The 57,671-nt window shown below is 47.8% G+C and carries 34 protein-coding genes (1 of these 34 only partly in view); 26 read left to right on the top strand and 8 right to left on the bottom strand.

All coding sequences use genetic code 11. The features are described from left to right. Positions 1 to 344: 344 nt before the first annotated feature. The 26 genes from xylE to RIH33_RS21350 all read left to right on the top strand — a co-directional run bounded on the left by xylE (position 345) and on the right by RIH33_RS21350 (position 45,597). Complete coding sequence (xylE, locus tag RIH33_RS21475; RefSeq protein ID WP_406651592.1) at positions 345 to 1,760, top strand: D-xylose transporter XylE; 1,416 nt, start codon at positions 345 to 347, stop codon at positions 1,758 to 1,760. Between the two features lie 334 nt (positions 1,761 to 2,094). After that, the gene (locus RIH33_RS21470; protein ID WP_406651591.1) at positions 2,095 to 4,527 is read left to right on the top strand and encodes a T9SS type A sorting domain-containing protein; all 2,433 of its coding nucleotides are present in this window, start codon (positions 2,095 to 2,097) and stop codon (positions 4,525 to 4,527) included. Between the two features lie 102 nt (positions 4,528 to 4,629). After that, on the top strand, positions 4,630 to 5,214 hold the full coding sequence (locus RIH33_RS21465) for an RNA polymerase sigma factor (protein ID WP_406651590.1): 585 nt from the start codon (positions 4,630 to 4,632) through the stop codon (positions 5,212 to 5,214). 136 nt (positions 5,215 to 5,350) lie between these two features. After that, complete coding sequence (locus RIH33_RS21460) at positions 5,351 to 6,349, top strand: FecR family protein (protein ID WP_406651589.1); 999 nt, start codon at positions 5,351 to 5,353, stop codon at positions 6,347 to 6,349. 146 nt (positions 6,350 to 6,495) lie between these two features. After that, positions 6,496 to 9,885, top strand: a complete 3,390-nt coding sequence (locus tag RIH33_RS21455; RefSeq protein WP_406651588.1) for a SusC/RagA family TonB-linked outer membrane protein — start codon at positions 6,496 to 6,498, stop codon at positions 9,883 to 9,885. Positions 9,886 to 9,897: 12 nt separating this feature from the next. After that, a complete protein-coding gene (locus RIH33_RS21450) occupies positions 9,898 to 11,391 on the top strand; it encodes a RagB/SusD family nutrient uptake outer membrane protein (protein ID WP_406651587.1) in 1,494 nt (497 codons plus the stop codon). Between the two features lie 24 nt (positions 11,392 to 11,415). Then, positions 11,416 to 12,357 carry a hypothetical protein gene (locus RIH33_RS21445; RefSeq protein ID WP_406651586.1) on the top strand — a complete coding sequence of 314 codons (942 nt, stop codon included), beginning with the start codon at positions 11,416 to 11,418 and terminating at the stop codon, positions 12,355 to 12,357. Positions 12,358 to 12,469: 112 nt separating this feature from the next. Continuing rightward, a complete protein-coding gene (locus RIH33_RS21440; RefSeq protein WP_406651585.1) occupies positions 12,470 to 13,657 on the top strand; it encodes a glycoside hydrolase family 26 protein in 1,188 nt (395 codons plus the stop codon). A 57-nt stretch (positions 13,658 to 13,714) separates the two neighbouring features. Further along, complete coding sequence (locus RIH33_RS21435) at positions 13,715 to 15,418, top strand: carbohydrate-binding protein (RefSeq protein WP_406651584.1); 1,704 nt, start codon at positions 13,715 to 13,717, stop codon at positions 15,416 to 15,418. A 95-nt stretch (positions 15,419 to 15,513) separates the two neighbouring features. Beyond that, on the top strand, positions 15,514 to 16,473 hold the full coding sequence (locus RIH33_RS21430; RefSeq protein WP_406651583.1) for a glycosyl hydrolase: 960 nt from the start codon (positions 15,514 to 15,516) through the stop codon (positions 16,471 to 16,473). 171 nt (positions 16,474 to 16,644) lie between these two features. Continuing rightward, a complete protein-coding gene (locus RIH33_RS21425) occupies positions 16,645 to 17,553 on the top strand; it encodes a sialate O-acetylesterase (protein WP_406651582.1) in 909 nt (302 codons plus the stop codon). A 177-nt stretch (positions 17,554 to 17,730) separates the two neighbouring features. Continuing rightward, entirely contained in the window at positions 17,731 to 18,921 is a 1,191-nt protein-coding gene (locus tag RIH33_RS21420) for a glycosidase (RefSeq protein ID WP_406651581.1), read from the top strand. A 6-nt stretch (positions 18,922 to 18,927) separates the two neighbouring features. Next, positions 18,928 to 20,316: an MFS transporter gene (locus RIH33_RS21415; protein WP_406651580.1), complete on the top strand. Its 1,389-nt coding sequence runs from the start codon at positions 18,928 to 18,930 to the stop codon at positions 20,314 to 20,316. Beyond that, a complete protein-coding gene (locus tag RIH33_RS21410; RefSeq protein ID WP_406651579.1) occupies positions 20,303 to 23,344 on the top strand; it encodes a PQQ-dependent sugar dehydrogenase in 3,042 nt (1,013 codons plus the stop codon). Before RIH33_RS21415 ends, RIH33_RS21410 begins: the two co-directional genes overlap by 14 nt. Beyond that, entirely contained in the window at positions 23,341 to 24,378 is a 1,038-nt protein-coding gene (locus RIH33_RS21405; protein WP_406651578.1) for a sugar phosphate isomerase/epimerase family protein, read from the top strand. The genes RIH33_RS21410 and RIH33_RS21405 overlap by 4 nt, the downstream gene beginning before the upstream one ends. 16 nt (positions 24,379 to 24,394) lie before the next feature. Further along, positions 24,395 to 25,564 (top strand): AGE family epimerase/isomerase, encoded by a 1,170-nt coding sequence (locus RIH33_RS21400; protein WP_406651577.1) that lies wholly within the window; start codon positions 24,395 to 24,397, stop codon positions 25,562 to 25,564. 256 nt (positions 25,565 to 25,820) lie between these two features. After that, complete coding sequence (locus tag RIH33_RS21395; RefSeq protein ID WP_406651576.1) at positions 25,821 to 26,984, top strand: glycoside hydrolase family 26 protein; 1,164 nt, start codon at positions 25,821 to 25,823, stop codon at positions 26,982 to 26,984. Positions 26,985 to 26,997: 13 nt separating this feature from the next. Further along, complete coding sequence (locus RIH33_RS21390) at positions 26,998 to 28,893, top strand: sialate O-acetylesterase (protein WP_406651575.1); 1,896 nt, start codon at positions 26,998 to 27,000, stop codon at positions 28,891 to 28,893. 41 nt (positions 28,894 to 28,934) lie between these two features. Then, positions 28,935 to 30,137, top strand: a complete 1,203-nt coding sequence (locus tag RIH33_RS21385; RefSeq protein WP_406651574.1) for a glycoside hydrolase family 27 protein — start codon at positions 28,935 to 28,937, stop codon at positions 30,135 to 30,137. An 84-nt stretch (positions 30,138 to 30,221) separates the two neighbouring features. Next, positions 30,222 to 34,268: a two-component regulator propeller domain-containing protein gene (locus tag RIH33_RS21380; RefSeq protein ID WP_406651573.1), complete on the top strand. Its 4,047-nt coding sequence runs from the start codon at positions 30,222 to 30,224 to the stop codon at positions 34,266 to 34,268. 389 nt (positions 34,269 to 34,657) lie between these two features. Beyond that, a complete protein-coding gene (locus RIH33_RS21375; RefSeq protein WP_406651572.1) occupies positions 34,658 to 37,891 on the top strand; it encodes a SusC/RagA family TonB-linked outer membrane protein in 3,234 nt (1,077 codons plus the stop codon). A gap of 32 nt (positions 37,892 to 37,923) precedes the next feature. Continuing rightward, a complete protein-coding gene (locus tag RIH33_RS21370; RefSeq protein WP_406651571.1) occupies positions 37,924 to 39,597 on the top strand; it encodes a RagB/SusD family nutrient uptake outer membrane protein in 1,674 nt (557 codons plus the stop codon). A 25-nt stretch (positions 39,598 to 39,622) separates the two neighbouring features. Continuing rightward, positions 39,623 to 40,855: a glycan-binding surface protein gene (locus RIH33_RS21365; RefSeq protein WP_406651570.1), complete on the top strand. Its 1,233-nt coding sequence runs from the start codon at positions 39,623 to 39,625 to the stop codon at positions 40,853 to 40,855. Positions 40,856 to 40,879: 24 nt separating this feature from the next. Continuing rightward, positions 40,880 to 42,910: a hypothetical protein gene (locus RIH33_RS21360; protein ID WP_406651569.1), complete on the top strand. Its 2,031-nt coding sequence runs from the start codon at positions 40,880 to 40,882 to the stop codon at positions 42,908 to 42,910. A 297-nt stretch (positions 42,911 to 43,207) separates the two neighbouring features. Then, positions 43,208 to 44,899: a glycoside hydrolase family 9 protein gene (locus tag RIH33_RS21355; protein ID WP_406651568.1), complete on the top strand. Its 1,692-nt coding sequence runs from the start codon at positions 43,208 to 43,210 to the stop codon at positions 44,897 to 44,899. 128 nt (positions 44,900 to 45,027) lie between these two features. Then, a complete protein-coding gene (locus RIH33_RS21350; protein WP_406651567.1) occupies positions 45,028 to 45,597 on the top strand; it encodes a molybdenum cofactor guanylyltransferase in 570 nt (189 codons plus the stop codon). Here RIH33_RS21350 and RIH33_RS21345 read toward each other — a convergent pair. The 8 genes from RIH33_RS21345 to RIH33_RS21310 all read right to left on the bottom strand — a co-directional run. Further along, a complete protein-coding gene (locus RIH33_RS21345; RefSeq protein WP_406651566.1) occupies positions 45,575 to 46,999 on the bottom strand; it encodes a rubredoxin in 1,425 nt (474 codons plus the stop codon). The genes RIH33_RS21350 and RIH33_RS21345 overlap by 23 nt on opposite strands. A gap of 43 nt (positions 47,000 to 47,042) precedes the next feature. After that, on the bottom strand, positions 47,043 to 50,552 hold the full coding sequence (locus RIH33_RS21340; protein ID WP_406651565.1) for a molybdopterin-dependent oxidoreductase: 3,510 nt from the start codon (positions 50,550 to 50,552) through the stop codon (positions 47,043 to 47,045). Between the two features lie 20 nt (positions 50,553 to 50,572). Beyond that, positions 50,573 to 51,925 (bottom strand): NarK family nitrate/nitrite MFS transporter, encoded by a 1,353-nt coding sequence (locus tag RIH33_RS21335; protein ID WP_406651564.1) that lies wholly within the window; start codon positions 51,923 to 51,925, stop codon positions 50,573 to 50,575. Positions 51,926 to 52,111: 186 nt separating this feature from the next. Beyond that, on the bottom strand, positions 52,112 to 52,930 hold the full coding sequence (locus RIH33_RS21330; protein ID WP_406651563.1) for an ABC transporter ATP-binding protein: 819 nt from the start codon (positions 52,928 to 52,930) through the stop codon (positions 52,112 to 52,114). 11 nt (positions 52,931 to 52,941) lie between these two features. Further along, on the bottom strand, positions 52,942 to 53,826 hold the full coding sequence (locus tag RIH33_RS21325) for an ABC transporter ATP-binding protein (protein WP_406651562.1): 885 nt from the start codon (positions 53,824 to 53,826) through the stop codon (positions 52,942 to 52,944). A 2-nt stretch (positions 53,827 to 53,828) separates the two neighbouring features. Further along, a complete protein-coding gene (locus tag RIH33_RS21320; RefSeq protein WP_406651561.1) occupies positions 53,829 to 54,926 on the bottom strand; it encodes an ABC transporter permease in 1,098 nt (365 codons plus the stop codon). Positions 54,927 to 55,048: 122 nt separating this feature from the next. After that, the gene (locus RIH33_RS21315; protein ID WP_406651560.1) at positions 55,049 to 56,437 is read right to left on the bottom strand and encodes a CmpA/NrtA family ABC transporter substrate-binding protein; all 1,389 of its coding nucleotides are present in this window, start codon (positions 56,435 to 56,437) and stop codon (positions 55,049 to 55,051) included. An 8-nt stretch (positions 56,438 to 56,445) separates the two neighbouring features. Continuing rightward, positions 56,446 to 57,671, bottom strand: the 3' portion of a protein-coding gene (locus RIH33_RS21310) for an alginate export family protein (protein WP_406651559.1). The gene runs 40 nt beyond the window's last position; 1,226 of the gene's 1,266 nt are visible here — the last part of the coding sequence; its start codon lies off the right edge, out of view — the gene reads right to left on this strand; its stop codon occupies positions 56,446 to 56,448.

The following is a 57,671-nucleotide window of genomic DNA, read 5'->3' as shown; positions in this document are numbered from 1 at the left end:
ACTGCTCGAAAAGGGTGGATCAAAAACTCCATCCTTTTCTTTTTTTAAGGCGCTTCGCTGTGCGATCAGTGCTTTGAATGACCCATTTTGTGTGGGCAAACCCACTGCGATGAAGAGCGGTCGGGTGCAACGATAGGACCGGGAATGGATTAATATGTCTCGAATATGGGGTTCATTGGTCATTTGACAGATCGCTTCTAACCTTGGTTGCTACTTCTTTCACCTGACGTAAGTATTTTAGAGGGTATTGGACTCCCCTCGGGATGAGGTGGTGGTGGAATAGACGCACACGTTTTTTGCTCCCCAATCAATGATTAAAATAATTAACCTAACAGAATTTAATAATGACAGAAAAACCCAAAACAAATATCAAGTCAATAGCACTTGTAGCAACTCTCGGAGGTCTGCTCTTTGGCTATGACACAGCTGTGATCTCCGGTACCGTGGGTTCATTGCAGGCTTTTTTTGTGGATCCTCGCGGACTCGATGAGCTCTCTTCCAATTCCCTTCTGGGTTTTGCCGTTTCCAGTGCTTTGATAGGATGTATCATTGGCGGAGCGATCGGTGGCCTCATTGCGCATAAATTTGGCAGAAGAGGTGGCCTCATGCTGGCAGCGGGATTGTTTGCGATATCTGCACTGGGATCCGCCGTTCCCGAGCTGGGGTTCAGGGCCATAGGAGAAGGTGATCATACTTTTTTGACCCACTTTGTGGTGTACAGGATCATCGGCGGACTGGGTGTGGGTATTGCTTCTATGCTTTCGCCTATGTACCTGGCTGAAGTATCTCCGGCAGATAAGCGTGGTTTTTTTGTGTCCTGGAATCAGTTTGCGATCATTTTCGGGATGCTGGTGGTTTATTTTGTCAATTATTCCATTTCCCTTCAGGGGGATGATCAGTGGTTAGAAACAGTCGGTTGGAGGTGGATGTTTGCCTCAGAGCTTATTCCAGCTTCATTGTTTATCATTTTCCTTTTCACTATTCCTAAAAGCCCAAGATGGCTGGCCTTGATGGGAAGGTATGAGGATTCTTTGCAGATTCTCAAAAACATCAACGGAGAGAAAATTGCCAATGAAGTTTTCAAGGAAATCAAGGATGCGATTAACCTGAACAAGAGTAGCGCGCTTTGGTCGTTTGGTTTTGCAGTTATTCTTATTGGTTTGTTGTTGTCCATTTTTCAGCAATTTGTAGGGATCAACGTGGTGCTTTACTATGCACCGGAAATTTTCAAGAATGCCGGGTCTGGAACCAATGCCGCTTTACTTCAAACCATAGTAGTGGGTGCCGTCAACCTGTTATTCACCGTCATAGCGATTCTGCTGGTGGATAAGCTGGGCAGAAAACCCCTGCAGATCATTGGAGGTCTGGCCATGGGCGTGAGCATGGTTGGTTTGGGACTTACCTTTTCCATGGACGCCATGGGAGTAGGTTCACTTGTATTCATGATGCTATATGTGGCGGCCTTTGCCATTTCATGGGGTCCGGTCACGTGGGTATTACTTTCTGAGATTTTTCCTAATACCATTCGGGACAAGGCCATGGCCTTTGCGGTGGCGGCCCAGTGGATTTCTAACTTTGTGGTGTCACAGACTTTCCCGATGATGAACAACAATTCGTGGTTAGTGGAAAAATTCAATCATGGTTTTGCTTATTGGATTTATGGAATTGTAGGCTTTATCGCTGCCTGGTTTGTTTGGAAATTTGTTCCCGAAACCAAAGGGAAGAGCCTGGAGGAAATAGAGAATCTATGGCATAAGTAAGTTTTAACATAAAATGATCAAGAAGGCACAGTCAACGGAAGCCACACTTCCGGTAACTGTGCCTTCTTTTGTTTAACTAATATTAATATAAATTAAACAACATATTTAGACCTGTGAATCATATGATGCCGAGGTATGCAAAATCAGCTAACCTCGATTGGATGCTGTTGATTCGATCTGGGATGGGTCTTTTCTGAATTTCAGGTTTTTACAAATCGATGGAATCTTTTGACTGGTGAATCCCTTCATTCAACGTCCTGGGCGCAAGGATGACCGAAAGAACAAATTTTGTGTAATTATTCTCAACAGTTTTGAAACAAAAAAAAAACTAGAAATGTTTCATAAATACGCAAAATTAACCAATCACAACATCACGGTTTGGAGGTGCTTCCCATCAGGTTCCTTAGCGTTTTTAGGTGTACTTTTTTTACTCAATATCTATCAAGCCTCCGGCCAGACGGTCATCAATGGGTATGCGAAAGTGACCAATATCGCAGGTACTACCATTACTCTGAGTGATGTAGATGAGACCAATGATCGGTTCGAGGTAGGAGAAAATCTGATCATCATGCAAATGCAGGATGATGTCATCGGTGCAAATACTGGAGATGATCCATCATTTGGTGACGTGTCGGATATAGGGTCTGCAGGGTTATACGAAATGGCCGAGATTCAAAGTGTGAGCAGAACATCCAACACCCAATGGTCTGAAGACTTTCAGGGTGCCAATATGGGTTGGAGTGTTGCTTGTTCCGGGGGTGCCTGTATCGATCCGGTGCTCTACAACAATGGTGGCGGAGATATTATACTGCTGGCGCAAAATACAGATGCGGATAATGGAAATTACTCCTATTGGTTGACCAATCCTATTGACATTTCATCTTATGCCTACATTGATTTATCGGCAACCTTTTTGCAGTTAGGTCTTGATCCGGAAGATTCTCTTGTGGCCGGCTACTACCTTGATGGATCACCCTCTTATATTCGTTATGATCAGGGAGTATTGAGGGACTCGTTTGCAGACACCACCCTAAGTGCATCGAATATTAGTGGGACATCCATACGACTGGTGGTATTTTTTATCACCAATGCAGCCGATGATTATGCAGGGATTAATAACATTGTAGTCACCGGCTATTCTTCAGCCACTTCATTGGAAGTAACCTTAAGTCTGACAGAATCTTACTCTACAGGTGCAAATGCCTCCGTTCAGGTGATTACCTATCCTGAAAGTGTTAATTTTTCTACTACAGATGACCTGACCGCTATAGATTGGGATGGCAATATAGGTGGAGTATTGGCTATGGAAGTCACCAACACGCTGACACTCAATCACAATATTAACCTCGATGGTAAAGGGTTTAGAGGTGGTGGACTAAATACCCTTGCAGAATCGTCTTCAGATTGTTATCCGGCTGTTTATAGGACCAACGATGGCGAATATGGTAGAAAAGGGGAGGGAATTTATAAAAACACCACTGCGCTCTACGAAGGAGCGAGAGGCAAACTTGCCAACGGAGGAGGTGGAGGAAGTAAGCATAACTCTGGAGGAGGTGGTGGTGGAAATTTCACCGCAGGGGGACTAGGAGGACCCGGATATAATAACGGTGCACCCGCAGACGGTTGCGATGATGATCCCTCAGGCGATGCAGGTACCGGTGCGGGAGGATACGGAGGCGCTGACCTTAGCCACTACATCTCTGCCAGCCGCTTATTCCTTGGTGGCGGTGGCGGTGGCGGTCAGCAGGATGGAACGACGGGTGATTCAGAGGCTGGTGGCGATGGAGGAGGTATTGTCCTCATCAAGGCTACTAATTTGGATGTGCCGTGCGGAACGGGAGTTTCGATCACGAGTAATGGTGAAGGATTTCCGCTGGCATCCGGCGATGCTGGAGCAGAAGGGGCACCTGGAGCAGGGTCAGGAGGAACTATCATTTTTCAGGTAGTGACATACAACCTTACATGTCCGCTAGCTACTGAGGCCATGGGTGGCGAAGGTCAATCTGCGGTAGATCCTGAACCACACGGCGGTGGTGGCGGAGGCGGCAAAGGAGTCACGATTTTTTCCGGATCAGTGCCTTCTACCAACTACACTGCCGACAATAGTCAGGGAGCCGGAGGTTCGAACGGTACCAACGGGTATGCCGGCTCAGCTGACTCTGGAGATACCTCACCAGGCAACGGTTCCTATGATCCGGATGGAATGCTCGAATCTCAGGAAGGACCACTTCCGGTGGAGCTACTTTACTGGGGGGGAGAAGATGCTGGTTCGTATAATATGCTCAAATGGGCAACCTCGAGTGAATTGAATAACCAGTTTTTCACTGTTGAGCGTTCATTTGACGGGCATCAATGGACTGTATTGACCTATGTGGAAGGATCAGGCACCTCCAAAGTAGAAAACTTTTATGATTACGCGGATTTCATTAACCACACAGACCAGGTGTATTATCGGCTTACTCAGACCGACTTTGATGGTCAGCAGGAGGTTTTTAAAATTATTGTAGTAAAGCCTGAAATTGAAGAAACCAATTTACTACTGTATCCAAATCCGAGTGATGGCCGCTTCATGGTCCAGCTCTCATCATCTCTATCAGACATGACCAAATGGAGGATTTATGACTCCAGTGGCATTGAGGTGAATGCCTCATTCACAATAGAGAATAGCAAAGTGCTATTCAATATGGAAAACTTTGCTCCGGGGCAGTACCTTTTGAAAATGAGCGACGGAGAGAACTTCAGGACGCTCAGGATAATGTTGGAATAGCCGGATATTGGCATTCAGTTTTATTCCATTTTGAAATTGAGAAAAAATCAACCAGTTTAGAGGATCAAACACTAACCTTCTTAAAAACCGGTGGCATTTTCTGTGAAATTTGGTAGTGATAGTGAATTGGTGACACGTTTGCGTGCCGGAGATGAGTATGCCTATAGCAAGCTCTATGAGAAGTATGCAGCCAAAATATACAATATCAGCAGAAAGATGGGACTCCTCCATGAAGATGCTGAGGGGGTAGTGCAGGATGTCTTTATGAAAATATGGAGGAATAGAGAGAACCTCGATAGTTCACTTTCCTTCAATGCTTATATCATTTCTATTGTCAGGTCCATTGTGTTTAAGCAGTCCCGTAAGCGGGCCCGGTTTGTAGCTTTTCAGCATTATGCCATTACCTATTGGCCTGGAGAGAGCAATGAGACCGAAGAGTATGTCATCTTTTCGGATTTGGATGAGTTGTCCAGTAAAGCAATTGACGAGTTACCCACCAAGCAGAAGCAAGTCTTCATGATGAAGAACTTCGAGCACCTGACCAACGAAGAGATCGCTGAGCGGCTTAAGCTTTCCACACGGACAGTTGAAAATCAGATTTATAGGGCGACAAAATCACTGAGAGAAAAGCTCATAGACCTTAAAGTCGTTTCACCCGGAGTGATCGGATTGATCTTTATGTTGTGATAATCCTAACAAATACGATCTTTTATTGATAACAGCGCTGGTATTTCATTCTTTTTCATGATTTTATTGTAAATATCAAAATCCCTGTGAGTATAATGAGTGAGTTGAGGCTATATAGTAGCGTAAACCAAAAACAATGGATCGACTCACACACATCCGGAAATACTTTGATGGCGAGCTTTCTCGGAAGGAAGCAGAGAATTTTTTAGAATGGTATCTTTCTGAAAAGAGTGAAGAGGAAATGTATGCCGAGATAGATAAGCTGTGGCATGCCAAAGGTAAAAGTGAATTTGAGTGGAAGGGTGACGAGTTATTTAAGAAAATTACCGAAAGCAAGGACAACGAACGAACGCTGGGGGTAGCACGGGAGATTCCGGCAGTAAAAGAAACCAGACATCTGATGTGGTGGAAAGTAGCTGCCGCTGTACTATTGCTGGCGGTTTCGTCATTTTTGCTTTATCCCCGGGAAGAAACACCCGCAGTGCAGGCCGTTGCTGAGGTGGTCAAATCGAATCCCGCCGGACAAAAATCAAAAGTATATCTTCCTGATGGCACCATCGTCAGCCTCAATTCGGAGAGTACCATTTCATTCATGGAAGAGTTTGCCGAAGGCCGCAAAGTGTACCTGGAAGGCGAGGCCTTTTTTGACGTGACGGAGGATCCCGCCAGACCTTTCACTGTTTACAGTGGTCAGTTGGCCACCACGGCTCTGGGTACTTCTTTCAATATCAAGTCGTATAACAATGAACAAACTGAAGTGTCGCTGATTACCGGCAAGGTGAAAGTAGAAAAAAGCAATTCGGAAGAGATGGTTTACCTCACTCCGGGAGAAAGAGCAGCTCTGGGAGCAGATCAATCCATTATCAAGGGAACCGTGGATTTACAGGCTGTTACCTACTGGAAGGAGGGAGTGTTATATTTTGATAAGACAGATTTGAATGAGGTGGTGGAAACACTGGAACGCTGGTATGGAGTGGATGTATTGGCTTCCGGGGATTTGCCCTTTATTAAATGCTCTGGTACTTTCCAGAAGAACGAATATTTATCCAATGTCCTTGACATACTCAGTCACTCAGTGGGCTTTGAGTATCAGCTGGAGGGCAAAAAAGTAACACTTAAATTCAACGAAAAATGATGCGTATGAAGAAAAAATGACTCTCAAAAAAATCCGGGGACTTGTGGTAAATCCCCGGTTGAAATCATCAAAATCAGCATGACAGAAAGTTGACGCTTTCATGATTGCCAATCTGACCTAATGTTCAATTAACTCATAACAAAAATATGAAATACATATTTCAAACCATCATTATGGTTACTAAATATTCTATGTACACTTTTCTGGCCCTGGTGCTCACCATGTCCTCTATTCTGGCCGATTCGGTGGCTGGACAGGTGAAGAGTGTGAAAGACGTGTTTATTAAGCTAAATGTTCCTGAAGGCTCGCTCGATGAGGTGCTGAAGGACATTGAGAGACAAACCAACTTCAGGTTTTTCTATACGGATAAGAGTCTGGGTGAAAATGTGAGCCTATCGCTTTCGCGAAAGCGTGCAGCCGTGGCTGACCTTTTGCTGGAGGTGTCAGGGCAGACAGGTGTCCACTTCAGGCAGGTCAATCAGACCATCAGCATCAGCAAGGGCAAAGGTCAGATGACCGAGCCCATAGAGGTGATCATCAATAAGCAAACGGACGTGACTGGTAAGGTCACAGACGAAAATGGGGATCCTCTCCCTGGTGCCACCATCCTGGAGAAAGGCACCAGCAACGGCACCATTTCGGATTTGGAAGGTAACTATAAGCTGAACGTTTCCGATGGTGGTATATTGATCGTGTCCTTTGTGGGCTTTCAGACCATAGAGGTGCCAGTAGGAGGCCGATCTGTGATCGACGTACAGATGGCTCCCGATTTCACAAGCCTGGAAGAGGTGGTAGTAGTGGGTTATGGTTCGGTTAAGAAAAGTGACCTCACCGGTTCAGTGGCTCAGGTAAAGTTGGAAGAAGTGAAAGATATCCCTGCCAACTCAGTGGAGACCATATTGCAGGGAAGGGCTGCCGGCTTGCAGATTATCAACTCATCGCAGGATCCCGGAGCAGGAGCTACCGTCAGAATCCGGGGTGGGAGTTCGCTACGTGGATCTAACTCTCCACTGGTAGTGGTAGATGGATTTCCAATGGGAGATGCCGGAGACCTCAAACAGATCAACCCGGCGGACATTGAGTCAGTAGAGGTACTCAAGGATGCTTCAGCTTCCGCAATTTACGGTTCTCGTGGGGCCAATGGAGTCATTATGATCACCACTAGAAAAGCCAAAACAGGTCAAACCAACATCAGCGTAAGGCAGCAAACCACGGTCTCAAGGTTTACTTCAAAACTCAACCTCTGGCGCAACCCGGCACTGATGGCTCAGCTGAACAATGAAGCCCGCAGTAATGGTGGATTTCCACCGGTATACATTGGTGAGGTGAGCCCTTCTGGCGTTTACTATCCGTCTGTTGAAGAACTGGCCACAGGAGAATGGCCATACAACACCAAATGGGATGAAATTGTATTCAGAGACAATCCTATTTCCAATAACACTACTGTCAGTATATCCAGCTCAAACGAGCGCACCAACTTTAATTTAAGTGCTAACTACTTCACCGACAAAGGGGTTTATATTGATGATGATTACTCCAAACTCAATTACAACCTCAACATCGGTCACAAGGTGTTTGACAACTTCAAAGTGACTTTTACCAATATTCTGACCAGGGGTAAACGTAATGCCAATGGAGGACTCGCTTACTGGAGAAACCCGATTTTTCCGGTTTACGATGAAGATGGGGATTACTACTTGTTGAATAATAATGACTTTGGTCATCCTGTGGCTATTTCAGAGAACAGGAAAAACATTTCGAAAACACTGGATGTGCTTTCGTTTTTGGATCTGGAGTGGAAGGTGGCACCTTCAGTCACACTGACTTCCCGCCTTAACTATAAATTTGGTTTTAGTGTGAATGACGTGTATCAGCCAAAGCGCTATACCGAAGCTGGACAGTTCAACAATGGTGCCGCATCTATCAACAATTGGCAACTCAACACACTGGTTAGCGAGACTTTTGCCAATTACACCAAACTATTGGGTAAGCATGAAATCAGCGCTACCATCGGCCAGTCGTATCAGTATGATGAAATCAGGTCTTCAAATCTTACAGCGTATGATTTCGTGAACGAAACCCTCCAAAATGAGAACATGGGGGCCGGAAACCCCGAGCTTAACGACATAGGAAATGGTCTTTCAGAGACCAAATTGGTGTCCGGTATTTTCAGAGCCAGCTATGCTTATGACAACCGATACCTGTTTACTTTCACATCCCGGGCTGACGGATCTTCCAAATTTGGAGAAAATAACAAATGGGCCTATTTTCCTTCAGGAGCAGTAAGTTGGAAAATTCATGAGGAGGGATTTATGAATGGTCAGGGCTTCTTTGACCAGTTGAAATTGCGTGCCAGCTATGGAATCTCTGGCAACCAGGGGATTTCACCTTACCAAACACTTAGCCGATACGGAATTAGCAACTATTACAATGACGGTAGCTGGATCACGGCTATAGGCCCGGGACTGGAAGTAGGCAGAACTGGTCAGGATGGAATAGAAGTACTTTGGGGAGGTATACCCAATCCTGATTTGAAATGGGAGACCACCGCGCAGGCCAACTTTGGCGTGGATATGGCCATCATCAAAAACAGACTGAGAGTTACTTTTGATTACTATCAGAAATACACTGATAATCTACTTCAGGAGCGGATTTTACCACTTTCTTCGGGCTATGACAGGATGTGGATCAACGATGGATCTATTGAAAACAAAGGAATAGAGCTCACACTGGACGGGGACATTGTTTCCAGAGGAGATCTGAAAGTGGGAGCCACTTTGATATACTATCGCAACAGAAATGAAGTGACCAGCCTCGGCAATACTGAGGAATCGGGTCTCATCACAGACGCCAACACCGATATGCAGTTTCAGTATTCGGGCAACAGCCTGGAAATGTTCAGGGGTTATCCTAACCTGTTGGCTATCGGGCAGCCTGTAAATGTGTTTTATGGCTATCAGACCCATGGTATAGTACAGACACTGGAAGAGGGCGTAGAAGCTGGTCTGGAGGGAGACCTGGCACAGCCGGGAGAGTTTAAGTATGTAGATATCAATGATGACGGAGTGATCGACGAAAATGATCGCACCATCATTGGTGATCCCAACCCGGACTTCATGGGAAGTTTAAACCTCAGTGTGAGTTATAAAAACTTTGATTTCAGTGTATTCCTCAATGGGGTTTTCGGAAATGACGTGTTGAACACTCAGGCTTTCAATCAGCCGAGTATGGTACCCTTCCGATGGACGCCTGACAACCCAACCAATGAATACCCGAGTTTGAAGGATGGCAGACAGACCAAGTTTTCAGACTGGTGGTTGGAAGACGGATCCTTTGTGAGAATCCAAAACCTCAACATGGGGTACACGATCAAGTTGCCAGCTGCTATTTCAGCACGTGTGTTTATGAATGCGTCCAACCTTTACACTTTCTCCAAATTCAACGGATATGATCCGGAGGTGGGGACAGACGGAAGGTACTGGGGAGGATATCCTCGCCTCAGAAAATGGACATTGGGTTTGAATTTGACATTTTAACGAGACACAACGATGAAACTAAGATATTATACCTTCATTATACTTGGTCTTTTGATGACCAATGCATGTGATCTGAGTGAAGAGCCCTATGGTTTTTACTCGGAGGATAACTTCTACAACTCAGCCGAAGACGCAGAGGCAGCCATCACTTATGCCTACGATGCGCTTACTTTTCTGGAGTATTCCAGAACCGTGTTTTTGCTGGGAGATATGCCTACTGATGAGTGTGGGCCTAAGGCCGATGAAGGCCCTGATGCGCAGGACCTTAACAATTGGAAAACTGATAATTTTTCTACCAACAGAAGCCTGGTGAACTTCTTTAAGTACGCCTATATTGCCATCAACAGATCCAATGCAATTCTGGATATAATCCCTCAGTCGCCAATCGACGAAGACCTGAAAGGCAAATACCTGGGTGAGGCCCATTTTCTGAGAGCATGGAATTATTTCAATTTGGTTAGAAATTTTGGCCGTGTGCCCATGCATACTACATTGGTAGCCTCCCTCAACGAGACTTCTGCACCTTTGGCCGTAGACTTGGATGAGGTATATAATCTGATCCTTTCAGACTGCCGCAAGGCCGCTGAATTACTCACGGTCAATCAGGCAACGGGAAGGGCTGATAAGGTAGCTGCACAGGCTTTGGCTGCCAAGGCCTATTTGCATATGGCGTCTTCCAAAGGGCACAACGTGCCTTTATACGGAGATCTGAGTAGAGATGTCAATGCCATGTATGACAGTGCGGCTTACTTTGCTGCTGAGGTGATCAATGGTCAGTCGGTATATGGTTTTGATGATACTTTGCTGGATATTTATGATGTGGATCAGCCGAAGGGCCCGGAGCATATTTTCCTGATGTCCATGGATAGGTCAGGAACCATAGAAGGTGATTATTCGAAAATCTCAAAACTTTTCGTTCCCTACATAGCAGGAGGGGATATCTATCTGGACGATAATGATGGCTCTTACACCGTATCTCATGACGGGTGGAGCGTATTTCAGACCAGAGAGAGTTTTTACAACACATTTGACGCGGCAGACCAAAGAGGGCAGTTGCTGCTGGTGGATGCCGTGTACGATGCTGCTGGCAATGAGATCGCTTCCTTTCCGGGTTCCATGCCTTATCGTTTCTCCAGAAAGTACATCGACCCGCACTTCATCACGGATAAAACCAGTACCAAACCGTACCTCATTCGTTTTTCGGATATCGCACTGATCTATGCAGAAGCGGCTGGTCCTGTGACTGAAGCCTATGACTTGGTGAATTATATCAGAGGCCGGGCAGGTTTGGGTGATTTGACTCCTGGCCTTTCTGAGGAAGATTTCAGACAGGCTGTGTGGAATGAGCGTGGTTGGGAGCTGGCCTTTGAGGGCAACAGGCTCTATGATTTGCGAAGGTTCAATGTGGTGAATGACCTGGTGGAAGAAGCATCCGGTCTCACAGACGAGGAGGTAGCTTATTACCCGATTCCACAGGTGGAGATTGATCTCAACCAGGGTTTATAATTATCAACGCAAAAGCATATTATCATGAAATTCATATCAAATATATTGTTAGCAGTGCTGGTAGTGTCACTATTCTCTTGTGTGAAGGATCCCTTTGCAGACTTTGAAGAGGGTGGATGGAACAACGAGCGCAGTGTGATGAACATTAAATTCGAAAATCAGGTAGGTGAAGCCGAGATCGTCCGGATTGATGAGTCTACCGGAGTTATTGAACTCACCATCAATATTGATGCAGTGCCTGACCTGAGTAGTATCAAAGTGAGCAGTCTGCAACTCTCATACGGAGCCACCGGCTCAGTAGGCATAGGCGATGCCCTTAATTTTGAGAATGGGGAGCAAAGTGCCACCATGACAGTTACTTCACCTACTGGAAAGTCCAGGGTATACACCATCACGGTAGATTCTTTTCAGGAGAGTATCCTGGGTACCTATAAGGTTTCTAACCTCATTGTCTATGGTGGCACCGGGCCGGAATATGGAGGTGGAGCAGTATTGGCAATGACTGATAAGCCATGGATTTGGCCAGAAAATGACGGGCCGCAAGCTGAGCTGGACAATTCTTTCACACTCGAGTTGACCGGGATTACCGAAGATGGTAATACCTATGGCACCATCGTCAATGATGCAGGAGCAGATGGACTATATGCAGACTTTTCGTTCGTGCTGGATCCCCCCACGGATATCAATCATTTTTACAGGAAGGTGCCTGCTGGTGAAGGAGAGTGGCTGAGAAACTACGCCACAGGTTTGATCACCTTCACCTTTGCAAATGGGACTACCACCAGCGGGTCGTTCATAGAGGCTAATACCACCGAAGATCTTGGGAATGGCTTGTCTAAAACGACCACAGGACATGCTTTTGCTTTCAATCTGAATGGCACCGATGACTGGGATAAGATCTATAGCGACTATGATAAGTTCGTGAAGAAACCCAGAAGATTCTGGATAGACCTGGAAAAACAGTAAACAGTACTTCTTCATATAGTTGACGACCCGTTTCGATCCCGCACTTCGGTGCGGGGTTGGGCTGGTGTCAGTAGATGAAACAAATCCAATAGCCAGCGCTCAAATGATCAAAATGAAAAACCTTTTATACTTACTCCTTCTTGTGTTTGGCCTGATGGCCTGTGCGGCAAATGACAACCCGGAACCCGAGCCCGAACCCAACGAAGTAGATACAGTCACCCTGACCCTGGTAGATGAACAAGCCACTCTGGAGACCAGAGCCCTATACTCCAACCTCTGGAAAATTCAGGCTGAGGGTTTTATGTTTGGGCATCATGATGATCTTATTTATGGTCGCGACTGGTATACAGATGCTGGAGGATCGGATGTTAAGGAAGTTTGTGGAGATTATCCTGCGGTCTTTAGTGTGGACTTTGCCGAGATCATGGATGACAGGTATTCAACCAGCGACCTGAACGATGACCGACGAAGAACCATACTTGAGGCCCGGAATCGCGGCGAGGTGATCACTGCATGTGCCCATTTGAACAATCCGCTTACAGGTGGAGACTCCTGGGATAACTCGAACACTGCGGTGGTCAAAAGCATTCTGGAATCTGGAAGTGAGACAAATATCAAATACACAATCTGGCTGGATCGCCTGGCTGATTTTGTCAATGGACTTAAGGATGCTGATGATAACCTCATCCCCATTTTGTTCAGGCCCTATCACGAGCATACTCAGACATGGTCCTGGTGGGGGAAAACCTGCACGACCCAGTCTGAATTCATCGCTTTCTGGCAGTTTACGGTGGATTATTTAACTAAAGAGAAGGGAGTCCACAACCTCATTTTTGCTATTTCCCCGCAACTGGACGGGGTAGGATCTGTGGATAATCTGCTCTATCGGTGGCCGGGAGACGACTATGTGGATTTTATAGGGATGGACAGCTATCATGGTACCAATACCAATGCTTTGTCCACCAATGTGAAAAACCTGGCACAGTTGTCAAAGGATAAGAAAAAACCCTGCGGAGTGACGGAAACCGGGATAGAAGGCGTGCGCGATAACAGTGGCGGCGAATATCGGAAGTACTGGACCGAACAGATTCTTACTCCCATAATCGGGAAAGAGATCAGCCTCGTGGTGATGTGGAGGAATAAATATGATCCCAGCCACTCCGGATATCATTACTATGGCCCGTGGGCAGGGCATAAGTCTGCGGCTGATTTCGTGGATTTTTACAATAGCTCATTTACCGTTTTTAGTGGAGACCTGCCGGATATGTATCAGATGGCAGAAGGTGTGACTGTGAAGTAGCCAGGCACTCAGGTGCCGTGACTAATTAAACTGAATTTTAACCAAACCCTAAAAATCATGAAAGTATTATTAATGGCTTGCCTTTGCGTATTCTGTGTAAATATCAGTTATGCGCAAACACCCTATGAATCCCTCAACTACCTGTATAGCATACAGGGCACAAACACGATCGGTGGCATCCACAACCGCCAGCCCATCAGTAATCCCAATCAGTACAGCCAGCAGCTGCACAGCGTCACCGGAGATTGGCCCGGGCTTTATAGCTCAGATTTTATGTTTGAATCCTGGGAGATCGATGACCGGCAAACCATGATCAATCAGGTAATCACCGAATGGAACAATGGTGCCATGATCAACCTCATGTGGCATGCCTGCAACCCCGTGAGCGGTGAGGCTTGCAACTGGGACTCGGGCAGCGGTGATGTGAAAAGTTATCTCAATAATACCCAGTGGAACAACCTTCTGACTAATGGCACCACTATCAATAACAATTGGAAAGCCATGATGGATGAGGTAGCTACCTTTTTACAGCAGCTGGAGGATGCCGGAGTGGAGGTCTTTTTTCGCCCGCTTCATGAGATGAATCAGGGAGCCTTCTGGTGGGGAGGCAGACCAGGATCTGGAGGAAGTGCAGCCTTATACCGGCTCACCCATGATTACTTTACTTATGACAAAGGATTGTCCAACCTTATTTGGGTATATAATCTTCAGGATTTCGGATCCTTCACGAGTGATCTCAATAACTATGATCCCGGATCGGGCTATTGGGATGTGCTGACCATGGATATGTATTGGTCAGACGGCAATGGCTATACCTCTACAAAGTATAACGCCATGGTCAATAAAGCCAATGGCAAACCAATAGGTATTGGCGAGTGTGAGGATCTCCCTGCGGTCAACTTATTGAATCAGCAGCCACTTTGGACGTTCTTTATGGGGTGGTCCGAGTTGGTTTTTTCAGGTAACTCCAACCAGAAAATTCAGAACATCTACTGGTCTGGCCGAGTGCGGGTATTGGATGAAATGCCCGGTTGGAATGGTACCGGAAGTTGGCAAAATGGTGGCGGAGGCACTCAGTACATTCAGGCCGAAGACTATAATAATATGAGTGGTGTGCAGACCGAAACCACCAGTGATCCCAATGGGGGTAATTTAAATGTGGGCTGGATAGATGCCGGAGACTGGATGACCTACAATAACATCAACATCCCTTCCAGTGGCACCTATAGTATTGCTTACCGCGTGGCGAGCCAGAGTGGTGGTGGAACCCTGCAACTGGAGCAAGCAGGTGGAGGTACGATCTATGGGAGTATTGCTATACCCTCTACCGGTGGCTGGCAGACTTGGACCACTATTTATCAAAATGTTACGCTTAGTGCAGGTACGCAGAGTTTCGGCATCAAAGCCCTCAGTGGGGGATGGAATATTAACTGGTGGGCGATCACGCCTGCAGTAGGTTCGAGAACGTCAGAGCCCATCCATGAGGTGACGACTTTGGATGCCACATCAGCCTACCCCAATCCCTTTACAGAGTCAGTGTCCATACCGATTGATTGGGATGGCGAGACGGATTTTCTTGTCAGGATATTTGATGTTTCTGGAAGTGTAATTCGAACACTGAGCATGACTGATCTGACCGGTACTAAATCTGTGATTTGGGATGGCACTGGTGCTACAGGTTCTATTGTGCCGAAAGGTGTGTATTACTATCAGTTTCAGGCTGGTAGACAGGCGGCTTCCGGTAAGATGATCAAGCAGTAAAATAGAAATAGACCAATCAAAACCAGCTGGTCACCGCAGATATTGCTGACACATCGTTTTTGATTGGTCTGTTATAAACTTTTTGAAGGAGTAAGATGAAAAAACAGCTATGGATTTTAGGTCTCTTGATGCTCATGGCATCTATTGGCCACACGCAAAACAAGCAGGACGTACTGGATTACTTATATGGTATCTCAGGTAAGCAGATCATTGCCGGGCAGCACAATAAAGAGCCCAATGCCGAGCCGGCAAAATGGACGGATTATATCAAAGCAACCACCGGCCAGTACCCGGCACTGTGGAGCGGTGATTTTCTCTTTCAGCAAGAGAATATTGACAACCGCTGGAAGATGATCAAAGAGGCTGAGCAGCAGTGGAACAGGGGAGCCGTCATTAACCTGATGTGGCACTGCTGCCCACCGGATATGGGTGAGCCTTGTGGCTGGGATCCTGGCTTGCTCAATGCGCAGCTTGACGATCAGCAATGGGAAGCATTGATCAAACCAGGTACAGACTTGAACAATATCTGGAAAAAACGCATGGATGATATAGCCACTTATCTCCAGTATTTGGAAGACAAAGGGGTAGTAGTGCTGTTCAGACCTTTTCACGAAATGAATCAGGAGCTTTTCTGGTGGGCGGGGCGAAAAGGAGCAAAAGGTACGGCGGAACTCTATCGTCAGACCCATGACTATTTTGAAAAGGAAAAAGGATTGACCAACCTCATTTGGGTATGGGACATGCAGGACATGAGCCGCGACTTTGAGGAATACAATCCGGGTGATGCCTATTGGGATGTTTTCGCTTTTGATATTTACGATCAGGGATATGATCAGTCATGGTATGATTACATTCTTCCGATTGTAGGTGACAAGCCCATGGCTATTGGTGAATGTATGCGGATTCCTTCGTTGGAAGTATTGGAAAATCAACCGCGCTGGATATTTTTTATGCCCTGGGCAGAGCTGGTCAAAGAGCGCAATACCGAAACTGAAATCAAAGCTTTATATAGTCATCCGGGAGTAATTACACTGGACGAAATGCCGGGTTGGTAATGTGGATTTTGGTGTGAGACCTGGGGTTTTCACCAGCTTTCATGTATCAATTCGTCAAAAAATGGGTGTTAAATGATTATGGACTTTTCAGACGATAAATATTGAGTCAAATTGACATAGTATGGGCAGGTTGTCAGTGCATGTGATGGACTTTATGAGATCGTAACAATTATGAGAAAGCGTAAAATGAATAGAGCAATTTTAGTTTTTTTAGGCAGCCTGATATCAGCGCCGTTTTTTGGATGTGATAGGCCCGATGACATGGAAACGGTACCTGAGACGCCCATTCAGGAAAAAAAGGAGGTTCTGGTCGATCCAAACTTCCATATCTACCTGTGCTTTGGTCAATCGAACATGGAAGGTTCGGCCAAAATAGAATCACAGGACAGAGTGGGAAAGGAGCGGTTTCAGATGATGCAGCCCATGACTTGTACGAATCCCGGCCGGACTGAAGGCCGTTGGTATACGGCCATACCACCACTGTCGCAGTGTGGTGTGGGGCTGTCTCCTGCGGATTATTTCGGGCGCACTATGACGGATAACCTCCCGGATAGTATCCGAGTGGGCGTTATCTCCGTGGCCATCGGTGGCTGCGACATCCGGTTGTTTGACAAAGATCAGTATCAGAGTTATCTCAATACCTATTCGGAAAATTGGTTTCAGGATAAGATCACTGGTTATGGCGGCAATCCCTATCAGCGACTGATCGATTTGGCCAAAAAGGCGCAAAAAGATGGCGTAATCAAGGGCATTTTGCTGCACCAGGGAGAAACCAATACGGGCAATGCCCAATGGCCTACTTATGTGAAAACGATTTATGAAAACATGATGACCGATCTCTCACTGGATCAGGAAGCGGTGCCATTGCTCGCCGGAGAAGTGGTGCATGCCGATCAGGGTGGGGTGTGTGCCAGTATGAACGAGATCATAGCCACCTTGCCAGAGGTTATCCCCACGGCCCATGTCATTTCTTCGAGTGGTTGCACAGCCCAGGCAGACAGTGTTCATTTCGACTCGGAAGGAGTGCGGGAACTAGGTGAAAGATATGCACTTAAAATGCTTTCACTACATGGGAATTAACCCGGATAAAACAATTTTTTTAATTGTTACAGGCCAATATTTAACCGCACAGAATGCTCAGCATCATTTCATCAAAAATAGGGCGTGAAATGATTATGGACATTTCATGCTATTAAATAAAGCATCATATTGAATACTTGATTGAAATATTAAAGTCAAAACCAATTTCAGCAACCAATGAGTAAATCTTTAGAAAGGGTTAAAGCCATGCTGTACAAGCATGAGCTGTTTCTAAGCATCAAAAACGAACCAATTGGCAGATCCAACGGGATCTATCAGCGATATAAAAATCCGATACTAACGGCCGCACATGCGCCGGTCCATTGGCGGTACGACCTCAACCCGGAAACCAATCCCTTGCTTATGGAACGCCAGGGAATGAACGCCGCTTTCAATTCAGGGGCCATCGAATTCAATGGCAAATTTTGCCTGGTTGTGCGAGTGGAGGGTTACGACCGAAAGTCCTTTTTTGCGGTAGCAGAAAGCGAATCCGGCATAGATAACTTCAGGTTTTGGGACCACCCGATCTCCCTACCTGAGACTCATGAGCCGGATACCAATGTCTACGACATGCGACTCACCCGGCACGAAGATGGCTGGATCTATGGTCTTTTCTGTACGGAAAGAAGAGACCACAATGCGCCAGAGGCGGATCAGTCCGCAGCCACGGCCAAGTGTGGCATTGCGCGAACCAAAGACCTGGTGACCTGGGAGCGGCTGGCAGATCTCGATTCTGGTGGTAGCCAGCAGCGAAACGTGGTGCTACACCCTGAGTTTGTAGACGGCAAATATGCACTCTACACCCGTCCGCAGGATGGATTTATCGACGCAGGAAAGGGGGGCGGTATCGGCTGGGGTCTGGTTTCCAGTATGGAAAATGCCAGTGTTCGAGACGAAAAAATCATTGATCCAAAAATCTATCATACAATCAAAGAAGTAAAGAACGGACAGGGTCCGGCTCCCATCAAAACCAGTGATGGCTGGCTGCACCTGGCGCATGGGGTCAGAAATACGGCAGCGGGTCTGCGGTATGTGCTCTACATGTTCATGACCGCTCTGGATGATCCATCCAGGGTGATTCACAGACCAGCTGGTCACTTTATGGCCCCACAAGACGAGGAGCGGGTCGGAGACGTATCCAATGTACTCTTTACCAACGGATGGATAGCGAAAGACAATGGCGATGTGTATATCTATTACGCTTCATCTGATACCCGAATGCACGTAGCCACCTCTACCGTGGAGCAATTGGTAGATTATTGTAAAAATACTCCGGAAGATGGCCTTCGCTCTGCGGCCAGTGTGCAAACCCGGAATGAATTGATAGACAGAAACCTGGCTTTTTTGAGGGCCAATGGCCTAAAATAAAGCATAATGAATGATCTGAACCAACCGATCCGGTTAAAGGAAAAAATTGCATATAGTTTTGGAGATTTTGCTTCCTCCATGTTTTGGAAGCTTTTTTCCATGTTTTTACTGTTCTTCTATACCGACGTATTCGGGATATCTGCTGCGGCAGTGGGCACCATGTTTTTGGTCACCAGAGTATGGGATGCACTCAATGATCCCATCATGGGGCTCATTTCTGACCGTACGAGGACCCGCTGGGGAAAGTTCAGACCTTATTTGCTTTTTGTCGCCATCCCTTTTGGGATTATCGGTGTGCTCACCTTTTCTACACCAGACCTTTCACCTGATGGCAAGTTAATCTATGCCTATATCACCTATACCCTCATGATGATGGTGTATACAGCTGTGAATGTGCCGTATGGCTCCCTTATGGCAGTCATGAGCAATGATGGCGCGGAGCGTACTTCATTAGCTTCCTGGAGGTTTATTGGTGCTTTTTCAGGTGGTCTGTTCGTCACTGCCACCGCCAATTCTCTGGTAGAGTACTTTAGCCAAAGCAGCGATCAGGCCACAGGTTTTCAGTGGACCATCTCTATTTATGCGGTGGTTGCCGCGGTGCTGTTTATGCTTACGTTCCTCTGGACACGCGAGCGCCTGGCACCACCAAAAGAGGAAAAGAACAGCCTCAAAGACGATTTGAAAGACCTGGGGAAAAACCTTCCATGGTTCATCATGCTCGGAGCAAACATCTTCGTGCTGATTTTCAACTCGCTCCGTGATGGCTCCATTCTTTATTATTTCAAATATTATGTAAAGGACCAGACACTCGATTTTTTCGGTAGCTCTTATGAGGTTACTTCATCAGTCTTGTCTTCTGCTTACATGTCTATATGGTTGGCAACCAATATCATAGGGGTGTTACTGGCCAAGCCGACGGCAGCCCGATTTGGCAAAAAAGCTACTTTCAGCTATGCCGCTCTGATCTCAGCCGCCCTGAGCTTTGTCTTCTTTTTTATACAACCCGATCAACTATTGCTTATTTTTATTCTGAACGTATTTATTGGGATTTCTGCCGGTATCATCCTTCCTTTAGGATGGTCTATGTATGCGGATATAGCTGACTACTCAGAATGGAAAACAGGACGCAGGGCCACAGGACTTGTGTTTTCTTCTTCGTCCATGTCACAGAAGTTCGGCTGGACCATCGGTGGCGCTATCTCGGGGTATCTTCTGGCCGGTTTTGGTTTCGAGCCCAATGTGGAACAGACCACTGAAGCACTTTTGGGAATCAGACTCATGATCAGCGTCATTGCCGGGTTGGGAGCCCTTGTTTCGTTTGGATTCATGAGCATGTATAAGCTGGATGAAAAATTCATGCAAAAAGTAAAAATGGAGTTGAATGGTAATAGGTAAAATGAGTCAAAAACGGCTATCCCAATATTCTAATCTTCTTTTAAGTGTCATCTTTCTAAGTGTCATCAGCAGTTGCCAGAGCAGGGAGTCATTGTTGGTGATACGGGCTACTGATGCTCCAACCTTGCAGACAGCGCAATTTGATTCTGTGGCGAGTGTGGAGCAGCTGGATGAGAAGATTTTGTCCCAAACCAGCCACTTATACATAGGGGCACCGGTGACCAATCTGGGATTCGACGAGCGCACCTACATAGAGCGCTACCTGGAGGCTGGCGGGCTGGTTACTTTTAGTTGCCGGGATACCATTTACAACTGGGGACAAATCAAAGGCCATTTAGAGCAGGGAACTGCACGTATTCAATGTGATGAGTCTGTGCTGGCTGTGTCTTTCCCAGATTATTCTAAAGCTAAAACTAAGGTTAAACCCGGGATGGATCGGCTGGTACGGGAAGTGCTGGTAGCTCCGTTGCGGGAGCCGATGGCTCTCGTGGTGACTGAAAACTCAGTGGTGTATTGGATTGAGCGAAAAGGAACCATCAATATGTATAATCCTGGTACCGGCCAATCGAAGGAAATAGATAAACTGGAGGTGTACACCGGCGAGGAGGATGGCTTGCTGGGGATTGTTTTGGATCCGAACTATGCTGAAAATCATTGGGCCTATGTTTTTTACTCACCTCCGGGAGACGAGCCTAAGCAGCATATATCCCGGTTTTGTTTCACTTCAGAAGGGCTGGATAGGGCATCGGAAAAGGTGATCATGGAGATACCCACTCAGCGCGATGAGTGTTGTCATTCGGCTGGCGACCTGGAGTTTGACCGTGCGGGGAATCTGTACATCTCCACAGGGGACAACACCTTCTCCAGGGCTTCGGATGGTTTCACTCCTCTGGATGAGCGACCCGGCAGATCAGCATTTGATTCACAAAAGTCCTCATCGAATACTATGGATAAAAGAGGGAAAATCTTAAGGATCCACCCGGAAAAAGACGGCACATACACCATTCCGGATGGAAATTTGTTTCCGAAAGATGCAGCCGAAGGCTTGCCTGAGATTTATATCATGGGAGCCAGAAATCCCTTTACCATAGCCATCAATGGCGATAAGGGTTGGCTCTATTGGGGGGATGTGGGCCCGGATGGCAATGTGACCTCCGACCGTGGACCAACGGCTCATGATGAGATCAATTTTGCAGCACGACCCGGAAACTACGGCTGGCCATATTTCAATGCCAATAACCTGGCCTACGCTGATTACGACTTTGAAACCGGTGCATTAGGGCCCAGATTTGATCCGACTTCACCAAAGAACACCTCCATCAACAACAGTGGAGCGGTGGATTTACCTCCGGCGGTTCCTGCCATGGTGTATTATACTTTTGATGAGACAGAGCAGTTTCCCGGTGTGGGGAAGGGTTCACGATCAGTGGGAGTAGGTGAGGTGTATGATTATTACAATACACGGAGACATGGTTACGAGTTTCCCGAATATTTTCATCATAAGCTCTTCGCTTTTGACTGGGCAAGGGACTGGATCAAAGTGGTTTCACAGGATAAGGAAGGAAATTTTCTATCCATAGAGCCATTGCTGGATCAGACTACTTTGGCTTCTCCCATCGACATGGCCTTTGGGCCCGATGGAGCACTTTACGTGTTGGAGTATGGCATTGGGTATTTTACCGATAATAGGGATTCGAAGCTGATTAAACTACATTTCATCAATGGCAACCGCCCGCCTGTAGCCAGAATTTCATCAACTGCAACCAATGGTGCATTACCGTTGAAACTGACCCTTTCAGCCAAAGAATCATCAGATCCGGATGACCGGGCAGTACTTACGCACAGTTGGCAGATCAGCGGTCCGGAAACTTTCACCCTTGATGGTCAAATACAGGAGATTAATCTCACCAAAGCGGGAACCTACGAAGTACAGCTACTAACGAGGGATGAGCAAGGCGCAACAGCCACTGATCAACTTCAGGTGATTGCAGGGAATACCACCCCACAGGTGTCTGTGCAGTTTGCTGACAATCAATCCTTCTACTGGCCTGGAAGGCCGGTGTCTTACGAGGTGCTTGTGACCGATGCGGAGGATGGAGCGCTGGGTCAGGGAATCTCACCTGATCGGGTGATTGTTGGACTATCCAAGTACAAGGGGAGCGACAACCGTGCACCAGCAAGTTTGGCAGCTTTAGATGCTGAAAGCTCTAAAGGACTGGCACCTGGTCTCCAGCTGATTCAGGCGAGTGACTGCAAAAGTTGCCATAAGCTCAATGAAAAGTCCATTGGGCCGAGTTTCTATCAGATTGCCGAAAAGTATGACCAGGACTATATTGCCATTGAGCTTTTGGCCAAAAAAATCATCAATGGTGGGAGCGGCGTTTGGGGAGATGGGATGATGATCGGTCATCCTGATTTTAGCATGACCGCTGCAAAACAAATCGTGGATTACATCTTTTCAGTCAACGATCCGGTGGAGGATGAATTTGAGTCGATTGGTGTGAAGGGGAGGTTGAGTACTACTGGGATGACTGATGAGCACCTGCGAATTTCCGCTTCTTATACTGATGATGGGAGTCCGGGAGTGGGTAAACTGACCGGAACGATAGAACGGACCTTATCCATACCTGTACGCCAGGCGGAGCAGGCGGATGAATTGATTGACTTCACTATAGTGGGCCCTGTGGAGAATGGAGATGCCCGGTTCGTGGTGAAGAGTGGCAGCAACCCCACACTGGTTTACCGCAGTATGGACCTCACCAACATCCGGAGTATCTCAGTAGGGTATTTCTTCTCTGGTGCCAACTCAACCGAGGTACCTATTGAGATAGAGTTACACCTGGAGACCCCTGATGGGCCAATGGCAGGGAAGACTGTCCTGAATCCTGCTCAACCTGATGGGGAAGCAGGAATGGATGTTGACTCCAATGGGATGCACGACCTGTACTTTATATTGAAATCCTCCGAAGCTGATTACAAGCTCGGAATAAATGAAATCAAATTTTCACTAAACCCACGATACGAATGAAACCTACCCGACGAAACGTAATTAAGACCATCGGTGCAGCCGGTACCGGACTGGCCCTTTTTGGAGGCGCTAACCTGATGTCATCCTGTACACCAGGTAAAAAGGAACAGTCTTCAGAAGCTTCTTCCGAGGAAAAGTCCGCAGCCCTGTTTTTCAGTATTTCCCTGGCTCAATGGTCACTACACAAGTCATTTTTTGGTGAAGGATTGAGCTCCTGGGAAAATTTTGGAAAGCTGTGGGATGAACACCCCGATAAAGTTTTGCAGGGAGTACTTAATCCCGTTGATTTCCCGACAATTGCCAAAAGAGACTTTGGAATCAATGCGGTAGAGTATGTGAATGTCTTCTACTATTCAAAGAAGAATGATATCCAGTTTTGGAAGAATCTGAGAAAGCAATGTGATGATCAGGGGGTCAGAAGTTTGCTCATGATGTGTGATCGTGAAGGCAACCTGGGAGATACTGACGAATCGGCGCGTATTCAGGCTGTGGAAAATCACTACGGCTGGGTAGATGTGGCGAAGATTTTGGGATGTCATTCCATTCGGGTGAATGCTGCGGGCAATGGTACCGCAGAAGAAGTGAAAACGGCCGCCATAGACGGGCTGAGCAGACTGACCGCTTACGGTCAGGAGAATGGGATCAACGTGATTGTAGAGAATCACGGTGGATACTCTTCTGATGGTCAATGGCTCAGCAGTGTGATCGCCGGAGTAGGAAGTGATTACTGTGGTACCCTTCCGGATTTTGGCAACTTCTGCGTGGAAGGTGGTCATGGCAACTGTACCAGGGAGTATGATCGCTATCAGGGTGTGAAGGAACTCATGCCTTATGCCAAAGGTGTAAGTGCCAAGTCACATGACTTTGATGAGGCTGGAAATGAGACCCATACGGATTATACAAGAATGATGAAAATTGTAAAGGATGCCGGATTTACCGGTCATGTGGGGGTAGAATATGAAGGGAGCGTATTGTCAGAGGCTGAGGGTATAAAGGCAACCAAAAAGTTGTTGGAGAAGGTAGGTAAGGTTTAAAGGAGCCGGTGATAGGATGATTGCAAAAAATGAACTCGATAAAATCCTGAGTGAAAATGTTCTTGGTTTTTGGCAGAGGAGGATGGTTGATGACGAGCAAGGTGGATTTTATGGGCGTATAGACGGTCATGGGCAGCTCCACCCGCAAGCCGATAAGGCCATCATTCTCAATACGCGGATTCTCTGGACCTTTTCGGCGGCCTTTCAGCTGACGAGAGACCCTCTGCATAAGCAGATGGCAGACAGGGCATACCGGTATATACTTGACCATTTTATGGATCAGGAGGCAGGTGGTGTTTACTGGACGGTGGACTACACAGGGAAGGTAGTCAGTGATAAAAAGCAGGTATATGCTCAGGCCTTTGCCATTTATGCCTTTAGTGAATACTATAAGATAGCTCCACAAAGCCAGGCTTTGAAACACGCAGTGACCTTGTATAACCTCTTAGAAACCCACAGTCTGGATAAAAAGGACAATGGGTACCTTGAGGCTTTCGATCGCCAATGGGGGGAGCTTTCGGACGTCCGCCTGAGCGACAAAGACATGAATGCCACCAAAACCATGAATACCCATTTGCATGTATTGGAAGCTTATACCAATCTACTGATGGTGTGGGATGACAGTGGATTACGAGAGCGTCTCAAGAACCTTATCGAATTGATGTCCACCAGGTTTATTTCAGCCTCAGATCATTTCAATTTGTTCTTCAACAATCAATGGGAGCTACAGTCACATGAAATATCCTTCGGCCATGACATAGAAGGAAGCTGGCTCCTCTGTGAGGCCGCTGAGGTGCATGGAGAGGCTGCGTTGATTACTTCCACCAAAGCATTGGCGATTAGAATGACTGGTGCCTCCTTGGAGGGGATGGATGAGGACGGTGGCCTGATGAATGAAGCCGGGCCAGAAGGCTTGACCGATACAGATAAGCACTGGTGGCCACAGGCAGAGGCATTGGTTGGCCTGGTCAATGCCTGGCAGATCACAGCAGACGAACGGTATCTCACCCAGGCTGATAAGACCTGGAGTTTCATAAAGGCCCGGTTAATAGATCCCAAAGGGGAATGGCATTGGAGGGTGACAAGGGCCGGACAGGTGATTTTAGATGAAGATAAAGCGGGGCCCTGGAAATGCCCTTATCATAATGGCCGGGCACTTCTCGAACTCAGGAAGCGCCTGTCCTGAAGGTACCTCCCGATGGCGTGGTTTAAGCTTTTACAGCCTCTGCCGAGTATCAAAAGGCTTTAATAGAGGGATCAAATGTTCATAAATTATAAAGCATAATTCTTATTGATAATATTAGCATAGTTGATACGATAGTATCCTCTTCATACTTACTTTTTAAAGAAGAGCCATTGAATGGCTCTTCTTTTTTAAAAGCTTGTATGAAAACGAGACTTTTAATTATGCATTTTGAAATATTTTCAGTGACCAACCAGTGATGAATTACAAAAAGAACATTTTAAACCTCACACTCATATTGCTCGGGGCATCATTATCTGCCCAGACTCCTATTGATAATAATGCCACTAAAAAGACCCAGAACCTGCTTGTTAACTTGCATGAAATTTCCTCGCAAGGCTTCATGTTTGGACATCAGGATGATCAGGCCTATGGGGTGGGCTGGAAGGCCGAAGAGGGTCGTTCAGATGTGAAAGAAACCGCAGGCAGCTTTCCAGCTGTTCATGGTTGGGATGTAGGGAGCCGTCTGGGGCGTGAGAGCAATCTTGATGATGTTCGTTTCAGCAATATGAAAATGTGGGTTAAGCGCGCTTATAAAATGGGGACGATCAATACCCTTTCGTGGCACCTGGATAACCTGACCACCGGCACCAATAGCTGGGATAAGACACCTTCTGTGGCGGATATTTTACCTGGAGGAGCCAAACATTCGGAATTTGTAGAGCAGCTGGACCTCCTGGCGGAGATGCTTGAAAGCATGAGAACTACATTTACAAAAATCCCCATTGTTTTCAGGCCATGGCATGAGCACAATGGAGACTGGTTCTGGTGGGGAAAAGGCAACTGTACCGAGGCGGAATACATTGCACTTTTTCAATTCACAGTGGATTACCTTAAAAATGAAAAAAACATCCATCACCTGCTTTATGCCTTTTCGCCGGACAGGAGTCGCCTCCGTTTGGATACGCTTGCCAGGCAAAATTACCTTTATGGATACCCTGGTGATGAATATGTAGATATCATTGGGATCGATAACTATGGAGATGTTGGCCGCATTGGAGGCCCAAATACACCGGAGGTGCAGCGGGAAAATTTCATTGAGAGCCTAAAACTCATCACCCGGATAGCCCGGGAAAAGGGTAAGGTGGCCGCGTTGACCGAAACCGGATTGGAAGGCGTGACCAGGCCCGATTGGTTTACGGAAGTCATCCTAAACCCCATCAAAGCCAATGATGATGAAATAGACATTGCCTGGGTGCTGGTATGGCGAAACGCTAACACTACGCACCATTATGCCCCCTATGCCGGGCACCCGAGTGTACCAGATTTTCAGAAATTTGATGCGGATCCATTAACCTACTTTGAAAAGGACATGGACAAACCCTATAAGAAAGGAAAGGCTTTGCGAAAAAGCGGTAAATAGTGATCTTAATCCAATGAACAGAAATTTTAAGCCTTCGATTATCGTATTTTTTCTTCTCGTGATGAGCACCTGGGCTGGAGCTCAGCTGAAGCTGCCACAGGTCTTTGGAGATCACATGGTCTTGCAGCGAGATCAACAGGTTAGGTTCTGGGGATGGGCAGAGGCTGGCGAGCAGGTGTCCGTGTCGATCGATGGATTGGTGGTGACCACAAAGTCGAATCCACAAGGAAAATGGGAGGTACTGTATCCCGAGCATGCAGCCGGGGGACCCTTTACGGTAGCCGTGCAAGCCTCTGGTGAAATAGTGCTGACGGATGTGTGGTTCGGAGATGTATGGGTAGCTGGAGGCCAGTCCAATATGGAGTGGAAGCTGGGTGGAAAGATCAATAACTGGGAAGCCGAGATAGCGGACAGTGACTATCCTCAGATCAGATTCTTTGAAGTGCCCAGGGAGCTGGCGTTATCCCCTCAGGAAAACATCAGTGGCGGAGTGTGGAGAGTGGCGGGTCCTGGTACTGCCGCGGATATTTCGGCTGTGGGATGGTTTTTTGCGAAAAGGAATCACCTGGAGAAGGGGGTGCCCGTCGGGTTGATTCAAAGTAACTGGGGAGGTACCCCGGCTGAGGCCTGGACTTCAGCGGAGCGCTTACTGGAGGTGCCCGGATATGAAAAAACTGCAGCCGAAATGCTCGATGAAACCATCGACTGGGAGGCCCTGAAGAAGGCGAACGATGAAAGGGAAAAGCTCAAATGGGATTTGATTGGGGATGAAACCACTTTCATGTCATTGGGAGCACATTTAGGGGAATATGACGATTCTGCATGGAAGAGTATTTCTCTGCCTAACAAGGAACCTATTGAGGATTTTGTGTGGGTAAGAAAGCATGTCAGTCTGAAGTCCACCAAAGGTGTGAGACTCTATATGGGTGAGATTACCCAGCTCTGTTCGGTGTTTCTAAATGGGCAGCTGGTGTCAAAGGAGAGCTGGCAGGACAGTACCGGGATAGTGGATATTTCAACAGATATTACCCGTAAGGGAGACAATGTGATTGCGATTCGTGCCAGCAACAGCTGGGATAACAGGGTATGGATAGGCAGACCCGGTGAGATGTGGCTGGAGGCCTCCGGCAAACGGCAGAGCCTTGAAGGCGAATGGAAGTACTCCAACACCCTGGAACCACCCATGCCGAAAGTGGAGCGGTTTAATTGGAAACCCGGAGTGTTGTACAATGGCATGATACAACCAATAGCCGGCTATGGTATTCGCGGGGCCATTTGGTATCAGGGGGAAAGCAATGCCGATAAACCCCACCTCTATAATGAGCTTTTCGAAACCATGATAGAAGACTGGCGGATTCACTGGCGTCAGGGTAATTTCCCTTTTCTCTTTGTTCAGTTGGCTAATTTTATGGAAAGAAAGGAAGTGCCTCAGGAGAGTCAATGGGCGGAACTGCGTGAAGCTCAAACACAGGCATTGCAACTGCCGAATACTGGCATGGCCACCATCATAGATATTGGGGATGCCAACGACATTCACCCTCGAAACAAGCAGGATGTTGGCAAAAGACTGTGGGCTGCGGCACGCAAAGTGGTTTTCAATGAGGAGGTTGTTTTTTCCGGTCCATCTTTTTCTTCACAGGAGATTCAGGCAGACCGCATCATCCTCAGTTTCAATCAGGTGGGTGGTGGTCTCACGACTACTTCAGGAGATCTTGTGGGTTTCGCAATAGCCGGGGCAGATAAGCAGTTTGTTTGGGCAAAAGCCAAAATAGAAGGTGATCAGGTGGTGGTTTGGAGCGATCAGATTGCCAATCCGCAGTATGTCAGGTATGCCTGGGCAGACAATCCTGCCTGCAACCTGTACAATAAGGAAGGTCTGCCAGCCGTGCCGTTTAGAACAGATCATTAATTTTTTCATTACATCAACCAGCCAATTTTCAAGGTACAACCATGAGGACTCTTTTTTCTTTAGTATTTATTCTGAGCATGCTTCTGGCAGGAGCTCAGAAATTTGACGGACTGGCACCTACTCCACCTATGGGCTGGAACAGCTGGAATAAATTTTCGTGTGACGTCACCGAAAGTCTCATCCGGGAGACGGCAGATGCCATGGTGGCAAGTGGTATGAAGGAGGCGGGCTATGAGTACATCGTGATTGATGACTGCTGGCATGGGGAGCGCGATAGTTTGGGGTTTATCCAGCCTGATCCGGTCAGGTTTCCTTCAGGGATGAAAGCACTGGCAGATTATGTGCACTCCAAAGGGCTCAAGTTTGGGATATACTCGGACGCCGGATGGCAGACCTGCGGTGGGCGACCTGGTAGCCGGGGGCGTGAGTATCAGGATGCCCAGCGGTATGCCAGCTGGGGTGTGGACTACTTAAAATACGATTGGTGCAATACCGAAGGACTCAAGGCTGAGGGGGCGTATCTGACCATGAGAAATGCACTTTATGAAGCTGGAAGACCGATCGTGCTGAGTATTTGCGAGTGGGGTGATAACCAGCCATGGGAGTGGGCCGGACCCATTGGCCATTTGTGGAGAACCACAGGAGATATTTACAACTGCTTCGATTGTGAATACGATCATGGTACATGGTCGAGCTGGGGGGTGCTTCAGATTTTGGATATGAGGAAAGACATCAGAAAGTACGCCGGGCCGGATCATTGGAATGATCCCGATATGATGGAAATAGGGAATGGAATGTCTGTCAATGAAGATCGTGCGCACTTTTCGCTCTGGGCCATGATGGCTGCACCACTCATTGCCGGAAATGACCTTCGGAACATGTCGCCAGAAACCATCTCTATCCTTACGAATAAAGAAGTGATTGCCATTGATCAGGATTCGTTGGGAATTCAGGCATTTAAGCATATCGATGAGGAAAATTTTGAGGTATGGGTGAAACCTCTGGCAGGGGGAGATCTTGCAGTTTGTTTTTTGAACCGATCCGCGGAACCATTTGAGCTTAATTTTGATTGGAAATCAAATCCAATGAAAGATCCTGATTTTGACTTTGCCTTTAACTTCACGGAAAACACCTATGACCTGTTGAATGTATGGTCTGGAAAGAAACACGGAACGACTAAGAAAGCCCTCAGGGCGACCATTCCCGGGCATGATGTCCTCATGTTTAAGCTTTTCGGGGAGTAAGACACTCGTTCGATTTTAAGGATACTTTCATGGCAAATGATTATATTGAGTACGAACCCCACTGCCAATCCAAACATGACAAGAATGCGCAACATTAAATTTTTGTTGGTGCTCTTCTGGCTGGTTTATGCACAGATCAGCCTTGGGCAGTTTTCCCAGATTCGCTTCGAAAAGCTGGATACCAGAGATGGGTTATCTCATAATCGAGCGACTTCTATTTACAAAGATCAGCTTGGTTTTATGTGGTTTGGCACCAGGTCTGGCCTCAACAGGTACGACGGCCATAGCATCAAAGTCATAGAGCATGAAGATGATAATTCATTCTCTTTGAGTGATCAAAATATTGTCTGGATCAAGGAAGGTCCGGAGGGATATCTTTGGATCAAATCTGATTACGGAGTTTTTGCTTACGATATCTATAAGGAAAGCTATGTGGACATCCGCCCACTTCTCGCGGAGTTAGACATTAATCATTACAACCTCAGCGTGATGGTCAAAGATGACCTGGGAAACTTCTGGTTTGTCATTGATGGGATCGGTGTGAAAAAATACCTGAGCGAAACCAGGGAGATTTATCATTATGGTGGAGCGTATCGGGACGTATCATCCGTGCAGCCCGACAATAAGGGCAATATGGCCCTGGTGCATTTGGATGGTGAAATAGAGCTGGCGGATGTATCCGATTTGCGAAATAGCAGCTTTATGCGGTATCCTCAGCACATCGCCCACATCCAGGGGCTTACCGTCTTCATCGACAAGGATGGGGATTATTGGTTTTATAGCTCGGCATACTCTTTTGGAGTTTGCTATTATCGCCCGTCAGAGGGTACCTGTATTCACTTGGAGAATAAGGAGCTCGGGTCTAACCTTGTCACAGGCATCATACAGGACGACTCTGAGCGCATTATCATTGGAGCGGATCATGGGGGGTTGACCATGATCTCCAAAGCAGACTGGAAACTGCAGAGGTTCAGTAACAATCCTTCAGATCCCAGATCACTTAGTCACAACAGTATTATTTCACTTTACCAGGATCGCACCGGACTGGTGTGGATAGGTACCAATAAGGGAGGCGTCAATTATTTTTCGCCCAAATCCGTGTCTTTTAATTTTTATAAACAGACCGATAATCAGACCCCCAATGCCAATGACATCTGGCCTTTGGTGGAGGATGAGGACGGGAACCTCTGGATCGGCACAGACGGAGGTGGACTGGTGCACTTCGACTTGAGGAAAGGTGAGTTTACCAACTACAGACACAAAGAAAATGACCCTAAGAGCATCAGCTCAGACATTGTCGTGAGCATGGCTCCGGGAGCCAAGGGCGGGCTCTGGCTGGGAACGTATTTTGGTGGATTGAATTATTTCGATGGTAAGAAATTTAAGACTTATTATCACGATCCGGAAGACTCCAACTCCATCAGTGACAACAGCATATGGAACCTGCTCCTTGATTCCAGAGGGCTGATCTGGGTGGGCACCCTCAAAGGTGGGGTGGATGTGTATGATGCCGATTTTAACAAGCTTCATCATTTTGGACTGGATAATCAGGGAATACACTCCAACTATGTGACCTCTCTGTGTGAGGATAAGGATGGCAACATCTGGATAGGGACAGGCTATGGAATAGAGGCCTATAATTACAAGGACGGGACCATGACTCACCTGCTGAAGGAGGAAGGAAATAACCGGTCTCTGGTGAACAATTCCATTCTGGATATCTACTGCGACCATGAAAATAACATTTGGGTGGGGACCATGTATGGGCTGAGCCGGTTCAATAGGGCAACCAATGATTTTGTCTCCTTTGTGAAGGAAGATGGGCTGCCGGAAAACATCGTGACCTCCATCATGGAAGATTTGGATGGTAACATCTGGCTGGGTACTTATACCGGACTGTCCAAACTCCATTTTGAAAATGAAGGGCCAATCTTTGAGAATTTTGACATTTCAGACGGACTACAGGGTGATATGTTCAATGAGCGCTCTGCCCTTAGACTCAAAAATGGTCACCTGGCATTTGGCGGGAAGAATGGCCTGAATGTGTTTGATCCCGAGGCAATCAAGGTGACCAATGAGGAAAACAAACTTGTCTTTCTTGATTTTTATCTGTCCAACAGACTTATCAAGCCGGGCGATGAATACAACGGAAGAAAATGGTTTGAGAAAGGCATTAACAATGTAGAGAAACTAGTACTGGAGCCCTCCGAAAATTCATTCACACTAGAGTTTACTTCGCTCAATTTTTACCAGCAGGAGAATACAGTTTATAAGTATCGGCTGGTAGGATTTGATCAGGATTGGATTCAGCGTGCCAACGTGCATCGAGCTAATTATACCAACCTGGATCCGGGAAACTATCGTTTTGAGGTGATGGCCTCTGACCGGACTCATCAGTGGAGTGATGAGCCCATAGTGATCGATATTGTCATTCTGACCCCTTTTTGGAAGACCCCACTGGCTAATTTGATTTATGTCCTCTTCGTCCTTCTGGTGCTTTACCTTACACGCAGGGCCATCATTCAAAAAGAACGTTTTCGCGCCAAGGTCACACAGGATCAGATGGAAGCCACACGGCTTCACGAGCTGGACATGATGAAGATCAAATTCTTCACCAACATCAGCCACGAGTTTCGCACACCACTCACCCTGATTCTTACTCCTATCGAGCGCATGCTGAAGCAAAGCACCGACGCGAGTGATCAAAAGCATTTCCAGCTTATTTTCCGCAATGCCAAGCGACTCCTTACACTGGTCAATCAGTTGCTGGATTTCAGAAAGATGGAGGCCAATCAGCACAGAATTTCATTGGCCACAGGAGATGTGATTGATTTCACTAAAAGCATTGTGGAGTCCTTTTCTGACCTTTCGGCTGACCGCCGTGTTCGCCTGGATTTCGAAACCAGTCTATCTGAGTTTCTTACGTTGTTTGATCGGGATAAGATGGAGAAAATCATGTTTAATCTTCTCTCAAATGCCTTCAAATTTACCCACACCGGAGGTAGAATACTGGTAAATGTGACTGACATTGCTTACCGGGAAGATATCCACACCATCCGTTTTAGCGTGACTGACGATGGTATCGGCATTCCCAAAGAGCGTCAGAGTGATATTTTCAATCGGTTTTTCCAGGTAGACAACAAGCATACCTCCAACCTCAACCACGGTAGCGGTATTGGTCTGTCCATCACCAAAGAGTTTGTGGAAATGCACGGGGGGAGTATTTGGGTGGAAAGTGAGATGGAAAAAGGCAGTTCGTTCATTTTTGAACTGCCTATGAAAAAGCTTTCGGGTGACTACAAAGTACAGGACGTAGTGGATGATTTCATGGAAGAGTCCGTACCTCTGCCACACGAAGCTTCAAAGGCAACGATCCTTTTGGCGGATGATAACGATGACTTCAGGTTTTACCTGAAGGATAACCTGGAGAGGATGTATAACATCTATGAAGCGCCCAATGGCAAAGCAGCGTGGAAGAAAATCCTGAGTTTTCAGCCCGATCTGGTGGTTTCAGATATCATGATGCCGGAGATCAACGGAATAGACCTTTGTAAGAAGATCAAAAGTGACCCGCGTACCGGACATATTCCGGTGATCCTGCTTACGGCACATTACTCTGATGATCAAAAGCTGGAGGGATTTGAGGCCGGAGCCATCGAGTACATCACCAAGCCTTTCAATTTTGAAATCCTGGTTCAGAGTATCCGCTCTGCAGTCCAGCTGCAGAAGCTGATTTTCGCATCTGAGCATCGCATAGAAGCCAAACCTCGTGACATTGAGATTACCTCTCTGGACGAGCAGTTTATCATGAAAGCGATGGATCTCGTGGAGGTTAATATTTCCAACTCAGATTTCTCCGTGCAGGAGTTGAGCAGAGAACTGGCGGTGAGCAGGGGGCAGCTCTATAAAAAGACATTGGAACTAACCGGGAAGACTCCCATAGAATTTATCCGGTCCATAAGAATCAAACGGGCTGCTGCTCTTTTGGAGAGAAGCCAGCTCAATGTGGCCGAAGTGGCATACAAAGTAGGGTTCAATAACCCCAAGTATTTCACCAAGTACTTCAAGATGGAATACAAAATGCTCCCCTCGAAGTACGCGGCTCAGGCCACTGCCCAAAAGGGCGAATAATAGCCCTAATATCAACATTTTATACCCCTCAGCACTGGTTTGGCATAAAATTGACCAATTACCTGCTAATTTTTCAAAAAGCAGGTGCTTTCGGTAATGAAATCGTCACTTTATGGCGTATTCTTCTCAAATCTCCCAATCTGATTCAGGTCAATTCCTTTGAATAGTACAATCAAAAAGGTCCATTCAAAAGCCTAAAAGGCCTTTCAGGTGCTCAGAATTACACTTTTACATTTTGATACCCTTTTGTATGCAAATGATACACCTGAGGGAATCGGGTAAAGCTTAATATTGATTAATCGATAAAAGTCGAAGCGTTCAAGTATGCTTTTTTGAAGTGTTAACAACTAAATGGTAATGAATTTTGATTTTTTTAAAATGTCAATTTTATGAGAAAGGTTTACAGTAGAAGTGAAATGATGCAAAGTTCTATTAAGCGATTGATGGGAGTTTGCTTCATGACTTTCCTTACCCTCTCGCTGAGTGTAACCACAGCATTCGGTCAGGAAAGAACAATCTCCGGAGTGATTACTTCCGGTGAAGATGGCAGCACTCTTCCGGGGGTGACGGTCTTAGTGAAAGGTACAACAAACGGAACCATCACGGATATTGATGGCAACTACAAGATTACTGTCCCTGAGGACGCTACCCTTGTGGTTTCTTTTGTTGGTTTTAAGACGCAGGAATTTCCTGTGGGCAGCAGGTCCAGTATCGATGTGACACTGGATGTAGATATCTCCACTTTGGAAGAAGTAGTGGTGGTAGGATACGGAACCCAAAAGAAGAGTGACCTGACCGGAGCTGTAGCTTCTATTTCTGGAGACAAACTCAGAGGTACGGTGGTCACCAACATGGACCAGGCGCTTCAGGGTAGAATTGCCGGAGTACAGGTGAACCAAAACTCGGGTGCTCCCGGTGGAGCAGTTTCTATCCGTATACGGGGTACCAGTTCGGTGAGTGGAGGCAATGAGCCTTTGTACGTGATCGATGGTATTCCCATTGATGGTGGAGGTCCTTCTATTACTGGTTTCGACTGGTCAGGTGGAGCCAATGGCCAAAATAGGGTAAATCCTTTGGCCGCCATCAACCCCAACGACATTGTAAGTATCGAGGTATTGAAAGATGCATCGGCTACTGCTATTTATGGTTCCAGAGCAGCCAATGGTGTGGTGATGGTAACGACAAGAAGAGGAAAGTCCGGAGAGGCCATGATCACCTATGATGGTTATTATGCCTTTCAGTCATTGCCCAAAAAAGTGGACATGATGAACTTGCGTGAATACGCGGAGTTTCAGAATTCTGTGAGCACTGAGATTGACGGGATTAACGTAAATGAAAGATTTTTGGACCCTTCTATACTGGGTGAAGGCACAGACTGGCAGGATGAAGTGTTTGGTGTGGCGCCCATGCAGAGTCATCAAATGTCATTTGCCGGTGGTAACGAAGCCTTTACTTACGCCCTTTCCGGGGGATATTTTTCACAGGATGGAATTATCATCGGTTCTGGGTTTGAAAGGGTCTCTATGCGTCTGAACGTAGATGCCAAGGTGAACGAATGGGCGAAGGTGGGAACAAGTATCTCATACGCCGACATTGATGAGACCATCACCCTGAATGACGGTGGCGATGGTGTAATCGCTCAGGCATTGGTGATGTCTCCTGCAGTACCCGTTCGGGATCTGGATGGCAATTTTGCAGGACCTACAGCTAACTCAGCCGAAATAGGAGCTAACCCAGTAGCCCTGGCGTTGATGAGAAATAATACGCTTGGAAGAGAGCAACTATATGCCAACTTCTTCGCAGATCTCCAATTGATGAAGGGCCTTAAATTCAGAACGGAATACGGAATCAGCAAGAATCATTCATTGAACAGAGCTTTCCACCCAACCTATCAGTGGGGAGTCCTTTCTAATGATGTGAACAGTCTGAACCAGTCTGAGAGCACCGGAGATTTCTGGTTGGTGAAAAACTACTTTACCTATACCCTGCAATCAGGAATTCACGATTTCACAGCACTACTTGGACAGGAAGCTCAAAAGAGTACCTACAGAGGTTCGAGCTTTCAGAAAACAGGTTTTGTGGATGAGAATATCACCACGCCAAACCAGGGACAAAACTCCGCCAACCCAATTGGTGGTTATCAGGGAGCTAACACCCTCTCTTCTTACTATGCCAGATTGAACTACATTTTGTCTGACAAGTACCTCTTCACCGTAACAGGTCGTTACGATGGATCATCTAGGTTTGGACCTAACAATAAATACGGATTCTTCCCTTCTGCGTCGTTCGCATGGAGAGTGATGAATGAAGAGTTCATGCCAAAATCCAAAGTGCTTTCTGATTTGAAATTGCGCATGGGATATGGTGAAGTAGGAAACCAGAGCATTGCTAACTATGCTTACGGTTCCGGACTGACTACAGAAAACACCTGGATAGGCACAGGAAGTAGAAATTCAAGATTCGCCAACCCGGATGTGAAATGGGAAGCCTCAAGACAAATGAACCTTGGGTTGGATGTTTCATTGTGGGCAGGCCGAATAGACCTAACCGTGGATGCTTATAACAGACAATCGAGAGACCTGTTGCTTGAGCTTACCTCCATTCCTTCATCTATCAGAGGTGATATCGGTGCACCCTATTACAATGTGGGCCAGATGGAAAACAAAGGGATTGAGATTTCTGTGAATACCAGAAACATCGAAGCAAATAAGTTCTCCTGGACTACAGATATAGCTTATACGCTCAACAGAAACAAAGTGCTCGACATAGATCAGCCTTATACCCAGAACCTTTACTGGTATGCTGGCTTCCAGACGGTGACCCGCACAACAGCTGGTAACCCTATCGGATCGTTCTACGGATACCAGACGGATGGGATCTTCACAGATGCTGAGGACATCAGAAACTCACCTACGCAAGTGGATGATCAGTCTATAGAAGGCAATCAAAACCTGATCCACCAGCGTGATGGTGTTTGGATCGGTGACCAGAAGTTTAAAGATCTGAACGGGGATGGTGTGATCGACGTAAATGACCAGACCAGCATCGGAAATCCTAACCCTAAGTTTACGGGAGGTGTCAATAACACATTCTCCTATGCCGGGATCTCCCTGAATGTATACTTCACAGGTTCTTATGGTGGTAAAATCCTGAATTTCCAGCGAGTAAGAAACGAAGGAATGTCCAGCCTGAACAACAACCAGTCAGCTACAGTGGTGAACAGGGCTCGTGTAGAGTTTATCAACCCTGATGATCCGGATGCTGATATGACCAATCCTGATGACATCAGACTGGCAAATCCGGGAACAGATATCCCGAGGTTTTCTCCAACGGACAACAACACCAACGACCGTATGTCTGACAGATGGATCGAGGATGGATCTTACCTGCGTCTTCAGAACGTAAGCTTGTCTTACCAGCTGCCAAAGGGTATGTTGAATAAGGTGAAAGTAAGCTCAATGCGTGTATATGTAAATGCTCAGAACCTTTACACATTCACGAAATACACAGGACTTGATCCTGAGATCGGTGCTTTCAACCAAAATGCACTGTTGCAAAATGTGGACATGGGAAGATACCCATCTCCCCGGGTGATCACATTGGGAACAAGTATTACTTTCTAAGCTGAGATTTTAGAATCTAAAAGTATTCAAAAATGAAAAGAGCAATTAAATTTTATATAGCCACCGTACTCATATTCGCTATGAGTTCATGTGGTGAGCAATTTCTGGAAGTACTTCCAGAGGACAACCCTGTTCTTGATGGGTTTTATCAGAACAAGGAGCAAATCAGAACAGTAACAGCCACGCTTTACGGCCGTCCATGGTTCAATTTCAATGATAAGTTTTCATGGGCAGCAGGCGATGGTTTGTCTGGAGATATGTATCAGGATTATCAGGATGAAGGACAGTTTTTCTTCTTCACTTTTACGCCTGCCAACAGCATTGTTTCCAACTCATGGGCGAGTCTTTACTCCATCATAGCACGTACCAACGTGATTTTGGCAGATATGCCGAGGATCGCCGGTGGCTACGGAGTGTCTGAGGAAGATATCAATGCAGGTTTGGCAGAGGCCAGATTCTTCAGAGGAATGGCTTATTATTTCCTTGCTGAATATTGGGGTGATGTTCCGATTGTGGAAGATCCTGCCTCGATCATAGCTGGAGGTGACTATAAGCTACCTCGAAACACTTATAAGAGTGTTCTTCAGTACACCGCCAACGATTTCGCGTTTGCAGCAGAGCATTTGCCGTCGTCTGATAGTCCCGGGAGAGTAACTTCCTGGAGTGCTAAAGGGATGCTGGCCAAAATCAAATTGACACAGGCATCTGATCTTTCAGACCCTAACTCATCGGCGAATTTTGCAGAGGCTGCAGCCCTTGCCAAAGATGTGATTCAAAACAGTGGTTATGCACTGATGGCCAACTATGAAGACCTCTTCAAGCCCGAAAATGATAACAACTCTGAGTCATTATTTGCGCTGCAGTGGATCTCAGGTGCATGGGGTACTGGAAACAGTCGTCAGGCAGTGTTTGCACGCAGCAGCATCATCACTGGTAACAGTGAGGCCTGGGGTGGCGGCAAATCCATGACCTATGATTATGTAAGAGCCATGGATGCCAATGATGGCAATCTGGATAGCGTGATTTTGGATAAAAGACAACCATGGATCTTCATGACGGTTGGTGATTTTTATCCGGATATGAACACAGACGAAGGTGGTTATCTGTACGAAATAGTGAGTAGAGATGATGATGGTAACCAGCTGGAGTACAAATCTCCCGTTTGCAACAACATCAAGAAATATGTAGTGGGAAGTCAGGATGATATCGGAGCCAGCGTCATCAATCAGGCGTCACCATTGAACCAGTACATGCTAAGACTGGCAGATGTATACCTGATTTTTGCGGAAGCTACCCTGGGGGGAGCCGGAAGCACTACTGATGGTGAAGCACTTGGCTATTTCAATGAGATCAGGGCCCGTGCAGGGTTGAATCCAAGAACTTCCATTTCTTTCATGGACATTCTCACAGAGCGTAGAATGGAATTTGGTGCAGAAGGCATCAACTGGTTTGATGTGAAGCGCTTCTACAGAAGGTCAGCTTCTGATGCAATCGACTATCTGAATGATCAGGAAAGAGCTTACAGAGTGGAGGCCATTGATGGTGCTACTCAGGCTGATGAGAACAACCCTGCATTTTATGAGGCAGTGGAGCCGGACAGCCCGGTGGTCATCTCTCCTGCAGACATGGTGTTGCCTGTTCCTGAAAATGAAGTGGTGGCCAACCCGAGATTGTCAGAGGAGCCTGTAGAGTGGATTTTTGAATAATTCTTGTATTAAAGCGAATTGCAAAATGAAAATTTTAGATAGAAAAATATTCACATTTTTAATCCCGGTGATTTTGCTGGGATTGATGACCGTGACTTCATGTGAAGACAATGAAGGCGGAGAGCCGGTGATTCACTACGTGAGGGTTACCAATCCGGAAAGCTCAGATTCTCTTTTAGTAGGGGCTTTTCTTGGAGACCTGGTGGCCATTATGGGTGAAAATCTGGGCGGTACCCGGGAGATTTGGTTCAATGACCTGGAAGCAGTGATCATCCCGACTTACGTGACCAATACAAGTATATTGGTAAACCTGCCAAGCAGGGCACCTTCAGAAGTGACCAACGACATCAGACTCGTTTTTGCTAATGGATCTGTACTTACACATGAGTTTGTGGTGGAGATTTCTGAGCCGCTACCTGTGGCCATGATCAGCGAGTATGCCCCTGTGGGGTCTACCACTGTGATTACCGGAGACTTCTTTTTTGAGCCCATGTCTGTGACTTTCACAGGTGGAGCAGAAGCCGTGGTAGAGGTAGTAGATCAGAATACCCTTGAGGTGACCATACCTGAGGGTGCTGCATCAGGTCCGTTGACGATCCAAACAAATTTTGGAACTACAGAGACTAGTTTTCATTACAGAGATCAACGCAACATCTTCCTGAATTACGATGACCTGAATGCTGATGGTAGCTGGAGACCGGGTTTGTATGTGACAGACGACCATAGCCTGGATGGTAACTACCTGAAGCTAAGTGGTACCTATAGTGCTGATGCACCTCGTGAGGAGGGACCTTTGGGCGATAATCACTATGAATCCCAGTTTTGGGGTCAGGGAAATGGCCGTCCTGAGGGCAGTCTGATCCCCGGAGAACCTGAAAACTACGCACTGAAATTTGAAGCCAAGATCATCACCTGGAATGCTTCATACCTGAACATCTGCTTTGCGCCTTGGAATAATGGTGGCAACAGTGAGATTTGGAGCAATGACCTCAACCCGAGAGCAGTCTGGGGACCATGGGAGTCTGCAGGCGGAGCTGTGGACTCTGGGGGTGAGTGGGTCACGGTGACCATTCCGATCACGGAGTTCAAATATGATATGAGTACCAATGCCAGTGGCGATGTGGTGTACACAGAGTCTGCCAACAAGTTCAATATGGACAATACGGGTAGTTTGAGCTTCTGGATGCTTGGAGCACCCTCAGCAGACAACTCTCCCTTCGAAATCTACATTGACAATGTGCGGATAGTAGAGCTTTAGGATTCTTAAATAACTATTACAGATATGAAATTGATAAAATATATAAATAGTCTGAACATACTGTCGCTTGCGCTGGTATGCATCCTGGGCACGAGTGGTTTACTTATGTCCTGCGAAGAGGAGGATACCATGGGCAGTGAAGTGGTGCTGTTGAGCTACGGACCATCCGGAGTTCAGCATGGTGACACCATTCAATTCATTGGTTTGAATCTGGATAGGGTATCAGCTATCGTGCTGCAGCCAGAGATAGAAATCACTGATTTCCTGACCAAATCTTCTACTTTGATCGAGATTACTGTGCCTAAGGAAGCGCAAGCTGGTTTGGTAACACTCAGAACCAAAGACGGGGATATTGAAACCAAATCACCTTTGAGTTTTGAGGTGCCGGTGACGATCACTTCTATCACTGCGGAGGCACGCCCCGGGGCTACTATTACAGTGACCGGTGATCTGCTGAACTGGGTTGAGAGTGTTACTTTCAAGGATGGTTTGTTGGTAGAGGAGTTTGTGAGTCAGTCACTGACCGAGTTGGTGGTGGAAGTACCCATGGAAGCTCAGACCGGATTCCTGATCTTTAGCTCAGGCGGTACAGATCCATTGACTTTTGCTTCTGAGAATGAGTTGGTAGTGACTTTGCCTGAGGTGACTTCACTGAGTCCTGAAGCAGTAAGACACACTGAAAACCTGACGATCAATGGTACCGATTTGGACCTGGTTACTTCTATTGGTTTTGGTGGGGACATTACCGTCACCAAAGACAATTTCGTGAGCCAGGCGGCCAGTAAGATTGTTGTGGCTGTACCAGCTTTGACTTTGAAAGGAACACTTACATTGAATCAAATATCTCCTGTAAGTGTGGTGACTTCTCAGTCGTTGTCCATCGTGTTGCCGATAGGCACTGCGGCTGCTCCGGCTGTAGCTGTGCCCGGTGTTGATAATTTGACCATCACGGGTACTGACCTGGACCTCGTGGCTCAGCTTAACCTGCCTTCGGTGGACGCTATTCTAGCGGCTAATTTTGTGAGTCACACCGCCACTGAAATCGTACTCGCAGTGCCTGAGGGAACCAAGTCCGGTGGTATTACTTACACGACCATTCACGGTTACTCTTCCAATTTGGGAGTGAATGTGGTGGTGCCTGGAGAGGGTCCGCCCCCATTGGGTCTTACCCTGTATGATGATGAGGTATTCTTCGGTGGAGGAGACTGGAGTTGGAATACCGAGGTATCTGACAATGCCAGCACCGAGCAGTTCTATTCAGGAGGCAAGTCGTGGAAATTCAGTACAACAAGTGATGGCGGGGTTTCTGCCGGAGGCATGTCGGGTGTTGATGCTACAGGCATGAACGTATTTGCCTTCTCTCTTTATGGAGGCCCGGGTACTGATGGTGCTTCTGTTGCCGCTATTCTTGGTTCGGATGGTGCAGATGTATGGGGCAACTATAATTCGGTAACCATTGCCGAAGGTGAGTGGACTGAGTTCGAAATTGATTTGGCCAACTATCCGGATGTAAATCTGGCAAATGTTACCAGGTGGATTTTCAAAGTAGAGGGCGTGACAGGTACCACCATTTATGTGGATCGTGTTGGGTTTGATCTGGGAGGCCCCAAACCTTTGGCTATAGATATGTTTGATGAGAGTGTCAACTTTGGAGGTGGAGATTGGAGCTGGAATACGGACGTTTCTGATAATGCCAGCACAGAGCAGGCTTATTCAGGAAGTGTGTCATGGAAGTTCTCTACTGCCAGTGATGGTGGGGTTTCTGCCGGGGGTATGACAGGCGTGGATGCCAGTGGCAAGAGCGTATTTTCCTTTGCAATTTACGGAGGACCTGGTACGAATGGAGCTTCTGTAGCGGCCATTTTGGGCGCAGATGGCTCTGATGTCTGGGGTAACTATAACGCGGTGACCATCACAGAAGGAGCCTGGACAGAGTTCAATTTGGATCTGTCTAATTATCCTGATGTGAATCTTGCCAACGTGACCAGGTGGATTTTCAAAGTAGAAGGCGTGACTGGTACCACGATCTATGTGGACCGGGTAGGCTTTAATTAATCATACGAGCCCACATCGGGGATTTGTTCTCCGGTGTGGCTCTTTTATTCCGGTGTTGCCGGAGCAAAATTATCGGTCAGTTTTTTTGACCTGTATTGTTTCTTATCATTGGTATAGTGTGGCGCGTACTGGGGTGTCGCGTCACCTTGCCGATGATTTATGAAAGTCTATTAAGCAGTGACCAGAATGGTCTCTATCGTTGAAGCGGAGGCGAAATCAACCATGTCAATGGGAAATATTATCAGAGGTGCTCGTTTACTTTTTTTTATTTCGATTTTTGGATCGATTGCTGGCTGTATGGTCAAAAGCCAAACCATCGAGCAGGTCACTCCGGACATTCGTATCAATCAGATAGGCTATCTGCAGCATGGTAAAAAGCAGGCCGCAGTAGTAGAACCAGCCAGTACTAACTTTTCCTTAATCAATGCTTCAAATGAGTCTGTTTTTGAAGGAATCTTACTGGAAACAAAATATTGGAATAAATCAGGCGAAAAAATAGCCATCGCCGATTTCAGCGCATTTAATGAGTCGGGCACCTACAGAATCCAATGTGGAGAAACGATCTCACACTTTTTTGACATTTCTCACACTCCTTATCTGGAGCTTATCAAGAATGCCTCCAAGTCTTACTATTACAATCGGGCATCAACCTCGCTTGATCCCCTGCACTCTGGTGTTTATCACCATGAATACGCACACCCGGACACCCTGGTGTATGTTCATGCAAGTGCTGCCTCTGACTCACGACCTGCAGGTACCGTGATTTCTACGCCTTACGGCTGGTACGATGCGGGCGACTATAATAAGTACGTGGTAAATTCCGGAATTGCCACCTATACACTGATCGCGGCATACCAGCACAATGCTGGTCTCTTTGACTCCCTCACCTGGAATGTGCCCGAGAGCGATAATCAGGTGCCGGACTTACTTGATGAAATTTTGTGGAACGTACGCTGGATGGAATCCATGCAGGATCCTGAGGATGGTGGGGTGTACCACAAGACCACCACGGCCAGTTTTGAAAGTTTTGTGGCTCCATCAGAGGCCACCGGTCAGCGCTATGTGGTAGCGAAAGGTACGGCGGCCACGCTGGACTTTGCCGCAGTTTTGGCCAAGTCATCTGTATTATTTAGAGCCACACATCCTGCCTATGCGGCCCGGTTGTTAGACAAGGCCGAAAAAGCCTGGAAGTGGGCCTCCGTGAACCCGAGAGTACCTTTTGAAAACCCCAATGTGGCAGTGGCTGGACATCCGGCCATATCCACCGGAGGATACGGTGATTTGGATTTTCGTGATGAATTCTTTTGGGCTGCTACGGAGCTGTACCTGGCCACAGGCCGGGATATTTACATGAAAGGCATATCCATAGACGATTTTCAGATGTTCAGGGTGCCGAGTTGGGCATCAGTGGAGACTCTTGGTCTCATCTCACTCTCCTCAGCCAGAATGGGGGTTTCAGAAAAACTCAACAAACAGTCCTCGGATCAACTGATGATCATCGCTGACAGACTCATCAATGTTTGGCGAACAGCGCCCTATAAGATCACCCTGGATGAGTTTACCTGGGGCAGCAATTCGGATATCCTCAATCAGGGCATGGTGCTGATCAATGCTTACCGGTTATTTGGAAACCGGGAGTTTTATGAAGCAGCGCTTTCCGGGCTGGATTATGTACTCGGAAGAAATGCTACCGGGTATTGCTTTGTGACAGGAGAGGGGTCCCTGTCTCCGAAGAACGTTCATCACCGCCCATCTGCCTCAGACGGGGTAGAAGCGCCCGTGCCGGGTATGCTGGTTGGCGGGCCCAATGCACGGAACGTAAATGAAGATTGCGGGCGACAGGCCTATGAGGTTACGCATCCGGCAAGATGCTATTTGGATGAAGTATGCAGCTATTCCACCAACGAGGTGGCCATTAACTGGAACGCACCGCTGGTTTATATGTCCAGCACTTTGCAGGCCACCTATCTCCACGATTTTAAATTGTAGATGATTTAGGCACCAGGCAATTGCTTCTTTTGAGCATTCCATATTTCTTGGTTTTCAGAAAAATGAGGTAAATTCATCCCCGACTCCATTTTTTTTGAGTTCATGTGCCAAAAAACTTGCCTATTGAAATGATAAAATGCCTAATACTTGTCGGGGGCGAAAGCTCCCGGATGGGTGAAGAGAAGTACCTGATGGAAGATAATGGTACTCCCCAGTATCAATACCTGTATGAGATGCTTACTGCTCAGGGATACCCAACTTATATTTCCTGCAACGAGCGCCAGAATGAAGTGATCCCGGATACCTATGCTAAACTGGTGGATACCTATGATCAGATCGGGCCCATTGGCGGTCTGGCCACGGCCATTGCGGAGGATGCCAGGTGCAGCTGGCTTGTGGTGGCATGTGACCTCATGGGATTGACAGCTGATGCTGTCACCAGGTTGATTTCGGCCAATGCTCCCGAATATGATATCGTTACCTATCAGCATCCGGAAAGTGGTTTTTATGAGACCACACTTACTATTTATAACCCAGGGGCCTTCATCGTGCTCAAGCGCGCCATCCGAAAGGAAGTGTACAGCCTACAGGATATTTTGAAAAAGTGTCCCACAAAGGCTATCAAAGGAGAAGTCGATTTCTTGGTGAATGTGAACACACGGGAGGACAGAAATACTAGCCGAGGCTCATTTTTGTAAAACCTTCTTTGTTGCCACCGCAAGTAGGGCAGATGTAGTCCGCCCCAATAGTGGTGAAAGGAGTGCCTGGTTTGATTCCAGCTTCCGGATCACCAAATTCACTGTCATAGACCGTTTGGCAGTGTATGCATTGATAGAGTTCCTTTTGGATGTTGTCTATGATGGACTTCACCTTTGGGGAAACCACTTTCTCCTCATCCAGGTTTTCATAATACACCAGACTCAGCTCCAGAATAAGGGACGCCAGTACGGACTTGTGTACATCCCTGGCATAGTAGTGATAGTCTGTGAGGTTAGGGTTGAAGTTTTTGCTGAAGAGAATGTTGTAACTCTCTGATACGCCGTTTTCGGCCTTTTCTATAACCACCGACGTGAAAAGAATGATGTCTGGTGAGGTCTTGATGGTAAAGGTGAGTCCGTACGTGCTGATGTCTTGCTTGTCCAGTTCCCGGATCAGATAAAATTTCAGATCCAGGGCTTCCTGATCCAAAGCTGGCAGGTGCCAGTTGAGCTCCAGGGAACTGTGGCGCAGGTTCATGCCAAATTTACCCATGAGCTTTTCCCATCCGATTCTATCTTTTTCAAAAATCCCTTTGATAACAAAAGATTTCCAGGGTGTGAGGGTCACTTTCCCCACTTCCGTTTCGATACACCGCTCCATGATGGCTTTCAGGGTGGGAATCCGATACTTGTTGTCACGCCAGTAGAGTCCCAGCCAGTATTTTCCATCGGCCAGTCGGTTGATGCCCTCGTAATAAGGAAAATGAGGTTCCGGCAGCACCAGATTTTCTGTTACCGGCTGGGTATTCATTTTCACATTATCTGTGAGGTAGGTGAATATTTCCTGGTACGTGGCTGCCTGTTCCTGCAGGTTTTCATGCTCAATGGCCTGAGCCACTTTCACCAGGTCTTCGGTATATACCAGCAGCGGCATTTGCCAGGGTGTATCCTGTATGTGTTTGAGGCGCAGGTATACATACCAGTAGTTTTCGAGGTTGGAGGCAATGAAGTTGACCTGCCCCGTAAAGAGTGGTACCAGACTTTGCGAGGGGTCTACCACATTTACCCTGAGCCGCGTGCGGTAATCAAATCCGTTGAGGATGTAGTGGTAAATGTGAGAGGCCAGCCATTGTTTTCCGGGCAGAATATCCTGGGAGACATAGGAACTCAGGATGTTCTGGTACTCGAAAGTGTTGATTTCATATTCGGTGTGAATAGATTGGAACGTTTCATCCAAAATGGCCTTGCTTTTCTCCTTGGCAGCAAAGAGAATGTCTTGTCTGGATCCAAAGTGAAGATGGGAGGCACCCAGCTTTTCGGCTACCAGGAGAATTTTCAGGAAGTCTCCCGGCGAGATAATCCCCCCTTTCACAAATATTCTCACTAAGTCTTTTACCTGCATATCTGAAATGCTAATTACCAGAAAAGATGGAACAAAGATACATTTATGTGACCGCCTCCAAAGACCGATCGATTAATCGTTTGACTTCTGATTTGCAGCTACCACAGCCCAGGCCGGCACCTGATGCCTGACAGAGTTTGTTCAGGGTGTCATTCCCCAGAGCGATTGATTCAAGGAGGTTTCCTTCGCCTACGTTGTTGCAGGAGCAAACCAGCTTCCCTTTCACAGGCTCGGGAGTGCCACCGGAGCGGAGAAGTTGCAGGCGCTTGTCAGAGAGCTCTGTGCCGCTCTCTATCAGCTCTTTGTATTCGGCAAATTCAGCCTTATCTCCCATCAGAATTGTGCCCACGAGCTTGTCGTTGTGAATGATGCACTTTTTGTAGTAGAGGGCTTCCCGGTCCAGAAAGGTAATCTCACTGTAGTTTTTCCCATTGACGGGTATCTCCGGGGTGCCCACTGAGCAAAGGTCCAGACTGGGGAATTTCAAAATGTTCATAGGAGTGGTGCCTGAATAATGGTGGGAGGGGTCACCGGCCAGATAGCGCGCGCAAATATCAGCCTGCTGCTCTGCAGCCGCTGTGATGCCGTTCATTCTTTGGTTGTGTTCGGCAATTTCGCCCAGTGCGAAGATGTCGGGATCACTGGACTGCAGGTAGTCATTTACCTTCACGCCACGGCCGCATTTTAGTCCCGCTTCGATGGCCAGCTGTGTATTAGGTCTGGTGCCAATGGCATACACCACGGCATTCATCAGGAGGCTATTGCCACTCTTGAGGGTGACCTGAAGGAGCTGCTCTTCGTTCTCAGTGATGTCCACCACTTCATCGTTGGTAAATATGCGCACACCCAGGTCCTGCACATATTCACGCAGCATCGCGCTGGCCATGGGATCCAGCTGACGTTCCATCAGTCGGGAGCCGAGTTGTACGATGGTACCGCTCACCTGCATTTCAGTAAAGGCCGCTGCCAGTTCCAGCCCCAGGAGGCCACCTCCGATGACCAGTACATTGCTGCCCGGACAGAGTTGTTTTTTGAGGTCATCGGCATTTTCCCTGTCTCGCATGGTGAAGACCCCGGGTAGGTGCATCGGGGCATTGGGCGGGATAAACGCCCGACTACCAGTGGCCATGATCAGGAGGTCATAGCTGTGCGTATCGCCTCGGTCATCCACGAGGGTTTTGTCCTCTCTGTTGATCCTGGTGATGGGATTGGCAGGATGCAGGTACAGGTTAAGTGCTTCCAGCTCTGCCTCCGTGTATTTCACCAGGTCTTCCCATTTTTTGGTTTCGTTCACATAGTCAGGAAGGAGTACCCGGTTGTAAAAGGGCCATTTCTCTTTGGAGAACACGTGGATTTCGTCTTCCTGATTGAAATCCCTGTAAGTATTGACAAAGCGATAGGCGGCTGCTCCGGCTCCTATGACCACTATTTTCCTTCGGGGAATCAGATGACGCAGCACCTCCACAGCCGAAAACTTGAATCCCGGCTGTTTTGATTTTGGATCCACTACCTCACTCGTCAGGTTGTTGGCTCTGGACAGGTCGATGTTTAGTTTTTTACCCCAATGCATGGGCAGGAATACCACACCCTTCTTAATGCTGGAGGTGACTTTGGCGGCCACCTGTACATCGCCCCGGTCGTTGTAGATCCGTACCGGATCCCCATCTTTGATGTCCCGAAAATCAGCATCATCGGGGTGTATTTCCAGAAATGGTCGATCGATGTGTTTTTTGAGTTTAGCTACCTTTCCTGTTTTGGTCATGGTGTGCCATTGGTCTCTGATCCTTCCGGTGGTGAGGATCAGAGGATAGTCTTCAGAGGGTTCCTCATGCTCCGTTTGGGCGCCAGCCCCAAGGATGTTGGCTCTTTGATCCGGCGTGAGGAATTTTCCGTTTTCGAAAAGTCGGGGGGTGCCGGGATGGTCACTGGAAGGTACCGGCCATTGAATGGATCCGGCACTCTTCAGCTTGTGATAAGAAAGTCCTGAAATGTCGATGCTGGTACCTTTGGTCAGGCGGGTATATTCTTCATAGACCTCAGCAGGACTCTGAAAATCAAAGCCATGGAAGTCCATTGCTTTCGCAAAACGAATAAGAATTTCACTGTCAGGAAGGGCCATTCCTGGTGCTTCCACGACTTTTGAAAGGTGAGAGATCCGCCGCTCGGAGTTGGTCATGGTCCCTTCCTTCTCCAGCCAACTGGCCGCAGGCAGGAGCAGGTCTGCATATTGGGTGGTGTCGCTTTTTCTGGAAATGTCCTGCACGATCACAAACTTGGCTGCTTTCAGGGCCTCGTCCACCAGCCGGGCGTTTGGCATGCTCACTGATGGATTGGTACAGATGATCCAGATGGCTTTCATCTTGCCAGATTTCAACGATTCAAACATCTCTGTGGCCGTAAGCCCGGGCTTTTCCTGAATGGTATCCACTCCCCAGAAGTCGGCAACTTCCCTGCGATGTGCCGGGTTAGCCAGGTTGCGGTGTGCTGCCAGCAGGTTCGAGAGCCCGCCTACTTCCCGCCCGCCCATGGCGTTGGGCTGACCGGTGAGTGAGAAGGGCCCACTGCCGGGTTTTCCGATTTTTCCGGTGATCAGACTCAGGTTGATCAGCGCCAGGTTTTGGTTGACCCCTGTGGTGCTTTGGTTGAGCCCCATGGCCCACATGGTGATGAAGCCTTTGGACTGACCGATGATCCTGGCGGCCTCAATGATGGAGTCAATGGGCACCCTGCAAATGGCAGCGTATTCCTGCATGGATCTGGACTTGATCTCATGGGCGTATGATTCGTATCCGTTGGTGTGCTGCTGGATGAAATCCTCATCCACCATATTCTGCTCTATCAGGTACTTGCCTATGGCATGAAACAGAAACATGTCTGTGCCCGGCTGGACCTGCAAATGCAGGTCCGCCAGACCACAGGAATCGGTTACCCGAGGATCTACTACGATTATTTTTACATGGGGATTGTCGGCTTTGTGTTTTTCTATCCTTCTGAAAAGAATGGGATGACACCACGCGGGGTTGGCTCCGGCAATGAAGATGCAATCGGATAATTCTATGTCTTCATAGGAGATGGGCACCGTGTCATCTCCCAGTGTTTCTTTGTACCCCACCACGGCAGAGCTCATGCACAGTCTGCTGTTGGTGTCTATGTTGTTGGTGCCCAGAAATCCCTTCACCAGTTTATTGGCCAGGTAGTATTCTTCTGTGAGGCACTGACCAGATACGTACAGTCCGACGCTATCAGGCCCATGTTCTTTGATGAAAGTTTTGAAAACGGCCGCAGCTCTGCCGATGGCGGTATCCCAGCTCACCTCCGCCATGGGGTGGCGTCTGCTCCAGCGCATCTCCGGCTTCAGGAGGCGGTCACTCTGATCCATCACAGTGTAGTGCAGGTTCATTCCCTTGGAGCAGAGCATGCCTTTGTTCACAGGATGTGATTCGTCCCCTTTCACCTTCAGGCGACCCTTTTTGTCTTTGGAGACCACTATGCCACACCCCACTCCACAGTAGGAGCATACGGTCTTATGTGATTCTTCCCTATTATGTGACATGTGGATATTCTTTAGGTTGATTAAATGGCCTCTGCCAGTTCTGGTTGAAGTTCCTTTTCGATGGTCGCCTGCCTGGATTCCTTTTTGGCAACGACCTCAGCACGTTTGGAAAACCGAACAAGGAATGACGAAAACGAAACCCCCAGGACAATGAAGCCGAGCACATAGAAAGAATCGGTCCATTCCAGACCGGTGAGCTGCTTTTTGAACAAAAGCATCCCGGCCACCGCACCGGCATTGCCACCTGCGCCTACAATACCCGAGACCATGCCCAGTGCTTTTTTATTGATAAATGGCACCACGCTATAGGTGGCGCCTTCACTCATTTGTACAAAGAGGCTGAAGAAAATGAGTGAGCCAATAATCAGGGGAATGGTATCCATTCTGGAAAAGAGTATGAGGGCGAGGCCTTCCATGAAGAGCGCCACGAACAGCCACTTTACCCGGCCATTGAGCCCTCCGATTTTACCAAAGCGATCTCCAAAATAACCACCGAGGGATCGGGCGAAGAGGTTCATCAGTCCAAATAAACCTGCGATCAGACCAGCGGTCTTAATGTCCATGTTAAAGTAATCGGTAAAGTACAAGGCCGCTTTGGAGTTAACGATGAGTTCCACCCCAAAGCAGGCACCATAGATGAGAAAGAGTACCCACACCCTGTGGTCTTTCAGTACTGTCCCGATAGAGGCTTTTGCCTCGCTTTTCTTTTTGGTGATGTTGTGCAGGTCTTTGTAGTTGCCTTCCGGTGTATCCTGAGTAAACCGGTAATAAATAATGCCCATGATAAAAAGGAGTACACCAGGACCAATCATGGCATACCTCCAGGCCAGGTGCTCTGCGCCTACGTAGGCCAGTACCCCGGCGAAGACCATGGGCATGACCTGCTGAGTCACTCCGCCACCCAGGTTTCCCCAGCCTGCCGTGGTGGCATTGGCCGTACCGACCACATTGGGCGCAAACATCACCGAAGTGTGAAACTGCGTAATGACAAACGCAGCGCCAATGGCTCCGATAAACATGCGGGCGATCAGAAATTGCTCATAATTTTGGGCCATTCCGATCATCATGACCGGAATGGAACCCAGGATCAGTAACCATGTATAAGTGATTCGAGGGCCTATACGGTCACATAACCAACCTATAATCAACCGCATGAAGACTGTGGAGGCCACAGCAATCATGTTGGTATTTACAATTTGATCGGTGGTGATGCCCAGGTCATCGCGAACGATTGAGAGCATGGGCGCAATGCCAAACCACCCGAAGAAACAAAGGAAAAACGCCAGCCAGGTAAGGTGAAATACCCGCATATTGATGGTGCTGAGGTTAAAGAGTTCAATGCTTTTGGCTTTTCCTGATTTGGTGAATTCCATACTAAAATAATTACGTAGTTCAGATGTTTTTCAAAACTACGTAATTACCTAGAATAATTAAGTAATAATACGTAAATTATTTACGTAAATTCTTTTCAGCTTACGTGTGAGGGTTTTAGGGAGCTGAGTCGAGGGGAATCCTGACAGGTTTCCACAAACCTGTCAGGACTTTAGATGGGTTCACATTCAATGATTCAAAAAATTCAGCAAATACGCCCGGTAGTCATAGTACTCGGGATGTTCCAGTACAGCCTTGCGGTTTCTGGGTCGCTCAAATGGAATGGTGAGCTCATCACCGATTTTGGCATAGGGGCCGCTGGTCATCATGATCACCCGGTCGGCCAGGAAAATGGACTCATCCACATCGTGTGTGATGGCCACGGCCGTTATTTTTTCTTTTTGCCAGATTTCCAGCAGTACATCCTGCAGCTCTCCACGGGTGAGGGAGTCCAGCATACCGAAGGGCTCGTCGAGGAGGAGTACTTTAGGTTTAAGCGCAAAAGCCCTTGCAATGCCCACCCGCTGCTGCATGCCCTGGGAGAGGTCGGTGGCACGTTTGTGAAAGTCATTGCCCAGACCCACCTTGTCCAGGTAGTACTTGCAGATTTCCTCTTTTTCGGCTCTGGAGGCACCGGGGAATACCTGTTTCACACCGATCATCACGTTTTGCATGGCTGTGAGCCAGGGCAGAAGGCTTGGCGACTGGAACACTACCGCTCGGTCTGGCCCGGCATCCCGCACCTGGTCGTGATCCACATAGATGTTGCCCCCGCTGATGTCGTTGAGTCCGGCGATCATGGTGAGCAGTGTGGACTTACCACAGCCGGAGTGCCCGATGATGGAGACAAACTCCTCCTGCCGGATGGAGAGCTGAAGGTCGTCCAGCACCACATAGTCGCCTTTGGGTGTGGGATAAACTTTTCGGAGGTTTTCGCAGACCAGCATGTTGGGCCTTTCGGCGGTCTCCGGCGCATATTCGATGGTGTCTTTCAGTTGTGCTTGCATGGTGGTGTTTTTTAGAAATATTTGACGGCTTCTTTTTTCTTTTTCTTTCTGAAAATGACCCGGCCGGGCATGGTAGGCTTGAGGTCGGGCAGAATGTATTTCTGATCACTCACCTGCCTCCGGGTGGCACCCACTTCTATGAGGTATTCCAGGATTTCGTTTCTCAGCTTTTTGTATTCAGGATCCTTATTGATCTCGGTGACATCCCGCGGCCTGTCAAAAGGCACGCTAAACTCCGGCCCCAGCGTCGCTTTTGGTCCGGGTGTGAGCGGGATGATCCGGTCAGCCATGAGTATCCCTTCGTCCACATCATTGGTGATGAGGATGGCTGTTTTTTTGTCCTGGTTCCAGATTTTGATGATTTCTTCCTGCAGCGAACCCCGCGTGAGTGCGTCGAGTGCACTGAGTGGCTCATCCATGAGCAGAATCTCAGGGTTCATGGCCAATGCCCGCGCCACAGATACCCGCTGGCGCATGCCACCGGAGAGCTCGGCGGGTTTTTTGTCCCGCGCGGGAGTGAGGTTCACCATGTCGATGTATAGGTCTACATGGGCGGCACGCTCTTTTCTGGAGAGGTGGGTGAACACCTCATCCACGGCCAGTTTCACATTGCTATAGACGGATAGCCATGGCAGGAGGGAGTAGTTCTGAAAGATTACCCCCCTGTCGGGCCCTGGGCCGGTGATGGGTTTTCCATGAAGGAGTACTTCCCCCTTGTCGGGAAAAAGCAGTCCGTTGATCAGGTTGATCAGGGTGGTTTTTCCGCTTCCGGAAAATCCCACGATGGCTACAAATTCGCCTTCATTCACCGAAAGGTTGATGTCGGAAAGAACGTCGATCCGCGAAGGGCCGGTTCCAAACGATTTGGATACATTTTTTAAATCCAGTAGTGCCATGGCTATGCGATTCCTTTGTTGAAACTCATAAGATTTTGAACGCTGAGCATGATTCGATCCAGCAAAAAACCGATCAGGCCGATGATGAACATGGCCACGATGATTTTGGCATTGGAGTCATTGGCACCATTCTGAAACTCTTCCCATACGAAGGACCCGAGCCCCGGGCTCTGGGCCAGCAGTTCGATAGCGATCAGCACCATCCAGGCCACCGATACAGTAATGCGCAGCCCTGTGAATATCAGGGGTAGCGAGGCAGGCAGGATGATTTTGAAGATGTTTTGTGCGATATTGAGCTTCAGTACTTTGGCTACGTTGATGTAGTCTTTATCCACAGTGGCCACGCCCATGCTGGTATTGACGAGGGTTGCCCACATGGCACAGAGGCCCACGCTGATAAACGAGATAATAAAGGACTTGTCCATGCTGGGATCTGTGATGACCGTTTTCACAATCATAAAAACCAACAGCAGCCATACGACCGGAGATACGGGCTTGAATATTTGTATGAGCCAGTTGAATGAAGTCCGGAGGGAATTACTAAGGCCCATAATGATGCCGATGGGCACTGCCACCAGCATGGCGAGCAGGCACCCGGCAGCCACCGTTTTCAGGCTGGTGCCCACCTGGTCAAGGAAAGAGGGCCGTCCCGTGTAGGTGATGGGCGCGAGGCCCTGTGCTTCCCGCTGGGCGTTGGTTTCGGATACACGGGCTTCAAAGTCTGATTTCTTTTCGGCTATGGCCAAATGATCCTGCCACAGTGCCAGGTAGGCCTGGTAGACCTTGGTGGGTGAAGGGAGGGTGTTGGGCTGGCAGGACACATCACCCGAGGCGATGCACTCCTCCATGGCTGTAGCGGCGGCTTCACCCTGCTCTTGGCGGGCTTTTTCTATGCGTACTTCAGCCTCACTATTGTAGAGGGCTGTGGCCCCAATGTGCCAAAGGCCGATGAACAGAACGATTGAAAATAGGGGCAGGAGGGCTTTTTTGGCAAAGAGCTTGCCATTCCTGGCGGGCTCTTCACCACTGAACAGACGGATCAGGGGCTCCAGAAACCCAAGCCCGAGGAATCGGATGGTTTTGATTGATTTATTTTTCATTGCGTTGGTGTAATTCGTGAGATATGAGCGCTGGTGGTGAGGGCCGGACGAACCAAGCCCTCAAGACACCAACGTCTTTGTTTTTATGTTTTGTCACTCAGAGGAGTGATGAATGATGTTGGTTACAGACTTTCGTCTTTGTTACCAATGCCGAAGCTGTTGATGTAGCCTATCGGGTCCTTACCGTCGTAGGTAGTGCCATCAATGAAATCACTGGTAGCTGGCTTATACCCGTCCGTTTCAGGAATGTCCGCAGCGGGAATCTTGCCTTCTTCGGTGAGTAGTTTGGCGGCCTTCGACCAGATGTCAGGGCGGTAAATGTCCCTGATGGTGCTGTGGTACCAGTCGGCAGGTTTGCGCTCCGGTATTTGGCCCCATCTTCGCATCTGGGTCAGGAACCAGATGCCGTCTGAGTAGAATGGATAAGTGGCGTTGTACCGGTAGAATACATTGAAATCCGGCATGCTGCGTTTATCACCTTTTTCATACTCGAAAGTTCCCGTCATGGAGTTGGCAATCACCACTGAATCCGCACCCACGTAGGCGGGCATGGAAAGGATGCCTACCGCCTTAGGTCTGTTTCCCGGTGTATCGAGCCATTTGGCTGCTCTGATGAGGGCTTTGGTGACCGCTACAGCGGTATTGGGGTTCTCTTCCACAAACTTTTTGGTCATCACAAACACCTTCTCGGGGTTGTTTTTCCAGATGTCGTAGTTGGTGACTACCGGTACACCGATGCCCTTGAACACCGCCTGCTGGTTCCATGGTTCACCTACACAATAGCCATAAATGGTGCCGGCTTCCAGTGTAGCAGGCATTTGCGGCGGGGGAGTTACCGAAAGGAGCACATCTGCATCTACTTGCCCCTGAATGTTGTCAGCGGTATAGAGTCCCGGGTGGATGCCCGCAGCAGCCAGCCAGTACCTGATCTCATAGTTGTGTGTGGAAACAGGAAACACCATGCCCATTTTAAAAGGACGACCTGCGGTTTTGAATTCCTTAACCACCGGAGCCAGGGCATCTGCTTTGATCGGATGAATGGGTTTCCCGGCTTCATCTACTGGTACATTGGGTTTCATTTTCGACCATACCTCGTTGGAAACAGTGATCCCGTTGCCGTTGAGGTCCATGGAGAATGGGGTCACCAGCTCCGCCTGACGGCCAAATCCGGCACCCGCAGCTATGGGCTGACCTGCCAGCATGTGAGAGCCATCGAGCTGGCCGTCTATGACCCGATCCAGGACGTTTTTCCAGTTGGATTGCGCCTCAATGGTGACGAAAAGGCCTTCATCTTCGAAGTAGCCCAATTCCTTGGCGATGGCCAATGGTGCCATGTCCGTCAATTTGATGAAGCCGAAAGTGAGCTGTGGCTTCTCAATGAGCAGGGCAGAAGTACCGGATTCTGTACCTGAAACCACGTCAGTACTTTGATTTTTTGCATCACTGCCTGAGCAGGAGGCCAGCACAGCGGCCGCAAGTAAAAGGAGTAGATGATTGGTTAGTTTTTTCATAGTTCTGATTATTTAGAAGTGAAGAGTGTAGGCTTAAAGGTGATCATGGTCCAGGCCCAGCACTGCAGCGCACTTTTGTCGCCGCCTCTGAGCGCCTCCATGGTGTCGGATGCAAACATTTGCGAATAACCGAGGTTCCAGACCACTCCGCCCTTGAGTTTTTTGATGAAAACCAGATCCACCTCGGTGCCCATGGTTTTGGAGAGCTCCTGACCTTCCGTGTCCAGCTGAGTAGACCCGGTCATGAATTGATGAATGTTCGTTTTGAGCGCTCCGCCGCCCACATTGAAACTGGTTTTCAGGTACAGATCCGTGACACCCACGGAGCCATTGGCGGGCCCCACAAAGAAGTAATCCATATAGCCATTGTGCGCGTGGTTGGTGCCAAAGTCCGGGCTGAAGGCCGTGAGGTCTGTAGAGGGATCATCATCGTCCTTGCCGGAGATATACTCCACACCAAAGGTGAGCGGCGTGACCGGAGTGGAGAAGGTGGCGTTGATACCTGCCAGCAGGGCATTCACTTTGTTTTTACCCAGTTCGCCGGTTTGATAGTAGAAGTCTCCGGCCAGACTGATGCCCGCCAGCTTTTTGGAAGCTACTACACCCCAGGTCTGCTTGAAAGAAACCGTGGTATCGGCATTTTGATAACCGGCATTGAATGCCAGCAGGGAGAGTGATCCATTTTCAAATCCTTTATTGAAGTATCCGTATTGGAAGGTTTTGTAATTGCCACCTACGCTATAATATCCTGCTCCGGGCCCCTGTAGGAAGGCCTGCTCCGGCACATCATCATCCTGATTGTAGGCCAGCCCAAAGTGAAGTTTGGTCTTGTTTTGCTCGTACATAAGGAGGAGCGCATCGTGTCTGCGGCCCTGCTGAGCCCACTCCAGCCCACCGATGAACCTTTGATTGTCATAGGAGATGATCTGACGACCCACTTTGACTGAAAGACTATTGGTGAAGTAGTACTGTCCCCAGGCTTCACTCAGAAAGGTTTTGCCATATTCTTCTTTGAAAATCTGGGTGGTTTCTCCCCAGATGCGGACGTCCTGAAAGGAAACTCTGAATTTGAAAGCAGAATCTGCATAGTCCAGGTAAAGACGCGAACGTTGCTCCGTGAAAAATGAAGCGTCTTTTGAATCCTCGGTAAGGGTTTTAAATCCATTTCTGAATTCAGTACGTGGACGCACCTCCGCAGAGATGGTCATTTGCGCAGTTACCTCCATACAGGACA

The sequence above is a fragment of the Marinoscillum sp. genome, from assembly GCF_040222955.1.
In the GTDB taxonomy this organism is placed as follows: domain Bacteria; phylum Bacteroidota; class Bacteroidia; order Cytophagales; family Cyclobacteriaceae; genus Marinoscillum.
This window is presented reverse-complemented; position numbering and strand designations above follow the sequence as displayed.

Excerpts from the sequence above, each read along its gene's own strand:
- xylE (WP_406651592.1), top strand. The coding sequence starts at position 345 with ATGACAGAAAAACCCAAAACAAATATCAAGTCAATAGCACTTGTAGCA.
- RIH33_RS21470 (WP_406651591.1), top strand. The coding sequence starts at position 2,095 with ATGTTTCATAAATACGCAAAATTAACCAATCACAACATCACGGTTTGG.
- RIH33_RS21460 (WP_406651589.1), top strand. The coding sequence starts at position 5,351 with ATGGATCGACTCACACACATCCGGAAATACTTTGATGGCGAGCTTTCT.
- RIH33_RS21455 (WP_406651588.1), top strand. The coding sequence starts at position 6,496 with ATGAAATACATATTTCAAACCATCATTATGGTTACTAAATATTCTATG.
- RIH33_RS21450 (WP_406651587.1), top strand. The coding sequence starts at position 9,898 with ATGAAACTAAGATATTATACCTTCATTATACTTGGTCTTTTGATGACC.
- RIH33_RS21445 (WP_406651586.1), top strand. The coding sequence starts at position 11,416 with ATGAAATTCATATCAAATATATTGTTAGCAGTGCTGGTAGTGTCACTA.
- RIH33_RS21440 (WP_406651585.1), top strand. The coding sequence starts at position 12,470 with ATGAAAAACCTTTTATACTTACTCCTTCTTGTGTTTGGCCTGATGGCC.
- RIH33_RS21435 (WP_406651584.1), top strand. The coding sequence starts at position 13,715 with ATGAAAGTATTATTAATGGCTTGCCTTTGCGTATTCTGTGTAAATATC.
- RIH33_RS21430 (WP_406651583.1), top strand. The coding sequence starts at position 15,514 with ATGAAAAAACAGCTATGGATTTTAGGTCTCTTGATGCTCATGGCATCT.
- RIH33_RS21425 (WP_406651582.1), top strand. The coding sequence starts at position 16,645 with ATGAGAAAGCGTAAAATGAATAGAGCAATTTTAGTTTTTTTAGGCAGC.
- RIH33_RS21420 (WP_406651581.1), top strand. The coding sequence starts at position 17,731 with ATGAGTAAATCTTTAGAAAGGGTTAAAGCCATGCTGTACAAGCATGAG.
- RIH33_RS21415 (WP_406651580.1), top strand. The coding sequence starts at position 18,928 with ATGAATGATCTGAACCAACCGATCCGGTTAAAGGAAAAAATTGCATAT.
- RIH33_RS21410 (WP_406651579.1), top strand. The coding sequence starts at position 20,303 with ATGGTAATAGGTAAAATGAGTCAAAAACGGCTATCCCAATATTCTAAT.
- RIH33_RS21405 (WP_406651578.1), top strand. The coding sequence starts at position 23,341 with ATGAAACCTACCCGACGAAACGTAATTAAGACCATCGGTGCAGCCGGT.
- RIH33_RS21400 (WP_406651577.1), top strand. The coding sequence starts at position 24,395 with ATGATTGCAAAAAATGAACTCGATAAAATCCTGAGTGAAAATGTTCTT.
- RIH33_RS21395 (WP_406651576.1), top strand. The coding sequence starts at position 25,821 with ATGAATTACAAAAAGAACATTTTAAACCTCACACTCATATTGCTCGGG.
- RIH33_RS21390 (WP_406651575.1), top strand. The coding sequence starts at position 26,998 with ATGAACAGAAATTTTAAGCCTTCGATTATCGTATTTTTTCTTCTCGTG.
- RIH33_RS21385 (WP_406651574.1), top strand. The coding sequence starts at position 28,935 with ATGAGGACTCTTTTTTCTTTAGTATTTATTCTGAGCATGCTTCTGGCA.
- RIH33_RS21380 (WP_406651573.1), top strand. The coding sequence starts at position 30,222 with ATGCGCAACATTAAATTTTTGTTGGTGCTCTTCTGGCTGGTTTATGCA.
- RIH33_RS21375 (WP_406651572.1), top strand. The coding sequence starts at position 34,658 with ATGAGAAAGGTTTACAGTAGAAGTGAAATGATGCAAAGTTCTATTAAG.
- RIH33_RS21370 (WP_406651571.1), top strand. The coding sequence starts at position 37,924 with ATGAAAAGAGCAATTAAATTTTATATAGCCACCGTACTCATATTCGCT.
- RIH33_RS21365 (WP_406651570.1), top strand. The coding sequence starts at position 39,623 with ATGAAAATTTTAGATAGAAAAATATTCACATTTTTAATCCCGGTGATT.
- RIH33_RS21360 (WP_406651569.1), top strand. The coding sequence starts at position 40,880 with ATGAAATTGATAAAATATATAAATAGTCTGAACATACTGTCGCTTGCG.
- RIH33_RS21355 (WP_406651568.1), top strand. The coding sequence starts at position 43,208 with ATGGTCAAAAGCCAAACCATCGAGCAGGTCACTCCGGACATTCGTATC.
- RIH33_RS21350 (WP_406651567.1), top strand. The coding sequence starts at position 45,028 with ATGATAAAATGCCTAATACTTGTCGGGGGCGAAAGCTCCCGGATGGGT.
- RIH33_RS21345 (WP_406651566.1), bottom strand. The coding sequence starts at position 46,999 with ATGCAGGTAAAAGACTTAGTGAGAATATTTGTGAAAGGGGGGATTATC.
- RIH33_RS21340 (WP_406651565.1), bottom strand. The coding sequence starts at position 50,552 with ATGTCACATAATAGGGAAGAATCACATAAGACCGTATGCTCCTACTGT.
- RIH33_RS21335 (WP_406651564.1), bottom strand. The coding sequence starts at position 51,925 with ATGGAATTCACCAAATCAGGAAAAGCCAAAAGCATTGAACTCTTTAAC.
- RIH33_RS21330 (WP_406651563.1), bottom strand. The coding sequence starts at position 52,930 with ATGCAAGCACAACTGAAAGACACCATCGAATATGCGCCGGAGACCGCC.
- RIH33_RS21325 (WP_406651562.1), bottom strand. The coding sequence starts at position 53,826 with ATGGCACTACTGGATTTAAAAAATGTATCCAAATCGTTTGGAACCGGC.
- RIH33_RS21320 (WP_406651561.1), bottom strand. The coding sequence starts at position 54,926 with ATGAAAAATAAATCAATCAAAACCATCCGATTCCTCGGGCTTGGGTTT.
- RIH33_RS21315 (WP_406651560.1), bottom strand. The coding sequence starts at position 56,437 with ATGAAAAAACTAACCAATCATCTACTCCTTTTACTTGCGGCCGCTGTG.